Below are 45,842 nucleotides of genomic sequence, written 5' to 3' on the forward strand. Positions count from 1 at the left end.
ACTTTTTTTGCATCATAAGGTTTTCTATCCCATTCATCTTTAACGACAGCAAATGTCTCCGATCCTGGAACATATTCTAATCCCTTTGGTAACCAATCTACAATTATTGGTTGTTTTAAAGGTGTAGAACTCCAATCAACTTTACCAGTTAATTCAAATTCCACTTCTTCTCCCTTGATATACTTTTCTCCAGGCTTCGTTAACGCCTTTTTCTTAAAAGTAACCTTTGATTCGGGATTTTCTTTTACTTTTACTTGCGCTGTCGCTTCTTTTATATAGTTTTTTCCATCAATATCATATGAAATATGTGCGGTATTTTTCAAAATACCTTCTTTAAAGTTCGGATCATCCACTTTAAACATTAACCATGCGCCATAACTCATTTTAAAATCTGCAGGCACTTTACCAAATTCATATCGAATTCCGGTTACTTTATCACCTTCAACTAATGATAAAGAAGAAACATCTAACCATTCTCCGTTCGCATTACCACGAATCATTTTCCATTCTTTCCACTCTGGATTATTCTTCGTTTTGTATAAAACCTTATATTCACTTACACCTAAAAATGCACCTGTATGCATTCTCGTAAAATGAAGTTGTTCATCAAAACGGTCATCTTGGAGCACAAAATTATCAATTTCCTTAGAATATTGATTTTGAATGTTAGATAGTGTAAAAGCAATTTCTTCTTCTTTACTGTATTCAGACTTTTGGGCAGCTTTTCTCAGCTCTGAAAAAGCTTGCTCTGGAGGAATAACAGGAGGTTTTTTATTTGATACTTCAACATACGCATGTGTTTGTTTTGTTAATTCCTCTTCCCCTTTTGGCTTTAGTTTTGCCTCAACTCTATTTAGAACTTGTTGATTTTGATCTTCACCAAAATTTTCCTCGGGGAACTTAACCTTAACTTTAACAACTTTCTCACCTTCTACATTTTTCAAATCCCATACGACTGTATGTGAATTCGCATCATATTTCCCATTATCACTAGCTGAAATAAACTGAGCTTCTTTCGGTAATATGTCTTTTATTGAAAGTGATTCAAGTGTAGTAGGCCCACTAACATGTTGAGCACGAATTGTGTATTCGACTTCTTCTCCTGGTTTAATCGTCCACTTATTAGGAGTTTTACGCATTTCCCACTCTGGTTTCTTAGGTGGTTCAGGAGGAACTTCTTTTTCATATGCTACAACCGTTACTTCATTAGAAGTTTTTCCTCCTTGATCAGATACAAAATCCGCTACAGCTGTAGCTTTTGTTCCATTTTTTGTTCCTTTAGGAAACTTCACTGTAATAGGGACTGCTTTAGAATCTCCATTGGGAAGGGGCTCTTTAAAAGTATAAATAACTGAATGCGTTTCTTTATCGTATACTGCATCCGTGCCACTAATTTTCCCATGTCTTACGTACTCGACTTCAGGTGGTAGTTTAACAATGATTTTTGCGTCTTTATGCCCACCTTCTAAACCAAATGTACTTAGATCCAGTTGATATACAAAATCTTTATCTACATCTTTTGGCGAACCATCTCCGCCCTCAACCGAAAGCTTTAAACTTACATTCGCTTCTTTGTCATATGTTTCTGCTGCTACAATATGTATAAATGGCTGTACAATAATTTGCATTACCATTAAACAAATGACAAATATACTAATCTGTTTACTCTTCATACTCACACCTCTCTATTAATCTCCTTAACAACAAGGAGATTCACTGTTTCTTCGAATACCATCCGCTTTCAGCCTAAGAACAATAAAGTGTGCCATCTTAAAACAAACATCTTATTATCTGATAATTGGGCAAATAAAAAAGGATTGTCGGGTTGCAAATTGTATTTGCAACCCGACAATCCTAGTAATAAGATTTATTACCTTAGACTCAAAGCTTTGCGACCTATTCTTTCAAATAGTGTGCCAAGATATTCCAATATTACTATTCTATAAAAAAATAAAAATTTATCCACTATATTTTTTTATTTCACATAATAATTCTCAAAAAACTTCCAATAAACCAGCAGACATCTTACTTCTAAAGTTTAAACTGACAATGCTCCTTCTCAATATAAAGCTATACTACATATACATTATTGCTCTATCTCTTTTATATTACACTTAGCATACAATTCAAACACCCTTAAATAATTTTTTCATATATATATTATAGTAAAAATAATCTTCTATAAAAAGGAGTCATACTAATGAAACATACAAAATTAACCGGTCGTGTCGTCGTACCTTCAGATCCTGACTATGACGTGGCCCGAATGAATTTAAATTTAAGTATTCCAAAACTCCCTTGTATTATTGTTTTTTGCCAAAATAAAAATGATGTGTGTAACGCATTAAAATGGGCTCGTGAACGTCATATACCATTTCGCTTAAGAAGCGGACGTCATAGCTATGAAAATTTTTCTCTTTTAAATAGAGGACTTATTATTGATATAAGTGAAATGAATAGAATTACTGTTCATACAGAGAAATTAACAGCAACAATTGAGGCTGGTGCAAATCTAGGCTCTGTTTATAAGAATCTTTGGAAACATGGCGTTACAATACCAGCTGGTACAAGTGCAAGCGTTGGAATTGTTGGGCTAACACTTGGCGGCGGCATCGGTATGCTTTCACGCTTATTTGGACTAACATGTGATCAATTACTAGAAGTCGAAATGGTACAAGCATGTGGAAAGTTTGGTGCAAAAACCATTCGTGCAAATGAAAAGGAAAACCCTAGCCTGTTTTGGGCATGCCAGGGTGGTGGTGGTGGAAATTTCGGAATTGTTACTTCCTTAACTTTCCGGGTCCATCCTATAAAAAACGTCTCCATTTTCTCACTCACATGGGAATGGGAAGACTTTATTGCTGCATTTCAAGCTTGGCAAAACTGGGCACCTTATATAGATGAACGTCTCACTTCATCAATTGAATTATTCTCTAAACAACGAAATAAAATCGAGGTGAAAGGTGAATTTGTCGGCTCTCCTTCTGAACTCTATCATCTATTATCTCCTCTTCTTGAAACTGGTAATCCTTCTCTCTTTATAGATGAAGTCCCGTATATAAAGGCTGTTCAATTCTTTAATAGCGGCAATATTCCTGAAAAATTCAAACGTTCTGGTTCCTACGTATATAAACCTATCCCTCTTAAAGGTATTCAAATCTTACAATATTTTCTTTCTCATGCACCAAATAAAGATGCGAGTATTTGGCACCAATCACTCGTAGGTGCTGTAGAAAACATTTCGCCTAATGAAACAGCTTATTTCCACCGCAAGGCAATTATTGCTCAAGAATATATTACTTCTTGGAAATGCAACGATGAAGAAAATCGAAATATACGCTGGGTTAAAGATTTACGGGAAAGCTTAGATCCTTACACACTGGGAGACTATGTCAATTGGCCCGATATCGACATAAAAAATTGGCAAACTAGTTATTATGGCTCTAATTTTCAAAGGTTGCGTAAAGTGAAGACAGCATATGACCCTTGTAATGTTTTTCGTTTCCAACAAAGCATTCCTCCTTTCCATACGTAAAAAGGAAGAACAGAGTTCTGTTCTTCCTTTTTACATTGAAAATCGGTCAATTGTTTGTTTCAAGTCCGCTGCTTGCTTCTCTAAATCCTTTAATAATTGATCGATTACTACCATATTTTTAGATTGTTGCAACGTCACACGTGCCACTTCTTGTGAACCAGCTGATGTTTCCTCAGCAATTGCTGCTACAGCCTTCGTCTGTGCTCCTGTTTGATGAATGTGACTCACTTGTTCGTTCATATAGCTACTAATTTGCTTAATTGCATCGGCAACTTCCATAATACTCGATGACATTTCTTTTAAAATTAAYTCGGTAGCTGCCCCACGTTTCGCCTCTTCTTTAGCTGTTTTCACTTGCTCCGTCATTTTCAATGCGACTTGTTGCACTTCCTCTTGCATATTTCGTAATAACTGCGATATATTTCTTGCAGAATGATCGCTTTCATCAGCAAGTTTACGTACTTCTTCAGCTACAACTGCAAAGCCCCTTCCGTGCTCTCCAGCACGAGCTGCCTCAATAGAAGCATTTAATGCTAATAAATTCGTTTGACTAGCAATCTCACTCACAACAGAAACAATATGTTCTACTTGTTTCATTCGTTCTTCTAACTTCTGTACATTTTGCATCGAATCTTCATTCTCTTTTGCCAATGTTTGAATGCCTTGAATTAAAGAAGTAAAGACACGTGTACTTTGTCCTAAAGCTTGAACCATTTCTAAAGACAACTCGTCGGACTGTTTTGCTTTTTCTTCTACTTCACTCGCAATAGAGGTTGTTGTATCGACAGTTGAAACAATCGCCTGAATGGAAGCTGCTGATTGCTCGGCGCCAGAAGAAATCTCTGCAAGAGTTTCAGACACACCGCGTGCTTGCTTTGTCGCTTCCCCTGTTTGTTTTCTAATTTGCTGAACTTGATTAGTTGTATACGAAAATGTAGTATCAATATTTTTTACCATACCTCTTAAGTTCTCGAGCATCATATTAAATGCAACACTTAAAGATTTAATCTCATCATCCGTTTTTGGTAACGGGACATCTTCACGAATATCGCCATCGGCCGCCTTCCTTGCAGCCTCTTCCAATTTTCGAAGTGGTTTAATTAAAAAGATTGCTGCTCCATACGCTAAAATTCCAGACCATACTACACCTAATAACATAACGATAATATTATAGACAGTTTGACTTACATAACTTTGAAAATAATCGTATATCACGTAAATAAAAAATATGCTTGTTGAATATGTAATAAAAGCTAAAACTGTAGTAAATAGCATAAGCTGTATACGTAAACCAAAGGAAAATGTCTTCCTTTCTTTTTCCATCTCTTCTTTCCCCCTTCTTATAAGCAATATAAGTGCTACCTATATATTATTATCCATATTTTCGTTATAGAAAGATATAGAGATTTTAAAAATCATAATTCCCTTGAATATCAAATTCCGTCAAAAAAATAAAGGATTCTGACAATTTATGACTAATAACAGAAATAAGGGGAAACATTTGTAAAATATATTTTTGACTGGGGGTTTTGTATGATTCAGGTTCGAAATCTAGTAAAATCATTCGGCTCGCTTGATGTTTTAAAAGGAATTGATTTAGAAGTAAAAGAAAAAGAAGTTGTTGTTTTAATTGGTGCCAGTGGTTCCGGTAAAAGTACATTACTTCGCTGTCTTAACTTTTTAGAAATGTACGATGAAGGATCAATTCACTTACAAGGTGAGCGAATTGATCCAAAGCATTCAAATTTAAACAAAGTCCGTGAAAATGTCGGTATGGTTTTTCAGCACTTTAACCTCTTTCCTCATATGACCTCACTAGAAAACATCATAGAAGCACCTATCCATGTAAAAAAATTAGAAACAGTAAATGCAAAGGATATCGGAAATCAGCTTTTGCAAAAAGTCGGCCTACAAGATAAAGCAGATGTAACTCCCCACCTTCTTTCCGGTGGTCAAAAACAACGAATTGCGATTGCACGAGCTCTTGCTATGAATCCTAAAATTATGCTATTTGATGAACCTACCTCAGCCTTAGACCCTGAACTTGTTGGAGAAGTATTGCAAGTTATGAAAGAACTTGCTGAAGAAGGAATGACCATGATTATTGTTACTCATGAAATGAATTTCGCAAGAGATGTAGCTGATCGCGTCATATTTATGGATGACGGAAAGATTGTAGAGGACGCTCCGCCAGCACAATTCTTTTCAGCTCCATCACATGAACGAGCAAAACAATTTTTACGCAACGTTTTATAATGTAACTTCTGTTTCAAATGAAAAGAAATACATCCATACGGTGCACAACTAATTGTCCAAATAAAATATCTCAGTAACATACTTAAAACCATCCGTATGATCAATATATAGGAGGGGTTTTATGAAAAGAAAACTATTAACCATTGTTGCGAGTATTACATTATGTACATCCTTCATACTAGGAGCCTGTAGTAAGGAAAGTGCTACTACTTCTTCAAATGGTGAAAAAGAATTTCGTTATGCGATGAGTGGCTTATATAAACCTTTTAACTATAAAGAAAATGACGGAAAGCTTGCCGGTTTTGATGTGGAAATTGGTGAGGCACTTGCGAAAAAAATGAATATGAAACCCACTCCTATTACAAATCCATGGGAAACGCTAATTCAAGGTCTACAATCGAAAAAATATGATGCTATATTGGGCAGTATGGCAATTACAGAAGAACGCTTAAAAGCTGTTAGTTTCTCCAATCCTTATTATCGTTCTGGTGCCCAAATTTTTGTGGCTAAAAAGAATACATCTATCTCTTCTCCAGAAGATTTGAAAGGTAAGAAAATTGGTGTTGTAAAAGCTAGTACCTTTAAAGACCTTGTTGCAAAACATACAGATCAAATCACAGAATATGATAGCGATATTACTGCACTTATGGACTTAGAGCCTGGACGTATTGATGCAGTAATCACTGATCAAATGGTCGGTTTACGTATGATCAAAGAAGGTAAATCAAATATAAAAGAAGCTGGAAAACCATTAAATCTTGATGAAATGGGAATTGCTATTCGTAAAGATGATAAAGAAATGGTTGAGAAAGTAAATAAAGCTTTAGATGAAATCATTAAAGATGGTACGTATGAAAAGATCAGTAAAAAATGGTTTGGGCGTAATATTCTTGGAGACGAGGCAAAAACAAAGTAAGTTAGCCATTTAGAGATTTCATAAATCATGCCCCACTTTGTATGTGGATGTGGGGCACTTCATTCACTACTAAAATCCATACAATATGAGGTGACACATATGTTTGAAATTTTTATGTCTACTTATCCCACACTCTTAAAGGCTACTATTGTCACATTACAATTAACATTAACATCCCTATTACTCGGTTCACTAATTGGATTACTAGTCGCTTTCTTTCGAATCTCTAACAATAAGGTTTTAAATAGTATTGCTCATGTATATATCGCCATTATTCGTGGTACACCTTTAATTGTTCAAATTGCCATTCTCTATTTCGGTATTACATCGATTATTGTCTTCACTCCTTTTTGGGCAGGAGCAATTGCTTTAGCAATCCATAACGGTGCATATATTACTGAAATTTTCCGCGGATCCATTCAGTCCGTTGACCGTGGACAATTGGAAGCTGCTCGCTCTTTAGGGATGCCTTACCCTTTAGCGATGCGCCGGATTATATTACCACAAGCATTTCGTCTATCCCTTCCCCCTCTAGGGAACCAATTTATTATTGGATTAAAAGATTCTTCACTTGTCGCTTATGTAGGAATGTCCGAATTATGGGGATCCGGTTTATCAATTGCCGCAGGTAACTTCCAGCAATTAGATACATATATCATTGTTGGTGTATACTATCTCGCACTAGTTCTTCTATTTACTTATCTTGTTAGTCTTCTAGAAAAACGACTACAACGAAAAGAAAATAACTCTGTCCAGGTCAAGACGAAGAACAAGAAAGAAGTCTCTTTATAACAAAAAGCAAGCTCTAAGAGAGCTTGCTTTTTCATCGTAAGATATATCTATTATTGATTTACTTTTTTTATAGTCTCTTTTTCCTCTATATGTTCCTCACGATATGAAATATTATGAGGATCCAATCCATTTCCTAAAGAACCATAGAAATGCTCCCTATGCGGATCAACTAATTCACTTCCGTGATAATACACACGTGGTGTATTCCAAAGTGCTGCCAAAGCTTTTGTCATCGGCATTTCGTGATAGCGTTCCGGCCACATTTCTTTAATTTTATCTTTTACTAATGGATAGTATTTAGAACTCATAGCAGGAAACAGATGATGTTCTGTATGGTATGAGAAATTGAAATGTAAAACGTCTACCCAGCGCGGTACTGTTACTGATAAACAGTTTGCTAAAGGATCATTTACTGGAACAATAGGATTTAAGCGGTGATTTGTTGCGATATACGCCATTACAATAAAGTTAGCAATTAACAACGGAATCACGTATGCAAAGAACCACTTTGTAGGTCCCATAATAAACAATAAACTAATCCAAACTGTCCAGGGCAAAAGAAGTTGAAGCCATACAGATTTTTGATTGGATGACTTAAATTCTTTTATAAAATGAAAGAACATTCGAGTCGAATGTAACGTAAATTGAATTGTTAGTGACAGGAAACTAAAGAATGAACGTACATGAAGAGGCATGCGATATACCCAACTCAAAAACTTACTCTTTTTCAGTTTCTCAAATGTCGGCCATGCATCTGGATCATTCTCTTCATGCTGTGTGTGAACATGATGCGTTGCATTATGCCACTTTCTCCAAAGTTTTGGGCCAGTTGATAATGGCATAAATGCTATCGCACCTAAAAAATCACGAAGCCATGCCTTTCTTACAACTGTCCCATGTAAAATTTCATGTCCTAAAAATCCTAGTGAAGCAAAACATAATCCAAGAACAATTGCAATTCCTAGATTTGCCCACACATTCAATTCAAATACACCGATCGTTATTAAACCAGCCAATGCCACAAGTAAATAAGCCAGTCCACCAAATAATCGATTAGGAACTGGTTTAAATGCTTTTTTCGGCAAATGTGGTGCTACACGTGCTGCATACCACCCAAACGTATGAAGCTCCTTCATCCTTTTGCCCCTTTCTTATGCCGCGCCCCGCGCAACTTGCATATATCAATTCTTGCTTCCAGATTGATTTTACTACGTGATCCAAAAAGCATTTATCATAAGGAAAATATACTCACTCTATCGTCACTTAATTTTCGCTTTTATTATCAATGAAAAACATTTCTCTTTTTACTCTCTATCAACCTTTCCACATGATGAATCATAACAATAGAATTTCTATATTGTCAACAACTTTTATGACCTAGTAATAAAAGTTGGTTATATTTTTATAATTATACTTTATTTCACTAAAGAAAAAGCATAGATTTCATAAGGCTTTATCAGGTATATATACATATCCACTTAAACAACATAGACTCTATCTTATTCAAGAACTCTCTATGTAATCAACAAATGGAATCACTTGAATTTAGCTTTATATAAATCCTACTTCTTCATACTGCCCCAATAAAATAATTATATTAAAATATTTTTTCTTTCGTTTAGTAAGAATAGAACGCCACGAAAACAACATACATGAATTCCATATAATATGGAAATATTAAAAGGAAAATTGTTCTAATTTGGAGGTTTTCAAAATGACAGATGACACATTTCCGCAGTTACCATCATCCTATTGGATTGAATCTACTCAATTACCTACTTTTCCTCATTTATCCGAAAATATAAAGACAGAAGTTGCTGTTATCGGAGCTGGTATTACAGGCATTACCACCGCCTATTTACTCGCTAAAGAAGGAATGAAAGTCGTTTTAATTGATTCTGGTTCTGTTTTAAATGGAACAACTGGGCATACAACCGCAAAAGTAACAGCTCAACATGATCTTATTTATGATGAATTAATAAACAATTTTGGTGTTGAAAAAGCCAGGCTTTACTACGAATCAAATAGTAAAGCTCTACAATTCATAAACGAGACTGTACAAACATATAAAATCGACTGTAATTTCACAAATGAAGATTCGTATTTATATACAACTACCAATAATGGCCTGCGAAATTTAACAAAAGAATATGAAGCCTATCAAAAATTAAATATTCCTTGTGACTATGTTCAATCCCTGTCGATTCCTATTCCCGTACAATCTGCACTTGTGATGAAAAATCAAGCGCAATTCCATCCCCTCCTTTATTTAAAAACACTTTTAGAAAAGTTTGTGGAAATGGGCGGCAAAGTTTATGAGCAAACAACAGCTATTGATGTGGAAAAAGGAGATTATCCACAAGTTATTACAAAGGGTGACCATCGCATCACTTGTAAATATATTGTCTCTTGTTCACATTTTCCTTTTTATGATGCTAATAGCTTTTTCTTTACGCGAATGTACGCAGAACGCTCCTATGCCCTCGCAATAAAAGCAAAAACGGATTATCCAGGGGGCATGTATTTAAGTATCGATGATCCAAAACGCTCCATACGTTATACGACAAGCAATGGAGAAAAGTTGATATTGATTGGCGGAGAGAGCCATAAAACAGGCCAAGGAATTAATACGATGCTTCATTATGATGCACTATATTCCTTTGCTGAATCTACTTTTGGAGTAGATGAAATTCCTTATAGATGGTCAGCGCAAGATTTAATCACGCTAGATAAACTCCCTTATATCGGACATATTAACGAAAGGAATCCAAATATATTTGTGGCAACTGGATATCGTAAATGGGGAATGACAGCTGGAACTGCTGCAGCTCATTTACTGAAGGACTCCATTCTAAAAGTCCACAGCCCATATAAAGAGCTGTTTGCACCATCACGCTTTCATGCAAACCCAGATATAAAAACTTTCCTCTCTCAGAACATTGATGTTGCTAAACATTTAATTGAAGGGAAAATTGAAACCGCATTACGTAAACCAGAAGATCTTGAAGTTGGCGAGGGATCTGTTGTACATGTTAACGGTAAACGAGCAGGTGCTTATAAAGATAAAGAAGGAAAATTACATATCGTCGATACGACTTGTACACACCTCGGCTGTGAAGTTGAATGGAATAACGGTGATTGTACTTGGGATTGCCCTTGTCACGGTTCCCGTTTTTCAATTGATGGGAATGTTATGGAAGGTCCAGCAGATCAACCATTAAAGCGAGTTGATAACGAATAATTACAGATTCAGCGTGAATTTTCATTTACTCCCTTTTGTAAGAATAATCGTAACTAGCAACGTTTTCTTTATTCCTAAAACACAAAAAGAGCACAAACTCACTTGTGCTCTTTTTCATATACTTCAAACAACATATTTCGAAATAATGTATTCAAACTCTCAATATCAATCCCTAATCTCTTTTCAATATCTTTCACATATTGCTGATAATAATTAATTTGTTCTTCTAAAAATTGATTTAGCACCTCAATTTTCAATCCAACGTCCAATTCAGTACCTGCTTTTTTCTTTATTAACAACTTTTCAATTTCATTCAATACACTAGGCTCTACTGATAGTTCCATAATTAACCGGTCAAATTCTACTGGGGGCAATGTCCCTTTCTCTTCTAACCATTTACAAGCTAAAATAGGACGTAATACGTAAAAGTACTTTTTCAACTTTACATTTTCACCTTGTAAAAATTCACGATAGTTTTTTGAAGCCATATGTAAGTAATGATATATCGTTGATTTCGGATTAAAATCCTTTTCACTCATTTGCTGAAGCTGCTCTGGAAGGTTCGAGTTTTCCGAATAAAAAATCGGCGATCGAATCCATTCGAGTAACGCTGGATTTGACTTTGCAAACAGTTGCAAAGCCTTTTTAATATCCCAACCACTTATGTCTAAATCATCACTAATTGGATATTCGATTACATCACGCTTATCATGGATTGATAAATACCATTCTACAGGGTGTATATAAACAAACCTAACATCATAATCACTATCTTTCGATGGAAACCCCCACGCCCGACTCCCTGATTCCACAGCGAATAAAATTTTCACACCATTCTCTTTTTCAATTCGCTCTAGTTCTAATTCAATTTTCTCTCTCATTTCATACCATCTCCATTTTTTGATTATTTCCCTGGGAATTCGACAAATATACGACTAATTTTACTATATACCAAAACAGCTGTCAGACAATTTCTGACAGCTCAATAAAGCACCTATTTTTTATTTTCAATTACAGTAGCAGTAATTCGTTCAAACTCTTTTTGAATTTCCTCTTTATATGCATCCACTTTTGAAAAATCCATAGCAGCAATATAAATTCGTTCTAATTTATCACGAACTGATTTTGCTTTTGCTAAGAAAGACATTGCCTCATTCATTTTTGCTTTATATTGAATGGAAACGTCACGAATTTCTGTAGCATACTTCTCATCCGTCCCCGGTTTAACAATAAGAGCATACATATCTATAATCTCATCACCTTCGCGACTTGGAAAATATTCATGTGGTGCGGTACTATCAAAAATTGCAAATCCCAATTCTCTTACGATAATCATATCGAGACTATTTGGATCAAATCCACAATGATATACTTCTACTTCAAACCCTTTTTCTTCTGCTGCCTTCGATAACTTTTTAAGCATTGTTGATTTTCCAGAACCTGGGCGTCCTTTTATAAAATAACGATGTGGTAATCCTTCTGTTAAATTAGGAACAAAATCAACTGCTCCTTTCGGTGTAGCAGCTCCTAAAAAACGATGTTTCACAATCGATTGTTCTCCCTTTTTATCTGCAAATAATTTCTGAATTAGCTGTTCTGTTAGTTCATTTGCTTTATTAAAATCAATGTTATTAATATATATTTTCTCCCACTCATCATGTATAACTAACGCCTCTTTAAAACATCCGTAAGCAGATTTGAAAGCCTTGCCCGCTTCTAATACAAACCGTTCAATTTCTAACTTCTGCTTTCTTAATTTATCTGAGTCCCAAGCAACTCCTAAATTTATATACTCTTCAATAACTCCTGGCATTTTCGGCTCAATAACATGCGGTGATGTTCCATCAACAATTCCTACTTTTAATTTCGGAATAATCACTCCATCAACTGACTTATTATCAGAAGAACAATGCAAAAGTTCAATATCATATCCTTTTTCAACCCATTCACGACCTATTGCCTTAATTAAAGAAGATTTTCCCGTTCCTGGACCACCCTTTAAAATAAACAACCTATCTAGTCCTTTTAAATTCTCTTCGTATAAATTATGAAATCCTCTAGCTGTATTGCCACCAGCATAATAATTCAATACATTCCCTGTCACTGCACTCACTCCTTCGCAACAGTCTACTTACATAAGCTACAATATGCGAGCAACTTTATTTGGGTGAACACCTAATTTGTATTGCACGAAAAAAGGAAATGAATTACAATTTAAATATCACAAACATTCCGAATTTAAAACCGAATAAACCTTTATCAAGAGAGGCAGAGGGACCGGTCCTTTGAAGCCCAGCAACCTCAGTTTATGCAAACTGAATAGGTGCTAATTCCTGCAAAATGCATTGCATTTTGGAAGATAAAACTCAACTAGTATGTAAAGCTCATCTTTCTTGATTATGAAGGATGGGCTTTTTATTATTTGAAAAAAATATATTGGAGGTATGTAAAATGAAAGTAATTGATCTATCACAAACGTTTGAAAATAATATGTCTCAATTTCCTGGAACACCAAAAATCCAACTAGAAGCCATTACAAGCGTTGAAGAAACAGGTTATCAAGTTACGAATTTTCATTCTGTCGTTCATGTTGGTACGCATTGTGATGCGCCTGCTCATTTCATTTCAGGCGCAACCACTATTGATCAATTACCCCTAAATCAATTTGTAGGCGAAGCTGTCCTTATCGATGTGACTCATGTTCAAGAGCGAAAATTACCTAAGGAAGTATTACATACTGTCGACATAAAAGAAGGTGATATTGTCATTTTCCATTCCAATCTATCTAATAAATGGAATACCGAAGCTTATGAGAAAGAAGCGTTTTATCTTTCCGAAGAATTAGCTGAAGAACTAGTTCAATTAAAAGTAAAATCTGTCGGTTTAGATTTTATTTCTCCTGATGAGGTAACGACAGAAACATCACCGATTCATCACATACTGTTAGGAAATAATATTTACTTAATTGAAAACTTAACAAACTTAGATGCCATTAAAGCGAAACGATTCTTTTTCTCAGCAGCACCTTTAAAAATTAAAAATAGTGACGGTGCTTTCGCAAGGGCATTCGCTGTTATTTTTTAAACATGGTCTACAAAAAAAGCAAAGATCACTTTTGACCTTTGCTTTTATATTTTTTATTTAAGTTAAAAAAGAATTGTTCCACCCTTGGGCGTATCCAAGCTAAATAATCTTTCTCTTTCTTCTTTGTACAAGCTATCTCTTCCCCATCTACCATTCCGACAAGTTCTAGCTCTAACAGTTGCCTCGTAAATGCTAATATATTTACTTCTTCGGCCGGATACTCTTCTTTTAATTTCGCCTCAATTTCGCCCAATAAAAAACCGTCACGCATCATTGCCAATGCATCAATCCAAAGTGGCGGCATTTCATATTTTTCTCCTGTAATTATATCTTTTACAATATAATTATTTTGCTCTTTTCGAAATTGAATCGTGTGTAAACATACAGTCGAATTTAATGTTAATTCCATCATACCACCCCTTTCATCATATCTGCATAGAAAAAAGGATGCGCGTGCACCCCATCTTTTCTTTTCATAACACTACCGAACCGTTACACGAGCTAAAAGCTCTATGTCGATATTTTCCTCCATTATAAACGAAGTGTTTTATAAAAAAAACCCTTCTTGAAACATTTTATAAAATGTTTATATTTACACAACAAGAACACTTTTCTGAAAAATAATTTCGTCTACTGCACTACACTGTTGGTAAATAAATTTCCACTTTCGTTCCTATCCCCATACTACTTTCAATCGCGATACTCCCTTGATGTTCTTCAATAATTTTATATGTAATCATTAATCCAAGACCTGTACCATTCTCTTTTGTTGTATAAAAAGCTTTTCCGATCTTTTCTATTTTCTCATTTTCTATCCCAATACCTTGATCTTCAACAGAAATACACAAGTTCTCTCCAGCTTTTTCATATGCCAGAATCTGAATATCCCCGCCTCCTGGCATCGATTCAATTCCATTTTTGATGATATTTAACAACACTTGTTTTAATTGCTTGTCATCACCATTTATAACGGGTAAATTTCCATCTACTTGCAAATGAAATTTCACTTTATATTGAGTCGCATAACTTTCCATTAGCTGGACAACATATAAAAGGATTTCTCGTATATTACACCATTCATAATTTATTGGTTTCGGTTTCCCTAATAACATCAATTCACTAACAAATCCGTTAATCCTTTCAATTTCTTGTAACATAATGTCATAGCTCATCGTATCAGCAGGGTTTCTTTCTTTTTGCATTTGCGTAAACCCTTTTAAAGCTGTTAATGGATTTCGAATTTCATGAGCAATTGTTGTAGACATTGTCCCAATAACAGCTAAATTTTCCGTCTCTTTCATATTGTTCATCATCTCAACAACCGTTCTTACATAAGACTGAAATCGTTTTAACAAAGAATGTGAAATAATGAAATAGAATATACATAAAACAAGTGGAATCACAACTTTTAAATCTTGTAATATCAATGTAAAAAATACGTACTTTCCAATTACACTAAAGGAAACTAAATAAAAATATTTTCTGTTCACGAAAACCGGTGCAAATAAAATTAATAACATTTCTACCATACTACCATGTTCAAAAGCCCTATCCGTTCGCAAATAAATCATTAAATTATTAATAAGGTTGATAAACATGTAACCAAATAAAAATAAATATTTTACAGAATATACATAGCCTCTTTTTTGAAGATATATTGAAATAGGAAATAATGATATTACAAATATATATACACCTATCCCAAGGCTACCTTTTGGCCATCCTACCGTTGTTCCATTAATATTCATAGCGGGATATACAAAATAATATATAGCATCATATAAAAAGAATATAATATAAAATAATAATATAAATACCTTTAAAGCTTTTCTTTCTTCATAAATCAAGCTCTTGTATTTGTTCATATGAAAACTCCCCTTGATCGATACAAAAAAACATTTCCACTGTTATCTACTTAAATTATAAGTATGAAATTGCTTTCAGGGCAATATGTAACCTTCTAATACTAAAAGGAAGGAGATCTCCTTCCTTTTAGTCACAACTTATATCCATCTTACCCTATCATTTAGCAATCCATCTGTAAAATTATTATGTCCTACTACAAAATCCTTCATATATAAATTTAAATATTCCCCATACTTACTTTCAGTATTTAATAATAATTCTTCTACATAATAAGCGCCTTGTCCAAAAGTATCTAACAGTAAACTACATAAGCCAGCATAAATTCCACACCCTACTTGGAAGTACGTCGCATTTGTTTTATATTTTTGAAAAACTTGGCTACTATTCATTACATTATACATGTATGTCTCATTATGTTCATAAACGAGCAACACACCGACTAAATCTTCTCCTATAATATCATCTTCTGCTGGATTAAATACTTTACGATTCCAATTCCATAAATCTTCCACTTTATCTAAGTTCTGTCTAATTAAGTTTGTTGTATACTCATTGATCCGATAAAGAAAACCCACTTCCATATTAAAAGATTTCCCTAAAATTAAAACTTCTTCATGTGGCATTAAGCAACCATAAAATTCTTTTTCACCTAACTTTACTTTATACTCTGAAGCATATACATCCTCATAAAAGTAAAGTGGACGATGATGACTCATATACATAGGATAACTCCATATCGCTTCATCAAGAAAACGCTCAACTGCCCATGATGCATAAAGTGTATGAGGTTTTATAAGCTCTTTATCATTCAAAAATGAATTATCATGTTCTACAATATAGCATGCTCGCGGCTTTTCATTTGGACGTTCTTTCATAAGCTCAACAACCATCCATTGAACAACACCAGGATTCATACCTGAGCCTATAATCGCTCTTGTATTTGTAAATGTTTCTTTCTCCTTCTCAAACCTCGTATACCTTTCCGTAAGCTGAAAACCAAGTAAACTATCGTCTTGATCTACTGCCTCATTTTCCAAAGCCGAATTAATATAACAAATGCCAAGGTCATTACAACAACTCAGTACCCTAATTGTATCTGCACCTGAAACATCAATAACAACCTTCGTTCTTTTTTCCTTTAAATGATGTTTAAATTTGACTACATCTTGAAGGTTTATTTCATATAAAAAAAATTGCTCTTTCAAATTTGGAAACAACTCATCATAATAACTTTTATCTTTTTGTTTTATATCCACCAAATGGAAGTTCATATTCTTTATCACTTCATAAATTGGATCTTTTTCATTTACTACCGCTTGATTCAAAATTGCTAACACTGCTTTTGCTGCTCCACCAGCACTTCCAAGTAATGTAATCGAAAACGAATTTGGAAACTGCTCCACAAACAAAACCCCTTTAATAAAGTAGTTGAGCAGCTCTTCCTCAAAAAGTGAGTTGAATACACCAAAAGGTAGCTCGTACACCTTTAGTACAAGATTGCCCCTTCAAAGATCACACTAACATACCTATATGATATTCAATTCATTTTCCCCTCATATCCAAATCGAATTAAACAAATAGGCTCGACCTTTTCTTCCCTATATATAAAAGAAAAAGCCAGCCCTTTCAACTAGCCTACGGACAATGGACAGATTTCACATGTTGAATATTCACGTACATTTTTGCGTCACGTGCTTTTAATATTTCAATATGCCCTTCATCAATTTTCGTCATCTTTCCGATTTTATTAGATTCCTCGCCTAAATCAAACACCATAATTTTCCCTGACATTTTAATAAGCTGTTCTTCAAAAGTTCTAGCTAGAGTAATATTTAATGGATTTACGGGGAGTTCATTTTTATTGAGGGAATAAGGTACTTGGTTCTCTTTATAAGGAATTAACCACTTCAAATGCTTTAAAGATATATATACAGTTTTGTAAACAGGGCTATAAAAAACAATATAATCGTTCATCACACTTGTAACATAACCGTGTATCGGAACATTTCCTGCCACATAAATTTCTGTAAAAATCCCTTTAGATGTGATTAATACTTTTCTCAAAGAAATTGAAGGTGATTCCCTCTTAATTACAGAGTCCACACCAGGCTTTAATATTTCTTCATCATGCTCTCTTAAAAATTTATAATACTGGATATGGTATAAAGATATATATACATAGTCTTGTCCATTGTAAAGAACTACAATATCATTTCCTACATCAATTAATACACCTTTAAATCTTTTTTCACCGATTAATTTAACGTATATATTTTCTCCAATATTTTTGTTTAACTCATTCATCTATATCCTCCTTTCTATAAAATACTACTTTTCCTGCCTTCCATTTCTAAAAAAATAATCAGGGCAATGTTCTGTCTTTTAGTAGTAAGAAATTCTTTTTCATATATCGCTAATAATTGTAGCGAACTATGAAATCGTTCTTCACTTCCAATCATAATGCCCCTCTTATTTATCAAACATTATTCTTCTTCATTCTTTTTACACTTAACTACTTGATTCACACTCTTAATATGATAAATAATCACGTAAATGACTTCATCACCATTTACTAGCGTAATGCATTCATCATGTACTTCACTTAATAAACCTTCCACACACTCTGGTCCACCACGATTAACCTTTATCCACTTATACTTCAGGTCACTTAATACATCTAAAAAAGTATCTTCATCAGAATAGAAACATGAACCATAGTAATCGTCACATTTTGTTTCTTTCACTTTCTTGACTAGACTCTTCACATGTTTCAACTGATAATATACTACTTCTCCATGAGGTAATTGTAGTGTAAGGTAATCTTTCCCCAACGATAAAAGTACACCTACTCGACTTTCCGGCCCGCGCAGATTTACCTTTACATTTTCACCGACTAAACCTTTAATTTGATCACAGCATAATAGACTCTCCAATTTCATATCCTCCTTTCTTATTATCTTCCTCTTCTTGATTGTCTTTGTGCACGAGCTCGACTTGAATCATTGCTACTTTCATCACTTTTCTCATCGCTCTCTCCACATACTGATTCGTTATAACTAACACTTTTAATATGAGCTAGTGCAATTAATATAACTTCCTCTTTTATAATTAACGTTACATAATCACAAGAAACGTCTTGTAAAATGCCTTCAACTTTCTCTGGACCACCACGATTAATTTTTACCCAGCGGTATTTGAAGCTTTGAAGTAGCTTTTCAAAATCTTCTGCACAGTCATATTCCAACCAGCCACAATCATCTGTTACACAATCTTTCGTATTCTTTGTAATACTTTTCAGATGGCGAAGCTGATAGTAATAGCGCTCTCCTTTTTCATTCTTTAATACGAAGTAGTCCGTACACACTGATACTATTGTTCCTTTTTGAGATTCTGGTCCACCTCTGTTTACTCTTACATAAGATCCAATTAAATCTTTCAAAAAATCACAATGAAGTAAACTCACGAGAAAACCCCTTCCATTAATTTATAAGCTTTTGCACTGATAGTATATGTATCTGTACAGGTTATGTTCGCTATGTTTGTCCCCGCTATGAAAAAATATGCTTTTAACTAATAATACTAATCCCTATAAAATCTTCTTTCCCTTAAAGTAACTCTAGGATTTCGGATGACTTTTTCATCCCTTAATATAAAAAGCCCCCGTATTAAGATACATTTCTGCATATCTTAATACGGGGGCTTTTTATAAATTTAATCTTCGTCTTTAACATCCATATCTTCTGGAATTGGTTCATTTAATATTTCTTCCACTAACTGCTTATATTTCTCCATTTGTTCTAAATGTGTATTAAACTGTTCCTTATTTATTAAATATTGCTCTCCATCAAACAATGCACGAACTTTCTTTTGCTGAATTAAGTCTTCAACATACGATTTTGGTAATTTCAAATACTCCGCAGCCTCTTCTATCGTTATATACAATGTGTTCATTCCTTTATTATTTTTTCATATACATAATGTATCTTACTTTATTTTTGTAAACAAATAAAAAAGATTTTGTAAATACAAATTAAAAAGCAGGTAGATGCATTCCATATATTGTATAATAGTATAGTAAGTATTTTTTAAATATAGAATGGTATTACCCATTTACACAAAGGAGAGTTAACATATGGCTACTCGTCACATCATTACAATGTTAGAAAAAACATTACGAGTTGAAACAGAAAACACAATTTCTCATCTATCTAAGTCTTTATCCGATCGTATTCTTTCACAAAGTGCAGCAGTACATGAAAATAATTGTTATCATACGATTGGTGAATGGTACAAAAATCATTTCTTATTCCAACAAGATGATTTCCTTTGGGCTAAATACGTTTTCTATGATGCATATTGTGAAGCTATAAAAAAACAAGGCAATCTTACAAAACGCGTTCGTCAAATATTAGAATCATTAGCTCGACAACATGGAAAACAATATATTGTTTCTATACAAAATATTCCATTTCCTAATGAACAGACAAAAGGGACCGCATAATTTAATAATGGTCCGCACAAACCAACTATAGATTCATTGTTTCCTAGAAAGATTTACAAATAAAATGTTCAAGTCTTTGTATTCCCTTTTTATAGAAATACATTCATATGACATGAACTAATGAAAACGGTGTCATGAAAATGATTGAAAATATAGTAAACAGGAAAAACCCCATTTGTATCTCTCGTCCATAGAAATAGAGATGTAAATGGGGGTATACTTGTTCCTTTATTATTTCATCATCTGCTTAATCAATTCTCGATTTCTCTTCTTAAATACTTCATTATGAGAAGAAACCATTCCGTACTCACTTGCATCAGGTTGAATAAATTGTTTCGCTTTATTCACAGCGTTTCCAGCATCTTGGAATGCCCCTGCGATTAAATGCAATTTCCCTTCATGCTTTAAAATATCTCCAGCGGCATATAATCCGTCTACCGAGGACTCACTATTTGCATTCCCTGCAATATAATAATTGTCAACAATAGCAACATCTAGCTCACTATTTTCTAATAATGTTATATCGCGTTCATATCCATGATTAATAATAACTTCATCGATAGATAAATGAGAAATTTCTCCAGTTTCATGATTTGTTAATTCTATATATTCAATCGCTTCATGGTTATCACCAGCAATTAATTTTGTAATCGATGTATTAAAGAAACATTCTGCTGAACTGTTCATAAGTTGTTTTACTTGTGCTTCATGACCAGATAATTCTTCTTTTCTATATGTTAAATAAACTTTTTTTGCGATTGGTTCTAATTCGTTCGCCCAATCAATTGCGGAGTTCCCTCCGCCTGAAATAATTACCGTTTTATCTTTGAAGCGTTTTAACGATTTAACTGTATAATTTAAATTTGAGACTTCGAATCTCTCAGCACCTTCAATTGATAACTTTTGTGGATTCAATATACCACTCCCAGTTGCGACGATCACTGTTTTTGAAAAATGTTCTTCCCCAGAGCTTGTTTTCAATGTAAAAATGCCATCCTGATTACGAATAATTGATTCTATTTTTGTATTCAATACAACTTCAGGCTGAAATGTTAATCCTTGTTGTACAAGTTGCTCAATTAATTTATCACCAGTAACCGGTAATAATCCGCCAATATCCCAAATCATTTTCTCCGGATAAACATGTATTTTTCCACCTAACTGTGGTTGAAATTCTATTATTTTCGTTTTCATCTCTCTTAGTCCACTATAAAAAGCTGAATAAAGCCCTGCAGGTCCTCCGCCTATCACAGTTACATCAAACAATTCTTCTTGATTCATTCGTGTCACTCCTCAGCTACTAATAATTGATTATCATTCTCAATAAAATATAACTTGTTTTTATAAATTTTACAATCAAAATCACTATTGACAATACACCTATATAAAATTATAGTATTTAAAGAATCAATAGTGATAATCATTATCAATTTGTTAATTATTAGCAACTGTGAGATTACATCTTCTTCTATTACTATGGTGAATACTATATGGTAAAATCTCAAGTTCAAGATTGTTAATAAGACTTTTGTATTACCACTAACTTTTCAAAAGATCAAAGCCAAACAATTTATTGTATATCACATATCATCTATCAAAAGGAGAAAGACGATGAAAAAATTATTCATTTCACTAACAGTTCTGTTCGTCCTTGTTATGAGTGCTTGTAGCAATGGTTCAACAGACAAGAAGAACGACGCAAAAGGTAAGAAATCAGAAACAATTACATACCAATCTGAAAATGGTAAAGTTGAAGTTCCAGCAAATCCACAACGTGTTGTTGTCCTATCATCATTCGCTGGTAACGTAATGTCATTAGGTGTAAATCTTGTTGGGGTAGATTCATGGTCTAAACAAAACCCACGTTTTGATAGCAAACTGAAAAATGTCGCTGAAGTATCAGATGAGAATGTTGAAAAAATTGCTGAATTAAATCCAGATTTAATCATTGGTTTATCAAATATTAAAAATGTTGATAAGTTAAAGAAAATCGCTCCTACTGTAACATACACTTACGGAAAAGTTGATTACTTAACACAACACTTAGAAATCGGTAAATTATTAAATAAAGAAAAAGAAGCAAAAACTTGGGTTGATGATTTCAAGAAACGCGCACAAACAGCTGGAAAAGACATTAAAGCGAAGATCGGTGAAGATGCAACCGTTTCTGTTGTTGAAAACTTCAACAAGCAGCTTTACGTATACGGCGAAAACTGGGGCCGTGGAACAGAAATTCTTTACCAAGAAATGAAATTAAAAATGCCTGAAAAAGTAAAAGAAAAAGCCTTAAAAGAAGGATACTACGCATTATCTACTGAGGTATTACCTGAGTTTGCTGGTGATTACTTAATCGTAAGTAAAAACAAAGATACTGATAACTCATTCCAAGAGACAGAATCATATAAAAACATTCCGGCAGTAAAAAATAATCGTGTATATGAAGCAAACATGATGGAATTCTATTTCAATGATCCACTTACATTAGATTTCCAACTAGACTTCTTCAAGAAGAGCTTTCTTGGTCAATAATACAAACATGAGGAATTCTTAATTTAAGAATTCCTCTTCCTTTATTCTATGAAAAGAAAAGATGTGAAACTGATGAAAAAAGAGCAAGACAACCTACGTTCCAACGCTTTTACATACAAATTAATTTTGAGTATCATTGCATTCTTTCTTATTTTTATGTTTGCAATGGTGTTAGGCGCTGCAGATACTTCTATAAAAGACGTATGGTTAGCACTTACTTCCTCTGCTAAAGGAGATAAGCTATCCATCCTTCGTGAAATACGTTTACCACGTGAAGTTGCTGCTATTTTTGTAGGAGCTGGACTCGCTGTTTCTGGTGCAATTATGCAAGGATTAACGCGAAACCCACTTGCCGACCCTGGATTACTTGGCCTAACTGGTGGCGCAAATGCTGCACTTGCACTAACACTTGCCTTCAATCCTTCTATAAGCTACCTTTACTTAACACTAGCTTGCTTTATCGGTGCTGCAATTGGCGCTATTATGGTATTTGGAATTGGCATGGTGAAAAAGGGCGGACTTTCTCCTCTTCGAATTGTATTAGCTGGTGCTGCTGTTTCAGCATTTCTACTTGCAATCTCAGAAGGTGTTGGCATTTACTTTAAAATTTCACAAGATGTATCAATGTGGACGGCTGGGGGCGTAATTGGAACGAGTTGGAGCCAATTAAAAATTATTATTCCGGTTATTTCAATAAGTATATTTATCGCTATCTTACTTGCAAAGAAATTAACAGTTCTTAGTTTCAGTGAAGAAGTTGCCGTTGGACTCGGTCAAAAAATAATCGTTATTAAAACGATTTTATTTATCATTATTATCTTGCTTGCTGGTGCTTCTGTAGCACTTGTCGGAAACATGGCATTTATCGGCCTTATGGTACCCCATATGGTTCGTCCAATCGTTGGACCAGATTACCGTTTTGTTATACCGATGTCAGCGATTGCTGGTGCTTCCTTTATGCTGCTCGCAGACACAATCGGACGTACAATTAACGCTCCGTATGAAACACCAGTTGCTGCAATCGTCGCAATTGTAGGATTACCATTCTTCCTATTTATTGTACGTAAAGGAGGAAGAACTTTCTCATGATGCAATCTATTCTAAAGAAACAACGCCTTATCATACTTGCATTACTCATACTTACCATCACAACAATTGTAATTGGAATGGGACTCGGTTCTGCCGCTCTCTCCTATGACAGATTAATCCCAACACTTATGGGACAAGGTACATTTAAAGAAGAATTCGTTTTATATTCTTTAAGGCTACCTAGAATCGTCATTACATTATTAGCCGGTATGGCACTCGCTTTATCAGGTGCTATATTACAAGGTATTACCCGAAACGATTTAGCTGAACCTGGTATTCTCGGCATTAACGCTGGTGCTGGTGTTGCAGTTTCTGTTTTCTTTCTATATTTCCCGATAGACGTAGGTTCATTTCTTTACCTACTACCAGTCGTTGGATTTATCGGTGCGTTTCTAACAGCTGTTCTAATTTACGTATTTTCATATAGCAAATCCACAGGCCTTCAGCCAATAAGATTAACATTAACCGGCATCGGTTTTTCCTTTGCACTATCTGGCGCGATGATTGTACTTATTTCATCTGCAGATCGTATGAAAGTAGACTTTATCGCTAAATGGATTGCCGGAAACATTTGGGGAGATGACTGGACATTTGTTTTAGCAATGCTTCCATGGCTAATCGTATTAATCCCATTTGTCTTCTATAAAGCAAATCGATTAAATATACTAGCATTAAACGAACCAGTAGCAATCGGTGTTGGAATTGAAATTGAAAAAGAACGAAGATACTTATTAATCGCAGCCGTTGCACTTGCTGCCGCTGCTGTTTCCGTAACAGGAGGCATTAGCTTTATCGGACTTATGGCTCCTCACATCGCCAAATCTTTAGTAGGTCCAAGGCATCAAATATTCATCCCTATCGCCGTTTTAATCGGCGGATGGTTATTACTACTAGCGGATACAATTGGACGAAATATCGTCGAACCTAGCGGTATTCCAGCTGGTATTGTCGTTGCTTTAATTGGTGCACCTTACTTTATGTATTTGTTGCTTAAGAAAGTGTAAGAAACACCCTCAAGATTTTTTCTTGAGGGTGTTTTCATTTCATTCTACTGCTGTCCATACCCTTCAAACTTCTTCGACAAATTCTCCATCTCGTCTTCTGGCAGTAATTTCGGTTCTCCAACACTTTTCGTTTGATAATAAATTTGAGCACAAAACTCTATTTCTTCTGCAATAGTAAACGCCATTTTTATATTATTTGCACCAGCCATTAAACCATGATTCGCAAGTAAAACTGCACGACGATCAATCATTCCTTCAAAAGCAGCCTCTGCTAATTGCTTCGTACCAAATGTTTCATATGGTGCACAGCGAACATTCGGACCTGCAAAAGCAATTAAATATGATACAGCAGGAAGTTCCCATCCTAATGATGCGATTGTCTTCGCATAAGGAGAATGTGTATGTACAAGCGCATTTATATCTTCACGATTTCTATAATAGATAAGGTGCATATCTAATTCGCTTGATGGTTTTCTCTCTCCTTCTATCACTTCACCATCTAAATTCAATATAACTACATCTTCAGGCGTCGTTTCATAATAATCTAGACCACTTGGGCTAATTGCAACAAGACCTTGTTCACGATTGAAAATACTAATATTACCGCCAGTCCCCTTTGTTAAACCACTAGAAATCATTTTCTTTCCGTACGCTACAACTTCTTCTCTTTCTTTTTGCAATAACATATACATCCCCCTAGTAAGAAACTTATGATGACTATTTTTCTAAAAACTATCTACTTATTGAAATAGCTTTTTTAAATTCTCCATAAACGGTGCTCTCACAATTCCTTTTTCCGTAATAATCGCTGTTACATTTTCATATGGCGTGACATCAAATGCCGGATTGTATACTTTACTTTCTTGCGGAGCAGAGTATTGTCCGAAACGATTGATCACTTCAGAAGCATCTCTTTCTTCAATTGGAATTTCTTTTCCTGTCAGTGTTTTCAAATCAATTGTCGGCGTTGGTGCTGCTACATAAAACGGAATGTTATAATATTTAGCCAAAATCGAAACACCTAATGTTCCAATTTTATTTGCTACATCCCCGTTTGCTGCTACACGATCACATCCAACGATTACTGCATCGATTTTCCCTTGTGACATGACCATTGCCGCCATATTATCTGTAATGACCGTTACATCAATTCCCGCTCGCTGCAGTTCTAATGCCGTTAACGTTGAACCTTGTAATCTAGGGCGTGTTTCATCGGAATAGATTTTTAAGTCCCATCCTTTTTCTTTCGCTAAGTACATTGGAGCTGTCGCAGTACCATACTTAGTCGTTGCTAACGCACCTGCATTACAATGCGTTAATACCCCCATGCCATCATGGAATAATGTTAATGCATGTTCTCCAATTTGACGGTTAATTTCTTCATCTTCTCTATGAATCTTTTTTGCTTCTTCTAATAATCTATCTTTCAACTGCGCAATTGATAAGTGAGCATTCTCTTTCGCTACACTTTCCATTCTTTCAAGCGCCCAAAATAAATTTACTGCCGTCGGTCTTGATGTCGCTAAGTATGCACATACCTTTTTTACTTCCTCTATGAATTCTTCCTCCGAACTTTCCGCAACTTCCTTTACTCCTAAATACACACCGTAGGCTGCTGAAACACCTATTGCCGGCGCTCCTCGTACTTTCATTACTTGAATCGCATCCCACACACCCTCAGCCGTTTTAAAAGATTCATAGACTACTTCGTTCGGTAATACCGTTTGATCCAATAACACTAAAGCATCATCTTTCCACTGAATTGGTATTAATTGCTCTGCCATCATCTTCTCCCCTTATTTCGCACTATGCATTGACTGTTTTTTTAACGTTTCTACAAAGCTACTACCTGTTTTATATTGATTCGCTTGTAAAATAAACTTCTTCGCTGCCTGAAGACAAATTCGCTCGCTCTAGCACGCGCTGCATCATTCTCAATACAAGTCATATCCTTCACCTTCGCTAGACCAACAATACGACGAATTAACTCAAGACCCGTCACTGCAGCTGTATCCTCTAATACAGATTGTAAATAAACTTGGTTAAAACCTTCTTCCTTCGCCATAATCTCTGTTACATGAATATCCCAAGCGTCTAAAAACTTCTTCTTAAATAAATCAATTACATCTATCATGGTAGATTCTATCCAGTTCATATATGTATCTTTCTCAATACCAGATTGCATCACTGCATCTGCATTCACCCATGCAAACATTAAATTCGCCATTATATTCCCAACGTCATATCCCATAGGTCCATAAAAAGCAAATTCAGGATCAATAACCTTTGTAGAATCACTTTTTACAAAAACAGAACCAGTATGTAAATCACCGTGAAGCAGCGCTTGTGCATTCGTCATAAAAGAAAACTTAAGTTTTGCTACTTCCGTACGAAGCTCTTTATCACTATAAATATGCTCCCTAATCCATCCTTCGTTTAATTGAAACAATTCGTTGCGTTTATTATGATTTGTAAACGGCTCTGAATATACGAGGTCCTCTGTAATCTCACATAACTCAGGATTTATATAATTCTTCACGAGTTCCTTCTTCTCTTTATGATCCATTACAACATCTGATGTTAATAGAAGAGTGTTTACCATAAAAGTAGTTAAATCATCAGCAAGCCTCGGAAACATTTGATGATTTATGAGTGCTGTACGCAATATTGTGTGATCTGATAAATCTTCCATCACGCAACAATTCATCACACTATCGAACAAATATACATTTGGCACGAGTCCAGGTGCTAATTCTCCTTCTAATCGTAAAACATCTGATTCTATACGGATTCGATTCGTCGACAACTTAAACTCATCTGAAATACGCGCTGTATCCCCAGCTTGTTTTACAATGACAGAAATGCTCTTCTGTTCATCACAAACGCGGAACACATAATTTAAATTACCATCACCTATTTCTTTACACTTTAGCCCCTTTGCATGCTCGAACTTAGGTAATTTCTCTTGCACATATGCAATCACATCTTTAGCTTCCATTAAAAAATACTTCGTGAACTTAGACATGGTTTCCCCTCCACACTAAATGTAAACGTTTTCTGAAAGCCGTAAAAAATAATAGACTGAAATTTTTTCAATCTATACTATATCTTCTCTATTGCAATACATATCTCGCTTTTATTATATCTTGTTAGAAATGAGCGTCAATGTTTCTATTTCTCATTGCAATATACTTCTTATTATATATATTTATGATGACAATAATTGTTCACAAAGATTCCGATACATTTTGTTTTATTTATTGCACAATTCTTTGTAAAATAGAAGTAAGCAGTTACTTTTCAAATCTACAACTTCTAAGAAATATTCCCTTCCTAAGAATTTATACTTACACCATGTCTCTAACATACTCACTACTCTTTCAAACACTCATTGAAAATTTATGACTTGAAAATTACCTTTTAATTCCCTAGCAGCCTTAATTGAGAATAAATATTAATTAAATTGGTATAAAGTTGGTTTATTCTCTTGACAAAATAACCACTTCTATATGATAATTAATATCGAATTAGAATTATTATAGTTAATTAAAAAATATATTTTATGAGCAAACTAATTTCCGATGCTCAAAACCAACCTTTAGGAGGAATTTTAATATGTTATTAATCGGCACAGAAGTAAAACCGTTTAAAGCTAATGCTTACCATAATGGAGAATTTATCCAAGTTACTGACGAAAGTTTAAAAGGAAAATGGAGCGTAGTTTGTTTCTATCCAGCAGACTTCACATTCGTTTGTCCAACTGAACTTGAAGACTTACAAAACCAATACGCAACTCTAAAAGACTTAGGCGTTGAAGTATACTCTGTATCTACAGACACTCACTTCACTCACAAAGCATGGCATGATAGCTCAGAAACTATCGGCAAAATCGAATACATTATGATTGGTGACCCAACTCGCACAATCACTACAAACTTCAACGTTTTAATGGAAGAAGAAGGTCTTGCTGCTCGTGGTACATTCATCATCGATCCAGACGGCGTTATCCAATCTATGGAAATCAATGCTGACGGTATCGGCCGTGACGCAAGCATCCTTGTTAACAAAATTAAAGCAGCTCAATACGTACGTAACAACCCAGGTGAAGTTTGCCCAGCTAAATGGCAAGAGGGTTCTGCAACACTTAAACCAAGCCTTGACCTTGTAGGCAAAATCTAAGGAGTTCGATCAAAATGATACTAGATGCAGATATAAAAACACAACTATCCCAATACCTTCAGTTAATGGAGAACGACATTTTACTTAAAGTAAGCGCAGGAGACGATAACGTATCTAAAGATATGTTATCTCTAGTAGATGAATTAGCTACTATGTCATCTAAGATTACAGTAGAAAAAGTTGAACTAGAGAGAACACCAAGCTTTAGCGTAAATCGCCCTGGCGAAGACACTGGTGTCGTATTCGCTGGTATTCCATTAGGACACGAATTTACTTCATTAGTGTTAGCTTTACTACAAGTGAGTGGACGTGCTCCAAAAATTGAACAAAAATTAATCGATCAAATCAAAAACATTCAAGGCGAATATCATTTTGAATCTTATATCAGCCTAAGTTGTCATAACTGTCCTGATGTTGTACAAGCTCTTAACGTAATGAGCGTTCTAAACTCTAGTATTACACATACTATGATTGATGGCGCTGCATTTAAAGAGGAAGTAGAAAGTAAAGACATCATGGCAGTACCAACTGTTTACCTAAATGGCGAATCTTTCGGAAGCGGTCGTATGACACTTGAAGAAATTTTAGCTAAAATGGGTAACGGTCCAGATGCATCAGAGCTTTCTGATAAAGATCCATACGATGTTCTTGTTGTTGGTGGCGGCCCAGCTGGTGCAAGTGCAGCAATTTATGCAGCACGTAAAGGCATCCGCACTGGTATCGTTGCTGAGCGCTTCGGTGGTCAAGTAATGGATACTATGGGTATTGAGAACTTCATCAGCGTAAAACGCACTGAAGGTCCTAAGCTAGTAGCAAGCCTTGAAGAGCACGTAAAAGAATACGACATCGATGTAATGAATCTACAACGTGCGAAACGTTTAGAGAAAAAAGAACTTATTGAAGTGGAACTTGAAAACGGCGCTATTCTGAAAAGTAAGAGCGTAATCGTTTCAACAGGTGCTCGCTGGCGTAATGTTGGCGTACCGGGTGAAGCTGAGTTCAAAAACAAAGGTGTAGCATACTGCCCACACTGTGACGGTCCATTATTCATCGGAAAAGATGTAGCGGTTATCGGCGGTGGTAACTCTGGTATTGAAGCAGCTATCGACTTAGCAGGTATTGTTAAGCACGTAACTGTTCTTGAATTCATGCCAGAATTAAAAGCTGATGCTGTATTACAAGAACGTCTTAACAGCTTACCTAACGTAACTGTTCTGAAAAACGTTCAAACGAAAGAAATCACTGGTACTGATAAAGTAAACGGTATTTCTTACATCGATCGTGAAACTGAAGAAGTACACCATGTTGAATTACAAGGTGTATTCGTTCAAATCGGTCTTGTGCCAAACACAGACTGGTTAGGCGAAACAGTTGAACGCGTTCGCGGTGAAATCGTAACAGACAAGCACGGCGCTACAAACGTACCAGGAGTGTTTGGTGCAGGTGACTGTACAAATAATCCGTACAAACAAATCATCATCTCTATGGGTTCAGGTGCGAATGCAGCTTTAGGTGCATTTGATTACTTAATCCGTAACTAATTATATAGACGTGAGTTTTAAAAAAGCAGGTGCCAAGGCACCTGCTTTTTTTAAAATCCTAATGTATAAACTAAAAATCTCTCATTCCCATTCTTCTCATAAGCACCCGGTAATCTTATTTCCTTCTTCAATTCAAATGCAGTCTGATTCTCCAAGAAGAAAATATAATCTTCAGAAGGGTAGTATAAAATAATATCAATTTCTCTCTCCACCGCTTCTACTGCAAGCAAAATGTTATTTACTACGTTCATAAACACTTGTACAGAAAATGGATTGAAGAAATAAAACCGGTTATCACGTGGATCAATCTCATATTCCTGCGCTAAACAACATTCAAATTGAATTTTATCTTTACTGTTCCTTACCTTCCTTGCATAACGCTCACGGTTTTCCATTGCTTCTTTATAAAACTCTTCATTCATTTCAATTCCAACCGCTGAAGCACCACACTTATGGTGCATGTAAAAATTTAATCTCCCTTTACCGCATCCAAAGTCTACAACCTGGTCGCTACTTCTTATTTCATATTGATTCAATAACGCATCTAATCCGCTATATGGCGTCGGTTCATAACGGTGATAATGCATAGACTTGTTAAAGCCCTTTTGCTCACCGACAGTTTTTATATGTAATACAGCATCGTAATATTGTTCGTTCATTCGTCTTCTCCTATTAAGAAATGGTACTTATTATTATACACCATGTACTGGAGACTCATTTTGCATCAAATTAACTGATACGTGAAATTATATCAACGATTTTCTGAATATATCTATCGTAACTTCAAATATATCAACGATTTTTTCAATATATCGACGTTTCGACAAGGAATATCGACTTAACGACAAATCCCTACAAAAAAACAGGAGCTATCTAGCCCCTGTTCTCCAATACTTTCAATACAGTTTGTTTCAATATTTCTACTCCATCCATTATACAGCTATGATCAAACTCCATATACGGATGGTGTAATCCAGGTTGTAAGTTCGCCCCTAGTCCAAGCATGACAGCTTTTAAATGGGGTCTTTTCACTGTATAGTAATGGAAATCATCGCTTCCTGTCGTATACAGTGGTCCAGTACATCCCTCTTCCCCGTACACTTCAAGAATGCCTTTCCGCATGAAACGCTCAGCTTCTTCTGACACTTCAGCTCCTGGTGCGAGATCGATCCACTCATAAGAAAGTTTAGATCCCATTGATTCAGCTGACTGAATTACTTGCTCTATTTTTCGCTTCAATTCATCTAGTAATATGTTATTTTCTGCTCTTACATCTAAACTAAAGTGCCCGTTACCTGGAATAATATTTAGATTATCACCACCAGCTTGGCATCTCGTCATCTTAACAGAATAAGATGTCTGCGGCGGTAACCATATATTTTTCAATCCAATATTGATCATCGAAATGACATCAATTGCATTTATACCTTGATGCGGGCGTGCCCCGTGTGCATCATCTCCATGAATCATCCCTTCTAAAAACCCTGCAGCTCCGTGACGAATAGATGGTGCAGCTTGTTTCAAAGGCAGTTCTTCAATTGGCCTTAAATGAACACCAAATAAGAAATCTGCATCATCCACGGCGCCCTTCTCTACCATCTTTAAGGAACCATTTCCTTTTTCCTCTGCCGGCTGAAAAATAAATCTAACAGTACCGCTATCCCATCTCATATTTTTCAATTGTAAAATAAGGCCCATCACAATTGTCATATGAGCATCGTGGCCGCATGAGTGATTCGCTTTAAATTCTCCGTCTACTTCTTGCCATAGTGCATCCATATCAGCACGAATCGCGATAACTGGATTCCCTCTTCCGATTTCAGCAATCACGCCAGGGCAATCATCAAATATTTTATATGAAATTCCTTCTTCTTTTAGAAAGTTAGTAATATAAGCTGTCGTTTCATATTCCTTCCAACTTACTTCAGGGTTTTCATGTAAATGCTGAAAAATTTCAGTTAAACGCTCTTGTAGTTCTAATGTTTTCAACTTTTCATTCTCCTTCCCAAATTACAAACCATTAAAGTTAATTATATTTCTGAAAAAACAGATGTTTTTATGAACATATTGAATTTTAAGAAAAAAGTCAATTATTTATTTTAAAATGCTATTAATACCAACATTTACTCATTTTATAAAGATATTTATACAGATAGAACATTCCTTATTTTCTGTTTTTTGTTGACGCTTGCATATATCTTTAGTTATTATAACTTAATAAACGTCTATTTTGCGACAATTCTAAAAATACAAACATACATAATGAGGAGGCAGTTTATGAAAAGAGAAATACCTTTTGGCATAGCAATAATCCCTATTATCATTACAGTTGCAGTTATGATGGTTACAATTGTTGTATTAAAACAAAGCCCTCACGTCCCACTTATTATCGGTACAACCGTTGCTTCTATCGTTGCCTGGCGTTACGGTTACAAATGGAACGACATTGAAGAAGCAATGTATAAAGGAATTCGCCTTGCATTACCCGCTATCGTTATCATTATTCTTGTAGGTTTAACGATCGGTGCTTGGATTGGCGGTGGAATCGTCGCTACTATGATTTATTACGGTTTAAAACTTTTAACTCCATCACTATTTTTAGTTTCAATTACAATTATTTGTTCTATCGTTGCATTAGCAATCGGTAGCTCCTGGTCTACAATGGGAACAATTGGTGTTGCTGGAATGGGAATTGGCCTAAGTATGGGGATCCCAGCTCCAATGGTTGCTGGCGCTATAATTTCCGGTTCTTATTTTGGTGATAAAATGTCACCGCTTTCAGACACGACAAACTTAGCCGCAGGATTAACAAATACAGATTTATTCACACATATTCGTCACATGTTATTTACTACAATTCCAGGTTTAATTATTACTCTTATCGTTTATGCGTTCTTAGGAAGAAACTTTGGCGATAACAATATTGATTCAAAAAGCATCGATCAAACGTTACAAGTATTGCAACAAAACTTTGTTATCTCACCTTTTCTATTAATTATACCAGTAGTTGTTATGGTATTGGTCGCTAAAAAAGTCCCTGCTATACCAGCTATTCTCGTAGGTGTTATTTTAGGATTCTTATCACAAGTCTTTATTCAAGGTGGTTCTGTCTCATCAGCTGTCGGTGCACTCCAAAGTGGATTTGTTATAGACACTGGAAACAAGCTAGTAGACGAACTATTTAACCGTGGTGGCTTAAGCTCTATGATGAATACAGTTTCTATGACAATTGTCGCTATGACTTTCGGAGGAGTACTAGAACATACTGGCATTCTTCGCTCAATTGTAAATCAAATTTTGAAATTAGCAACATCAGCAAAGGGACTTATCGCTTCTACTATCGCATCTTGCTTTGCAACGAATCTTACTTGCTCTGAACAATATATTTCGATTGTTGTTCCTTCAAGAATGTATGCAAATGCGTACACAGAAAAAGGACTGCATTCTAAAAATTTATCCAGAGCATTAGAAGATGGTGGAACATTAACTTCTGTTTTCGTACCTTGGAATACATGTGGTGTATTTATACTCGCAACACTTGGTGTAGGCGCATTCGAATATGCTCCTTATGCTATATTGAATTTCATCGTACCTATTATTTCAATCATTTATGGTATAACTGGCTTCACAATTACAAAGCTATCGGATATTGAAAAAGCAGACCTATTGAAAAAACAAAAAGCGCAACTAGAAGCTTAAAATTTTTGAAACGAATACGATGGTAAATTCAGCTCATATATTGCGCGAGGGCGCCCTTGTTGATAGGGCATTTCCTCGCCGCAAATATTGGCATATCTGTAATCAACTAATTTCTTTAACAGCCTTTCCGTCGATCGCCGAGTCACTTGTAAGTACTCAGAAAGATCCGCCGCTGTAAATTTCAATGATGGATGCGATTGACTAAACTGAATAATTTTTGACAAGTTTGCAGGACTAAGCTTCGTTTCCTTCGCTATTTTCATTAATTCTGGATTATCGTTTTTTAAACTTTGTACTCTCTGTTCTTTCGGGAACGGACCAAATAATTCCTTATCACTTGTTAGTATATAAAAGCAGCGTTCTATCGGATTATTTTTTGCGAAACCTTGAGCGATTTTTGCATTTTGTTCCGCTTCATTTACTGTTTTTCCGTAACCAAATCCAATAGATACAGCTCCTTCTATATTCGTAAATAAACGATCTATCGTATTTGTTTTTGTACTCGATTCGATATCACCACGAGTTGTATACAAAATAAAAGTCATTTCATCAACTTGTTTAAATGAACCACGTAATTCTTTTGAAATTACATTTAATTGTTCAAGCGATCTTTCTTGTAACTCTATAAAGGATATAATACAAGCACCAACAGTAGCTGAATGGCTTTTTGCTAACTCAGCTTTTATTTTTGCATCTTTTAATCCATGTATAATTGATTGCGTTGGATCTATCATACGCTCTGAAGGAATACCTATTTTTTGAAGTTCATCGTAGACAGCGTGAATACTAGTTAAAGCTAAATCAGCCTCTCCTGATTGATATTTAGCTAAATGAAAATCAATGATTCTCTTAATTTCATCATTACTCCATAACACATTTTCATAATCCATCACTTGCGGAGTTTCTTTCAGACCGATATCATGGAACACATTTTTAATAAACGAACGATCTACTAAATCAATTGAAATTTTATGAGGTTGAATACTTTGATGATATATTATAGAAAGAAGTGAAGAAGCGACAGTTGTCTCGTCTTGCTGTAAGTACGTACTTGGAATTGGTATTTGTTCTCTTATTTCTTTTGCCATATAATAAGGTAGGGCACCCGAGAAAAAGATAACATCACAAGGTTTTAAACGCTTTAATAGTTCAGAAGATTCTGCCGGATGAAGGTAAATATATGGATCAATCTCTATCTCTTCTAGTTTATGAGCAATAGGTAAAAGATTCTCCATAAACTCTTTTGAACCGACAACTGCAATTTTTATCATCATTTTCTCTAACTCCTTATCATTAATTAACGACTATTTAACGTCAACTATATCAAATGTACAAAACCATTGTAAACAGGAAGGGGTCTTTATTCAATGAAAATTACAGCTATTCACCTTTACGCAATTCGTTTACCGCTTCGCGATCCGTTTGTTATTAGTTATGGTTCTTATTCTGATATGCCTTCTATTATCGTCAAAATGGAAACAGATGAAGGCATTATCGGTTACGGTGAAGGCGTTGCTGATGATCACGTTACAGGTGAATCATGGGAAAGTACTTTCCATGTTTTAAAACATACACTAGCTCCTGCTCTTATCGGGAAAAATCCAATGAATATCGAGAAAACACACGATATGATGGACAACACAATTTACGGTGTACCTACTGCGAAAGCTGCGATTGATATCGCTTGTTTTGATATAATGGGTAAAAAATTAAATCAACCTGTATATCAACTAATTGGCGGACGCTACCATGAAGAATTTCCTGTCACTCACGTCTTAAGTATCGCCGAGCCAGAAAATATGGCTGAGGAAGCTGCCTCTATGATTAAGAAAGGTTACCAATCTTTCAAAATGAAAGTCGGCACAAATGTACAAGAAGATGTCAAACGAATTGAAGCTGTACGTGAACGTGTAGGAAATGATATCGCGATTCGCGTTGATGTAAACCAAGGGTGGAAAAATAGCGCAAACACATTAACGGCATTTCGTTCATTAGGACATTTAAACATCGATTGGATTGAGCAACCTGTAATAGCGGATGATATTGACGCAATGGCTCACATTCGTTCTAAAACAGACCTTCCACTTATGATTGATGAAGGACTAAAAGGCTCTCGTGAAATGCGCCAAATTATTAAATTAGACGCAGCTGATAAAGTGAATATAAAACTAATGAAATGCGGCGGTATATATCCAGCTGTAAAACTCGCTCATCAAGCAGAAATGGCCGGCATTGAATGCCAAGTTGGATCCATGGTCGAATCATCTGTTGCCTCTTCCGCAGGATTCCATGTCGCTTTCTCAAAAAAAATCATTACTAGCGTCGAGCTAACAGGACCATTAAAATTCACGAAAGACATCGGAAACTTACATTACGACGTACCATTTATTCGCTTGAACGAAAAGCCGGGACTCGGCATTGAAATAAACGAAAATACATTACAAGAATTAACCGTCTTTCAAGACGTTGTACGCTAAAGGAGGACTAACGCATGACGATTCTTTACGAAGGAAAATTAAAACAAAACAACGATTCATTTCACGTTACATTACTATCTTCAGAACATATGGAACAAATTTTATCATTACAAAACGTTATAGTTGAAGCGCTAGAAGATAAAGGTCGTTTACAACCACTCTCGCTAGAAGAATTTCAATACATTCTAGAAGGAAACGGCATGATGATCGGGGCGTTTATACAAAACGAGCTCATCGCATTTCGTGCCCTACTAGTCCCTCCTATCGACGATGAACATTTAGGGCTTGATATTGGTCTACCAGAAAGTGAACTACACCGCGTCATCTATCAAGAAATCTCAAACGTTCATCCGAACTGCCGAGGAAATGGCATGCAAAAAATATTAGCCACAGTCATCATGGATGAATTACAAAAAGAAGACAGCCAGTACGACTATGTTTGTTGCACCGTTGCACCTTTTAACATTCCTAGTTTAAAGGATAAGTTCGCGCAAGGTATGGAAATTGCTGCGCTGAAGGAGAAGTATGGCGGGAGTATGCGGTATGTTTTTGTGAAGGAATTGCGTAAGGACACAGAAAGAGATTGGACGAATGTTAAAAGTGTTCCGATGAGTGATGTTAGTGAAAAGCAAGCGTTACTTTCAGAGGGGTATCGTGGATATAAGATGGAGAAAATAGATGGGGATTTCGTTGTGAAGTTTGGACGATAGTTCCTACACCTGAAAAAGGAGATGTCCACTGTGACACCTCCTTTTACTTTCTCCTCATTCAATAATCCCCTGGCAAATGAAATTATATGAGCGATTTTTTAAATATATCGACTTACCGACAAGTATTGACAATAATCGCAACCTATATAAAGCGCATTACTAAACCGTCATCTTCCAACTTGATAATGCTAACCAGTTTTCCATTTCCTTATAATCAGGCATTATCTTCCCAACAAGACGCCAAAAAGATCGATCATGATTTAGATGAACCATATGACACATTTCATGAACAACTACATAATCAATTACTCGCTGTGGTGCCATTGCTAACTTCCAATTAAACGTTAACTGTAAATTCGAATCACAAGTTCCCCACGTACGACTACTATCTGTAATACGAATAGAACGCGGTTTTGTTTTAAAGTTACTTTGATGTACTTTAATACTCTTCTCTACTAATGCTTTGCACTGCTTATAGTAAAATCGTTTTAAAGCCTGCTGGATTTTCTCATCCTTAAGCTCATTCACATAAATGTGTAGCTTATCCCCTTCAAAAACTGCATTGTCTTGCGTAATACTTGCATCTTGAGAAATCTGTATCGGATACGTATTCCCTAAATACAGAAAGCCCTCGCCTTGATCATAATCCTTTTCCTGTGGACCAAGCGCTCGCTCCTGCATTTCCTTACGTGTTTTCTGAATCCAATCCCATTTCTCCTCTAGCAGCTGGACTAAGTATTCAGCAGGTGTTCCCTTTGGAGCCTGCACTTCCACATTTCCGTACGAATCTACAAAAAGACGCACCGACTTTTTCTTCTTATAAGTTATATGAAAATTAATTGTCTCACCTAAATATGTATGTACCATTTCATCACCTAACGTATTCGTTCATATTATTTTTACAAATAAAAAAAGAGTAGGATACAAACGTCCTACTCTACCTATTATATCATTTACTGCTTTAACAAACTTATTATCCTCTATACTTTACAGCTAATCCCTTAATGAAATTCCTTGCGTATCTATCGCCGCACTCTTTGTAATGCTTATGGCCTTTCTTTCTTAATAAAGCGCCTAATTCTCCTTTTGTTACGATAACTCCTACGCTGTCTAATATATCAAGCACATCTTCACTCGTTAAAGATAGTGCTATTTTCATTTTCTTTAAAAGAAGGTTATTGGCACTCTCCTTGCTCTGTACAGGTGCCGGTTGCCCTGGTTTCGGATCTTGCTTCCCTCTTTTTAAAGTAATAAATCCATTTAAAAATGCCTCTAGCATCATCATGTCGCATGTTAATACGTACTCATCTTCGATTACATCATCATCTTCCGCTTCATGTTGTGGACTTCTCTTTACTTTTGTAAGCATATCAAGTACGTCCTCTTTCGTTACTTCCATCCCGCCAAGTTCAAAGATTTCTACCATATCTATATCTCTTATATCTAAAGCGTACCTTACTCTTTTTAATATATCGTTGTTGCTCATTGCCATTGTATTTCCTCCTGAAATGTTGATTATAGTAATGCTTTTAGCATGTATAAATTAATATCGTTAAGTTACTACTTTAACATTTTAGAGGTAGGTTTTGTAGTCTTAGGTGGATTAATGCTTTTGGGGATGATTTTAAAACAGCAAAAAAGTGTGGGATAATCGCGCAAAATTACGGATGGGGATTTACTATTAATTAACACACTTAAAAATGGACTAACCTGATATAGGTTAGTCCATTTCTTTTTATGCAACTCTAATTTAGTGGGCAACTCAAACATGAATGTTACGCAAAATTTAGGTGAAATGTATTGATTGTGTTTACTTAGGTTTTCCTTTTTATTTGTGGTACGGTTCACCGTAACTAATCTAAATGAGGTTATTGTTCATTATTTTCATAATTAAATTTAACAAAAAAGGTAGTGCCTTCCGAGCCTGTTTGAATTTCTATTTTCGCATTATGCCGGGTAGCAATAGCATAACATACGCCTAATCCCAATCCAGTTCCATTATCTTTGGTCGTGTAAAATGGCGTACCCAGTTTCTCTAATACTTCAGGCCTGATACCTTTTCCTTGATCCCGCACTGCAAGCACCACACAATTTTGACATTCCTTGTAGGTGCTAATGGTTAGAATTTTCCCTGTGCTCATCGCTTCTAAGCCATTACGGTATAGGTTTATTAATAATTGCCGTATCTCATTACGATTTAAAAGTAATTCTGGAATGTCATTTGTATCGACTTGAATATATTTATTTTGATTATACGTATCAATCTTTATTAAAGGAATAATATCGTGGATAATTGAATTTAAATCTAACATCTGCAAATCCGATTTCTTTGTATTACCCATTGAGAGAAATTCAGTAATATTAGAATTGGCACGGTCAAGTTCTTCAATCATTAATTTAAAGTACTTATTATGTTTCTCATAGGTGTGCTCTTCTTTTAATAACTGCAAAAACCCTCGTACTGTTGTCATTGGATTTCTGATCTCATGGCTGATACCTGCTGCCATTTGTCCTATTAAATCTATGTTGGATAACCTTTTCAATTCCTGCTCATATTGCTTTTTTTCCGTTATGTTTTTAAAAATACAACAAATACCATCATCATACGGGTATGCAATAACTTCGTGCCAATATTCATCAGAGATAGAAAAAAATTCGAAATGAACTGTAATTCGCTCTGACATTGCACGATGAAATTCCTTATACATAACTGCGTCGACACTACTCGGGAAGACCTCCCATATATTCTTACCTAATACATCTTTTGCTGTTTTTCTTTGTGGAAAATATTGATGCTTATTTACGTACGTGAATTCCCATTTATTATTCAAAGTAAAGAATCCATCCGTAATAATTTCAATCACACTTGTAACTTTTTCATTAGCAGCAGCTAGTTCTCTCGTTCGCTCTTCCACCATGCTTTCAAGTTGATCCATATATAACAAGTTGGAAAACGTAGGTGCTGTGGCATCAACGATAGATTTTGCCAGTTGCATTTGGGAATTATCATAATTGTGAGCTTTTCCCTCTTTGCCAACGACGATTACCCCTAATACTTCTCCCATTGAAACCAATGGAATCATCAGTAGACCCTTACTATCTATATTTTTTGTTTGAATAACCTCTTGGATCTTGGCTTCATAGCTTTTCTCCACCCAATCCGCTTCTGTCCAATAACAATCCTTGCTTAACTTCGTTGTTTTAATCGTTGTTTTGTCTAGCGGGTCTAAAAGGTGGGCAGCCATGTTTTTACTCTCTAAAATCTGTCCTAAGTAAAGAAAACATTTATCAAAACTCTCCTGTATCGAGGAACACATTGATAAATCACGGGTAACATTTAGTAACAGCTGCTTCTCGGAAATAAGGTTTTCCTTTTGTGTTAAATTATTTGCGTTTTGAATTGCGACCGCAGCCATATTTACATAAGCTTCAACACTTTGAATTTCTGAATTTGTTAAATTCATTGGAATTCCATAATCAAATAAAAAAACCAGACCAAATAACTCTTGCCCAAATGAGATAGGTAGAGCTAATAAGGACTTAATTTTGAACGCAGCAACTGGTCTCGGATCCGGCCGATGATCCTTTGATGTATCAGGAATATAAATGGTTTTTTTGGTTTCAATAACTTCTTTTGCCAGTAAGTCTATTTCAGGATCAATTACCTGAGTATCGAGCGTTACGCCATTTATTGTCTCTGGTTTTCCTGCAAACCCTCTAAATGTTCCATCTTCCTGGGGTAAATAGATTCCAACAGCGTCGCACCTAACAATCTCCTCTGATATCGCCATTGTTACACGCTGCAATACTTCACGTAGTTCTAATTTTGTATTTATTATTTTTGTTATATTCGCGAGCCTAGAATATCTCGCCTGATCACTTAACATTCACATGGCCTCCAATTATAGGCATAATAAAATAAACATGATACTATCATTGAAAATCAAGACCAACCTACCATTTTCACTTTTCTCCTGTATTCTTTTCTTACCCTTTTTTACATAGAATACCTCACTTACTTATGATACGGTTCACCTTAATTAAAATGAAACAGTGTAACTTTCAAAAGTTACACTGTTTCACTACCTTCTACCACATTAACACTCGCCTCAAACTTATCAAGCAATGCACGCACTTCATTCGTTGATTTCGTACTCATCAATTGATTTCTTAGTTCAGCAGCTCCTGGGAAGCCTTTTACATAAATTTTGAAGAAGCGGTGAAGCCCTGTGATGGAGCGTGGTAATACTTCTGCATATTGATCTTGAAGATCAAGTTGCAATCTTAGAAGATCAAGGTGTTCTTTACTGCTATGCTCTCTTGGCTCTTTTTCAAAGGCAAATGGATTTTTAAAGATACCTCGTCCGATCATAACGCCATCAATACCGTATTTTTCAGCAAGTTCCATTCCAGTTTGACGGTCAGGAATGTCTCCATTGATTGTTATTAGCGTATTTGGTGCGATACGGTCACGTAATTTTTTAATTTCCGGAATGAGCTCCCAATGCGCATCTACTTGGCTCATTTCTTCTCTTGTACGTAAGTGAATAGAAAGGTTCGCAATATCTTGTTTAAAAATGTGCGTTAACCAATCCTCCCACTCACTTAACTCTTTAAAGCCAAGTCGTGTTTTTACGCTGACAGGTAGTCCGCCCGCTTTTGCTGCTTGAATAAGTTCTGCCGCAACGTCTGGACGTAGAATAAGGCCACTACCTTTTCCTCTTGATGCTACATTCGGTACAGGGCAGCCCATATTAATATCGATACCTTTAAATCCTAGCTCTGCCATACCAATACTCATTTGGCGGAAATATTCAGGATTATCTCCCCAAATATGTGCCACTATCGGCTGTTCATCTTCTGTAAAAATTAAACGGCCACGTACACTTTTCATACCTTCTGGATGACAATAGCTATCCGAGTTTGTAAACTCTGTGAAAAATACATCCGGTCGGCCGGCTTCACTTACTACGTGACGAAAAACAACATCTGTCACATCTTCCATTGGTGCAAGTACGAAAAACGGTCGTGGTAAATCATTCCAAAAATTATCTATCATTTCAAATTCAAATCCTCTCAATATGAATGCAATTTCAAACTCTCAATAAAAAATATAAAGCCAAATAGCAAAAGTACATTTGGACATTTATATTTTGTGAAAATCAGCAATATTCATTTTAACTAAAATCGTTGCTGAATGGTATTTTTATAAACCAAAAAGCAGATGGTATAGATTTTTCTATATCAACTGCTTTTTTATTATACCAACTTAAGCCAAGCCACACACTCTACATGAGTCGTATGCGGGAACATATCAACAGGCTGTACTTCCTGCGTTTTATATCCGCCTTCTTCTAGTACTTTTAAGTCGCGTGCTAATGTTGCTGGGTTACATGATACGTATACGACGCGTTTTGGCTTCATATCGATGATTGTGTTTAGTAATGCTTCGTCACAGCCTTTACGCGGTGGATCTACGACCATTGTGTCGGCGATTACGCCTTCTTTGTACCATTTTGGAATGACTACTTCTGCTTCTCCTACGCCAAATTCAGCGTTTGTCATGTTGTTTAGTGCTGCGTTTCGGTTTGCGTCTTCGATTGCTTCTGGAACAATTTCAACACCGTACACTTTTTTCGCTTTTTGCGCTAGGAATAAGGAGATTGATCCGATTCCGCAATAGGCATCGATTACTGTTTCGTCACCATTTAATTTTGCGTATTCTAACGTTTTATCGTATAGCACTTTCGTTTGTTCTGGGTTTACTTGATAGAATGAACGTGCTGAAATCGCAAATTTAATTTCACCGATAAAGTCATAAATATATTCTGATCCGTACAGTACTGTCGTTTTGTCTCCGAAAATAACGTTTGTACGTTTCGTATTTACGTTTTGAACGATTGATTTTACTTCTGGGAATTTCGCTGCGATTTCTTCAATGATTGCTTCTTTATTTGGCAATTCAGCTGTACGTGTAATAAAGACAAGCATAATTTCCCCTGTTACTTGTCCGTAGCGAGCCATTACGTGGCGAAGTGTTCCTTTGTTACGTTCTTCATTGTAAGCCGAAATACCGTGCTTTTCACAAATACGTTTTACTTCTTGAATTAATGTATCGTTTTCTTCCGCCTGAATTAAGCATGATTCCATATTAATGATGTCATGCGTTCCTTGACGATAGAAACCAGCTACAAGTCCACCTTCACGTTCTCCAATTGGCACTTGTGCTTTATTGCGGTATACCCACGGGTTTTTCATGCCAAGTACAGGATGAACAGGAACATCACTTAATCCACCGATGCGCTGCATAACGTCACGTACTTGTTTTTCTTTCGCTTTTAATTGTCCTTCATATGTTAAGTGCTGAAGTTGACAACCTCCGCACTCGTTGTACACGGGGCATTCTGCATCTTTGCGATATGGACTTTCTTGATGAAGCTTCATTAAACGACCAAACGCGAAGTTTTTCTTCACTTTAATAATTTTAATTTGCGCTTCCTCACCTGGTAATCCGTTTTTTACGAAAATAGGATATCCCTTCACTTTCGCAACACCGGCACCATCATGTGTTAAATCTTCAAACACTACATCTATAAACTCGTTTTTTTCAACTGGTGGCGTCATTTTTATACTCATTTTCCGACCTCTCTTTTTCATAACACTGCGTTACATTTTATCATACTTATATGGTCTATTTCTATTGGAAGAAAAAAAGCTATTGACGATAGTTCTCTAGTAATGTTACGCTACTACTAATTTAATACGGACGATGTTACCTCATATATAGTCGATAATATGGATCGAGAGTTTCTACCCGGCAACCTTAAATTGCTGGACTATGGGGAAAACTAATGAATATTAGCCTATGTATAAAAAAGACTCCTATTGATTAGCTTTCTCTCATAGATGAAAGTGAATCCATAGGAGTCTTTTTTTTATTTTTCAAAAAGGTCAGACATCTTACGTATGACATGAAACTTCCATTACTTTATTTTTAGTAATATAACGAGCGTTTTATGTAAAAACTTTATACGAACTTCTGAAAGGGGCAACTACATGCAATATGTAATGAGCATTATCGGTATTCTTGTCGTTTTAGGTTTATGCTTTGCTTTGTCAAACAATAGAAGTAAAATCAACTTCCGTGCAATTGCTATTATGATTAGTTTCCAAATTTTAATCGGTTGGTTTATGTTTGGCACAAAGATCGGACAGCAAATTATCATCTTCATTAGTAAAGTTTTCAACAAACTAATTAAACTTGGTACGACAGGTGTCGATTTTCTCTTTAATGGAATTCAAAGAGATTTTGTCTTTTTCTTAAACGTATTACTAATTATCGTATTTTTCTCAGCACTACTTTCTATCTTTAGTTATTTAGGTGTTTTACCATTCATCGTTCGTATTGTCGGCGGTGCACTTTCAAAAATTACTGGGTTACCACGCGTTGAATCATTCCACGCAGTAAATTCTGTATTCTTTGGTTCAAGTGAAGCGTTAATCGTTATTAAAAATGATTTACAACATTTTAATAAAAACCGTATGTTTATCATTTGTTGTTCTGCAATGAGCTCAGTTTCTGCCTCTGTAACAGCATCATACGTTATGATGTTAGATGCGAAATATGTATTAGCGGCTCTTCCGCTAAACTTATTCTCAAGCTTAATCGTTTGTTCATTATTAACACCAGTTGATACGAAAAAAGAAGACGAAGTGGTTCAAAAATTTGATAGAAACCTATTCGGAGATAGCCTTATCGGCGCTATGATTAACGGTGCGCTTGATGGTTTAAAAGTAGCTGGTATCGTTGCTGCGTTAATGATTGCCTTCATTGGTGTTATGGAAGTTGTAAACTACGTAATTAGCGCTGCTTCAGGTGCAATGGGATACGCTGTTACTTTACAACAAATCTTCGGTTATATACTTTCTCCATTCGCATTCTTAATGGGTATTCCAACTCAAGATATTATCCCAGCTGGTGGTATTATGGGTACGAAGATTGTATTAAACGAGTTTGTAGCAATCCTTGATTTAAAAGGCGCTGCTGCAACATTATCTCCACGTACAGTTGGAATCGTTACAGTATTCTTAATTAGCTTCGCAAGTATTAGCCAAATTGGTGCGATTGTTGGTACAATCCGTGCCCTTTCTGAAAAACAAGGAAGCATCGTATCTAAATTTGGTTGGAAAATGCTATTTGCATCAACACTTGCTTCTATTTTATCTGCAACAATCGCTGGATTGTTTATTTAATAAAAAATCACCTTCGCTTAGACTGAACTGTACCCCGAATCATGGACACTTAAAAAAAGCCCCATGATTCGGGGTTTTTGTGTATTTTTATCAAAAAACCTCGTTATAATGGAACCAACGATAGAAATGAGGTACGGAGAATGGGTAAAATTATTTTTAACGAAATTCAA

General features: G+C 35.5%; 41 protein-coding genes and 3 riboswitches (1 of these 44 cut by a window edge). Of the genes, 16 read left to right on the forward strand and 25 right to left on the reverse strand.

The genetic code is table 11. The annotated features are described in order from the left end of the window. Window positions 1–1,673: the 5' end (the start) of a SpaA isopeptide-forming pilin-related protein gene (locus AC1DKZ_RS19410; protein WP_476996870.1), read on the reverse strand. 1,957 nt of this gene lie to the left of the window's left edge; 1,673 of the gene's 3,630 nt are visible here — the first part of the coding sequence; the start codon lies at window positions 1,671–1,673; its stop codon lies off the left edge, out of view. 163 nt (window positions 1,674–1,836) lie between these two features. Beyond that, window positions 1,837–1,928: riboswitch (cyclic di-GMP riboswitch) on the reverse strand. Window positions 1,929–2,200: 272 nt separating this feature from the next. Here AC1DKZ_RS19410 and AC1DKZ_RS19415 point away from each other — a divergent pair. After that, the gene (locus AC1DKZ_RS19415) at window positions 2,201–3,535 is read left to right on the forward strand and encodes an FAD-binding oxidoreductase (protein ID WP_476996871.1); all 1,335 of its coding nucleotides are present in this window, start codon (window positions 2,201–2,203) and stop codon (window positions 3,533–3,535) included. Between the two features lie 30 nt (window positions 3,536–3,565). On the opposite strand, the gene AC1DKZ_RS19420 is transcribed toward AC1DKZ_RS19415, so the two are convergent. Beyond that, on the reverse strand, window positions 3,566–4,858 hold the full coding sequence (locus tag AC1DKZ_RS19420) for a methyl-accepting chemotaxis protein (RefSeq protein WP_476996872.1): 1,293 nt from the start codon (window positions 4,856–4,858) through the stop codon (window positions 3,566–3,568). Between the two features lie 210 nt (window positions 4,859–5,068). On the opposite strand from AC1DKZ_RS19420, the gene AC1DKZ_RS19425 reads away from it, so the two are divergent. From AC1DKZ_RS19425 to AC1DKZ_RS19435, 3 genes are all read left to right on the forward strand, one after another. Further along, a complete protein-coding gene (locus tag AC1DKZ_RS19425; RefSeq protein ID WP_476996873.1) occupies window positions 5,069–5,791 on the forward strand; it encodes an amino acid ABC transporter ATP-binding protein in 723 nt (240 codons plus the stop codon). 121 nt (window positions 5,792–5,912) lie between these two features. Then, window positions 5,913–6,707, forward strand: a complete 795-nt coding sequence (locus tag AC1DKZ_RS19430; RefSeq protein ID WP_002091263.1) for an ABC transporter substrate-binding protein — start codon at window positions 5,913–5,915, stop codon at window positions 6,705–6,707. Between the two features lie 99 nt (window positions 6,708–6,806). Further along, window positions 6,807–7,499: an amino acid ABC transporter permease gene (locus AC1DKZ_RS19435; protein WP_476996874.1), complete on the forward strand. Its 693-nt coding sequence runs from the start codon at window positions 6,807–6,809 to the stop codon at window positions 7,497–7,499. A 50-nt stretch (window positions 7,500–7,549) separates the two neighbouring features. Here the strand turns inward: AC1DKZ_RS19435 and desB are convergent, their stop codons facing one another. Continuing rightward, window positions 7,550–8,635: a Delta(10) desaturase DesB gene (gene desB / locus AC1DKZ_RS19440; RefSeq protein WP_002091268.1), complete on the reverse strand. Its 1,086-nt coding sequence runs from the start codon at window positions 8,633–8,635 to the stop codon at window positions 7,550–7,552. 578 nt (window positions 8,636–9,213) lie between these two features. Between desB and AC1DKZ_RS19445 the strand changes: the two genes are divergently transcribed. Beyond that, window positions 9,214–10,740, forward strand: coding sequence for an FAD-dependent oxidoreductase (locus AC1DKZ_RS19445; protein WP_476996875.1), 1,527 nt, complete (start codon window positions 9,214–9,216; stop codon window positions 10,738–10,740). 98 nt (window positions 10,741–10,838) lie between these two features. On the opposite strand, the gene AC1DKZ_RS19450 is transcribed toward AC1DKZ_RS19445, so the two are convergent. Beyond that, window positions 10,839–11,621: a nucleotidyltransferase domain-containing protein gene (locus AC1DKZ_RS19450; RefSeq protein ID WP_404457597.1), complete on the reverse strand. Its 783-nt coding sequence runs from the start codon at window positions 11,619–11,621 to the stop codon at window positions 10,839–10,841. Between the two features lie 113 nt (window positions 11,622–11,734). Beyond that, window positions 11,735–12,844, reverse strand: a complete 1,110-nt coding sequence (locus AC1DKZ_RS19455) for a PRK06851 family protein (RefSeq protein WP_476996876.1) — start codon at window positions 12,842–12,844, stop codon at window positions 11,735–11,737. A 149-nt stretch (window positions 12,845–12,993) separates the two neighbouring features. Beyond that, window positions 12,994–13,106, forward strand: a riboswitch (SAM riboswitch). An 85-nt stretch (window positions 13,107–13,191) separates the two neighbouring features. On the opposite strand from AC1DKZ_RS19455, the gene AC1DKZ_RS19460 reads away from it, so the two are divergent. Next, window positions 13,192–13,824 carry a cyclase family protein gene (locus tag AC1DKZ_RS19460; protein ID WP_002091277.1) on the forward strand — a complete coding sequence of 211 codons (633 nt, stop codon included), beginning with the start codon at window positions 13,192–13,194 and terminating at the stop codon, window positions 13,822–13,824. Window positions 13,825–13,849: 25 nt separating this feature from the next. Here AC1DKZ_RS19460 and AC1DKZ_RS19465 read toward each other — a convergent pair whose 3' ends face one another. The 8 genes from AC1DKZ_RS19465 to AC1DKZ_RS19500 all read right to left on the reverse strand — a co-directional run bounded on the left by AC1DKZ_RS19465 (window position 13,850) and on the right by AC1DKZ_RS19500 (window position 19,641). Further along, on the reverse strand, window positions 13,850–14,233 hold the full coding sequence (locus AC1DKZ_RS19465) for a hypothetical protein (RefSeq protein ID WP_431182596.1): 384 nt from the start codon (window positions 14,231–14,233) through the stop codon (window positions 13,850–13,852). Between the two features lie 229 nt (window positions 14,234–14,462). Next, window positions 14,463–15,689 (reverse strand): ATP-binding protein, encoded by a 1,227-nt coding sequence (locus AC1DKZ_RS19470; protein ID WP_431182595.1) that lies wholly within the window; start codon window positions 15,687–15,689, stop codon window positions 14,463–14,465. 138 nt (window positions 15,690–15,827) lie between these two features. Next, window positions 15,828–17,093, reverse strand: a complete 1,266-nt coding sequence (locus AC1DKZ_RS19475; RefSeq protein WP_219300416.1) for an S-adenosylmethionine decarboxylase related protein — start codon at window positions 17,091–17,093, stop codon at window positions 15,828–15,830. A 232-nt stretch (window positions 17,094–17,325) separates the two neighbouring features. After that, window positions 17,326–17,994, reverse strand: coding sequence for an LSm family protein (locus AC1DKZ_RS19480; RefSeq protein ID WP_002016710.1), 669 nt, complete (start codon window positions 17,992–17,994; stop codon window positions 17,326–17,328). A 14-nt stretch (window positions 17,995–18,008) separates the two neighbouring features. After that, window positions 18,009–18,149 carry a hypothetical protein gene (locus AC1DKZ_RS19485; RefSeq protein WP_219300418.1) on the reverse strand — a complete coding sequence of 47 codons (141 nt, stop codon included), beginning with the start codon at window positions 18,147–18,149 and terminating at the stop codon, window positions 18,009–18,011. Between the two features lie 24 nt (window positions 18,150–18,173). Beyond that, complete coding sequence (locus AC1DKZ_RS19490) at window positions 18,174–18,623, reverse strand: spore coat protein (protein WP_113938009.1); 450 nt, start codon at window positions 18,621–18,623, stop codon at window positions 18,174–18,176. 20 nt (window positions 18,624–18,643) lie between these two features. Further along, window positions 18,644–19,153, reverse strand: coding sequence for a spore coat protein (locus tag AC1DKZ_RS19495; RefSeq protein WP_113938010.1), 510 nt, complete (start codon window positions 19,151–19,153; stop codon window positions 18,644–18,646). A gap of 248 nt (window positions 19,154–19,401) precedes the next feature. After that, the gene (locus AC1DKZ_RS19500) at window positions 19,402–19,641 is read right to left on the reverse strand and encodes a helix-turn-helix domain-containing protein (RefSeq protein ID WP_002010190.1); all 240 of its coding nucleotides are present in this window, start codon (window positions 19,639–19,641) and stop codon (window positions 19,402–19,404) included. 181 nt (window positions 19,642–19,822) lie between these two features. Here AC1DKZ_RS19500 and AC1DKZ_RS19505 point away from each other — a divergent pair, with 181 nt between their 5' ends. Beyond that, window positions 19,823–20,191 (forward strand): hypothetical protein, encoded by a 369-nt coding sequence (locus AC1DKZ_RS19505; protein ID WP_016103223.1) that lies wholly within the window; start codon window positions 19,823–19,825, stop codon window positions 20,189–20,191. Between the two features lie 231 nt (window positions 20,192–20,422). On the opposite strand, the gene AC1DKZ_RS19510 is transcribed toward AC1DKZ_RS19505, so the two are convergent. Further along, window positions 20,423–21,472 carry an NAD(P)/FAD-dependent oxidoreductase gene (locus AC1DKZ_RS19510; RefSeq protein WP_113938012.1) on the reverse strand — a complete coding sequence of 350 codons (1,050 nt, stop codon included), beginning with the start codon at window positions 21,470–21,472 and terminating at the stop codon, window positions 20,423–20,425. Window positions 21,473–21,802: 330 nt separating this feature from the next. On the opposite strand from AC1DKZ_RS19510, the gene AC1DKZ_RS19515 reads away from it, so the two are divergent. The 3 genes from AC1DKZ_RS19515 to AC1DKZ_RS19525 are packed head-to-tail and all read left to right on the forward strand — an operon-like array spanning window position 21,803 to window position 24,813. Further along, window positions 21,803–22,720, forward strand: coding sequence for an iron-hydroxamate ABC transporter substrate-binding protein (locus AC1DKZ_RS19515; RefSeq protein WP_000732562.1), 918 nt, complete (start codon window positions 21,803–21,805; stop codon window positions 22,718–22,720). A 48-nt stretch (window positions 22,721–22,768) separates the two neighbouring features. Beyond that, on the forward strand, window positions 22,769–23,809 hold the full coding sequence (locus AC1DKZ_RS19520) for a FecCD family ABC transporter permease (protein ID WP_002139451.1): 1,041 nt from the start codon (window positions 22,769–22,771) through the stop codon (window positions 23,807–23,809). Beyond that, window positions 23,806–24,813, forward strand: a complete 1,008-nt coding sequence (locus AC1DKZ_RS19525; RefSeq protein ID WP_044444293.1) for a FecCD family ABC transporter permease — start codon at window positions 23,806–23,808, stop codon at window positions 24,811–24,813. Before AC1DKZ_RS19520 ends, AC1DKZ_RS19525 begins: the two co-directional genes overlap by 4 nt. Window positions 24,814–24,857: 44 nt before the next feature. On the opposite strand, the gene AC1DKZ_RS19530 is transcribed toward AC1DKZ_RS19525, so the two are convergent. Genes AC1DKZ_RS19530 through mtnK form a run of 3 tightly spaced genes read right to left on the reverse strand, consistent with a single transcriptional unit; the run spans window position 24,858 to window position 27,838 of the window. Then, on the reverse strand, window positions 24,858–25,499 hold the full coding sequence (locus AC1DKZ_RS19530; protein WP_002010177.1) for an L-fuculose-phosphate aldolase: 642 nt from the start codon (window positions 25,497–25,499) through the stop codon (window positions 24,858–24,860). Window positions 25,500–25,553: 54 nt separating this feature from the next. Next, window positions 25,554–26,597: an S-methyl-5-thioribose-1-phosphate isomerase gene (mtnA, locus tag AC1DKZ_RS19535; RefSeq protein WP_476996877.1), complete on the reverse strand. Its 1,044-nt coding sequence runs from the start codon at window positions 26,595–26,597 to the stop codon at window positions 25,554–25,556. A 50-nt stretch (window positions 26,598–26,647) separates the two neighbouring features. Further along, the gene (gene mtnK / locus AC1DKZ_RS19540) at window positions 26,648–27,838 is read right to left on the reverse strand and encodes an S-methyl-5-thioribose kinase (protein WP_476996878.1); all 1,191 of its coding nucleotides are present in this window, start codon (window positions 27,836–27,838) and stop codon (window positions 26,648–26,650) included. A 590-nt stretch (window positions 27,839–28,428) separates the two neighbouring features. On the opposite strand from mtnK, the gene ahpC reads away from it, so the two are divergent. Together ahpC and ahpF are read left to right on the forward strand one after the other, a co-directional pair. After that, on the forward strand, window positions 28,429–28,992 hold the full coding sequence (gene ahpC, locus AC1DKZ_RS19545) for an alkyl hydroperoxide reductase subunit C (protein ID WP_000924420.1): 564 nt from the start codon (window positions 28,429–28,431) through the stop codon (window positions 28,990–28,992). 14 nt (window positions 28,993–29,006) lie between these two features. Beyond that, complete coding sequence (gene ahpF, locus AC1DKZ_RS19550) at window positions 29,007–30,533, forward strand: alkyl hydroperoxide reductase subunit F (protein ID WP_431182591.1); 1,527 nt, start codon at window positions 29,007–29,009, stop codon at window positions 30,531–30,533. 50 nt (window positions 30,534–30,583) lie between these two features. Here ahpF and AC1DKZ_RS19555 read toward each other — a convergent pair whose 3' ends face one another. Together AC1DKZ_RS19555 and AC1DKZ_RS19560 are read right to left on the reverse strand one after the other, a co-directional pair. Then, on the reverse strand, window positions 30,584–31,192 hold the full coding sequence (locus tag AC1DKZ_RS19555) for an SAM-dependent methyltransferase (RefSeq protein ID WP_476996879.1): 609 nt from the start codon (window positions 31,190–31,192) through the stop codon (window positions 30,584–30,586). Window positions 31,193–31,406: 214 nt separating this feature from the next. Beyond that, a complete protein-coding gene (locus tag AC1DKZ_RS19560) occupies window positions 31,407–32,522 on the reverse strand; it encodes a M20 peptidase aminoacylase family protein (protein ID WP_476996880.1) in 1,116 nt (371 codons plus the stop codon). A gap of 288 nt (window positions 32,523–32,810) precedes the next feature. Here AC1DKZ_RS19560 and nhaC point away from each other — a divergent pair, with 288 nt between their 5' ends. Beyond that, window positions 32,811–34,232: a Na+/H+ antiporter NhaC gene (gene nhaC, locus AC1DKZ_RS19565; RefSeq protein WP_476996881.1), complete on the forward strand. Its 1,422-nt coding sequence runs from the start codon at window positions 32,811–32,813 to the stop codon at window positions 34,230–34,232. Here nhaC and AC1DKZ_RS19570 read toward each other — a convergent pair. After that, the gene (locus AC1DKZ_RS19570) at window positions 34,229–35,506 is read right to left on the reverse strand and encodes a transcriptional regulator (protein WP_476996882.1); all 1,278 of its coding nucleotides are present in this window, start codon (window positions 35,504–35,506) and stop codon (window positions 34,229–34,231) included. The two genes, nhaC and AC1DKZ_RS19570, sit on opposite strands and share 4 nt — an antisense overlap. A gap of 93 nt (window positions 35,507–35,599) precedes the next feature. On the opposite strand from AC1DKZ_RS19570, the gene AC1DKZ_RS19575 reads away from it, so the two are divergent. Together AC1DKZ_RS19575 and AC1DKZ_RS19580 are read left to right on the forward strand one after the other, a co-directional pair. Beyond that, complete coding sequence (locus tag AC1DKZ_RS19575) at window positions 35,600–36,709, forward strand: mandelate racemase/muconate lactonizing enzyme family protein (protein WP_476996883.1); 1,110 nt, start codon at window positions 35,600–35,602, stop codon at window positions 36,707–36,709. Between the two features lie 14 nt (window positions 36,710–36,723). Further along, window positions 36,724–37,419, forward strand: a complete 696-nt coding sequence (locus tag AC1DKZ_RS19580) for a GNAT family N-acetyltransferase (protein WP_476996884.1) — start codon at window positions 36,724–36,726, stop codon at window positions 37,417–37,419. A gap of 159 nt (window positions 37,420–37,578) precedes the next feature. Here AC1DKZ_RS19580 and AC1DKZ_RS19585 read toward each other — a convergent pair whose 3' ends face one another. The 5 genes from AC1DKZ_RS19585 to rlmD all read right to left on the reverse strand — a co-directional run bounded on the left by AC1DKZ_RS19585 (window position 37,579) and on the right by rlmD (window position 44,055). Next, window positions 37,579–38,286 carry a M48 family metallopeptidase gene (locus AC1DKZ_RS19585; protein WP_476996885.1) on the reverse strand — a complete coding sequence of 236 codons (708 nt, stop codon included), beginning with the start codon at window positions 38,284–38,286 and terminating at the stop codon, window positions 37,579–37,581. 106 nt (window positions 38,287–38,392) lie between these two features. Beyond that, on the reverse strand, window positions 38,393–38,911 hold the full coding sequence (locus AC1DKZ_RS19590) for a YehS family protein (protein WP_016093446.1): 519 nt from the start codon (window positions 38,909–38,911) through the stop codon (window positions 38,393–38,395). A gap of 376 nt (window positions 38,912–39,287) precedes the next feature. Then, entirely contained in the window at window positions 39,288–41,306 is a 2,019-nt protein-coding gene (locus tag AC1DKZ_RS19595; RefSeq protein WP_476996886.1) for a GAF domain-containing sensor histidine kinase, read from the reverse strand. A gap of 182 nt (window positions 41,307–41,488) precedes the next feature. After that, entirely contained in the window at window positions 41,489–42,478 is a 990-nt protein-coding gene (locus tag AC1DKZ_RS19600; RefSeq protein ID WP_476996887.1) for a tRNA dihydrouridine synthase, read from the reverse strand. Between the two features lie 200 nt (window positions 42,479–42,678). Then, a complete protein-coding gene (rlmD, locus tag AC1DKZ_RS19605; protein ID WP_476996888.1) occupies window positions 42,679–44,055 on the reverse strand; it encodes a 23S rRNA (uracil(1939)-C(5))-methyltransferase RlmD in 1,377 nt (458 codons plus the stop codon). Between the two features lie 121 nt (window positions 44,056–44,176). Beyond that, a riboswitch (purine riboswitch) is annotated at window positions 44,177–44,278 on the forward strand. A 197-nt stretch (window positions 44,279–44,475) separates the two neighbouring features. On the opposite strand from rlmD, the gene AC1DKZ_RS19610 reads away from it, so the two are divergent. Continuing rightward, on the forward strand, window positions 44,476–45,672 hold the full coding sequence (locus AC1DKZ_RS19610) for a NupC/NupG family nucleoside CNT transporter (protein WP_404446936.1): 1,197 nt from the start codon (window positions 44,476–44,478) through the stop codon (window positions 45,670–45,672). Window positions 45,673–45,842 lie beyond the last annotated feature (170 nt).

The organism is Bacillus sp. 05T21 (assembly GCF_056396785.1).

Bases quoted from the DNA above. Each gene is read 5' to 3' on its own strand.
- AC1DKZ_RS19415 (WP_476996871.1), top strand. From the start codon at position 2,201: ATGAAACATACAAAATTAACCGGTCGTGTCGTCGTACCTTCAGATCCT.
- AC1DKZ_RS19425 (WP_476996873.1), top strand. From the start codon at position 5,069: ATGATTCAGGTTCGAAATCTAGTAAAATCATTCGGCTCGCTTGATGTT.
- AC1DKZ_RS19430 (WP_002091263.1), top strand. From the start codon at position 5,913: ATGAAAAGAAAACTATTAACCATTGTTGCGAGTATTACATTATGTACA.
- AC1DKZ_RS19435 (WP_476996874.1), top strand. From the start codon at position 6,807: ATGTTTGAAATTTTTATGTCTACTTATCCCACACTCTTAAAGGCTACT.
- desB (WP_002091268.1), bottom strand. From the start codon at position 8,635: ATGAAGGAGCTTCATACGTTTGGGTGGTATGCAGCACGTGTAGCACCA.
- AC1DKZ_RS19445 (WP_476996875.1), top strand. From the start codon at position 9,214: ATGACAGATGACACATTTCCGCAGTTACCATCATCCTATTGGATTGAA.
- AC1DKZ_RS19450 (WP_404457597.1), bottom strand. From the start codon at position 11,621: ATGAGAGAGAAAATTGAATTAGAACTAGAGCGAATTGAAAAAGAGAAT.
- AC1DKZ_RS19460 (WP_002091277.1), top strand. From the start codon at position 13,192: ATGAAAGTAATTGATCTATCACAAACGTTTGAAAATAATATGTCTCAA.
- AC1DKZ_RS19465 (WP_431182596.1), bottom strand. From the start codon at position 14,233: ATGGAATTAACATTAAATTCGACTGTATGTTTACACACGATTCAATTT.
- AC1DKZ_RS19470 (WP_431182595.1), bottom strand. From the start codon at position 15,689: ATGAACAAATACAAGAGCTTGATTTATGAAGAAAGAAAAGCTTTAAAG.
- AC1DKZ_RS19480 (WP_002016710.1), bottom strand. From the start codon at position 17,994: ATGAATGAGTTAAACAAAAATATTGGAGAAAATATATACGTTAAATTA.
- AC1DKZ_RS19485 (WP_219300418.1), bottom strand. From the start codon at position 18,149: ATGATTGGAAGTGAAGAACGATTTCATAGTTCGCTACAATTATTAGCG.
- AC1DKZ_RS19500 (WP_002010190.1), bottom strand. From the start codon at position 19,641: ATGAACACATTGTATATAACGATAGAAGAGGCTGCGGAGTATTTGAAA.
- AC1DKZ_RS19505 (WP_016103223.1), top strand. From the start codon at position 19,823: ATGGCTACTCGTCACATCATTACAATGTTAGAAAAAACATTACGAGTT.
- AC1DKZ_RS19510 (WP_113938012.1), bottom strand. From the start codon at position 21,472: ATGAATCAAGAAGAATTGTTTGATGTAACTGTGATAGGCGGAGGACCT.
- AC1DKZ_RS19515 (WP_000732562.1), top strand. From the start codon at position 21,803: ATGAAAAAATTATTCATTTCACTAACAGTTCTGTTCGTCCTTGTTATG.
- AC1DKZ_RS19520 (WP_002139451.1), top strand. From the start codon at position 22,769: ATGAAAAGAAAAGATGTGAAACTGATGAAAAAAGAGCAAGACAACCTA.
- AC1DKZ_RS19525 (WP_044444293.1), top strand. From the start codon at position 23,806: ATGATGCAATCTATTCTAAAGAAACAACGCCTTATCATACTTGCATTA.
- AC1DKZ_RS19530 (WP_002010177.1), bottom strand. From the start codon at position 25,499: ATGTTATTGCAAAAAGAAAGAGAAGAAGTTGTAGCGTACGGAAAGAAA.
- mtnA (WP_476996877.1), bottom strand. From the start codon at position 26,597: ATGGCAGAGCAATTAATACCAATTCAGTGGAAAGATGATGCTTTAGTG.
- mtnK (WP_476996878.1), bottom strand. From the start codon at position 27,838: ATGTCTAAGTTCACGAAGTATTTTTTAATGGAAGCTAAAGATGTGATT.
- ahpC (WP_000924420.1), top strand. From the start codon at position 28,429: ATGTTATTAATCGGCACAGAAGTAAAACCGTTTAAAGCTAATGCTTAC.
- ahpF (WP_431182591.1), top strand. From the start codon at position 29,007: ATGATACTAGATGCAGATATAAAAACACAACTATCCCAATACCTTCAG.
- AC1DKZ_RS19555 (WP_476996879.1), bottom strand. From the start codon at position 31,192: ATGAACGAACAATATTACGATGCTGTATTACATATAAAAACTGTCGGT.
- nhaC (WP_476996881.1), top strand. From the start codon at position 32,811: ATGAAAAGAGAAATACCTTTTGGCATAGCAATAATCCCTATTATCATT.
- AC1DKZ_RS19570 (WP_476996882.1), bottom strand. From the start codon at position 35,506: ATGATGATAAAAATTGCAGTTGTCGGTTCAAAAGAGTTTATGGAGAAT.
- AC1DKZ_RS19575 (WP_476996883.1), top strand. From the start codon at position 35,600: ATGAAAATTACAGCTATTCACCTTTACGCAATTCGTTTACCGCTTCGC.
- AC1DKZ_RS19580 (WP_476996884.1), top strand. From the start codon at position 36,724: ATGACGATTCTTTACGAAGGAAAATTAAAACAAAACAACGATTCATTT.
- AC1DKZ_RS19585 (WP_476996885.1), bottom strand. From the start codon at position 38,286: ATGGTACATACATATTTAGGTGAGACAATTAATTTTCATATAACTTAT.
- AC1DKZ_RS19590 (WP_016093446.1), bottom strand. From the start codon at position 38,911: ATGGCAATGAGCAACAACGATATATTAAAAAGAGTAAGGTACGCTTTA.
- AC1DKZ_RS19595 (WP_476996886.1), bottom strand. From the start codon at position 41,306: ATGTTAAGTGATCAGGCGAGATATTCTAGGCTCGCGAATATAACAAAA.
- AC1DKZ_RS19600 (WP_476996887.1), bottom strand. From the start codon at position 42,478: ATGATAGATAATTTTTGGAATGATTTACCACGACCGTTTTTCGTACTT.
- rlmD (WP_476996888.1), bottom strand. From the start codon at position 44,055: ATGAGTATAAAAATGACGCCACCAGTTGAAAAAAACGAGTTTATAGAT.
- AC1DKZ_RS19610 (WP_404446936.1), top strand. From the start codon at position 44,476: ATGCAATATGTAATGAGCATTATCGGTATTCTTGTCGTTTTAGGTTTA.